Below are 54,332 nucleotides of genomic sequence, written 5' to 3' on the forward strand. Positions count from 1 at the left end.
CTCGCCTATGCTTCGCAGCATAAACCTTGCAAGTCACTATCAAGTTCATTGGTAGCTACGCCTTTTATGGACTTTCACCACAGATTAATAGCATGCCCGTCATACCAAAAAAAGAGATTAAACATTAATTATAATCTCTTCCTTATACTATTATTTATTCTTTAATTTTTATCCTTCCCTCTACAACCGAATCCAAGTGTGTATGACTAGCCAAATACTCCTCTACAACCTGGAATCCAGATGTAGCTGTACACCTAAACTCACTCTCAAAATCCTTCTTTTTAATACCAAGATTTTTTTCAAGATTTTCAAGATGATATCTCTGAATACCTATCGTATACTTCTTATCATCCTTTATCTTTTCCCCGTCTAGTTCAGCCTTTATTAATCTCTTTTCAGATTTCGACCATACAAACTCACTTCCATAAGAAACTTGATAAAATTCACTTACAATATCCACATCTAAAGCCAATTTAATCATATTAGATACAAACTTCTTAATAAGTTTTCCACTTGCCTTTGCAACAAAGATTTCGTCGTCATAAGGATAGAATTCAGTCAAATCTCCAAGTGTTACAACAGGTCCTAACCTTTGCTTTCTCAAACTTCCACTTCCTAAAAACATAATATCCACCCCTGCAATCTCTTTGTGAATATCTGCCATTAAATTTCCTGCCTCTGTTTCTCTCCTTCTCTCAGGATGTGTCAACTGTCTATTCAATCTGGTTATTATTTTCCCGTATTTTTTATCAACCTCGTATTTATATGTCATTATTAAATCTTCCAATTCCTCATCTCTAGGACAGTACTCGTCTTTTATAGGAATTGTATTCCATTTATATGAAGCTATTTTATTTTTTTTAGTATCTATTATTAAATCAAATCTACCAATCTGAGAAGTTCCTATCCCAGCTTGTACAATTGGGATTCCATTTACTACCTCAGGTTCATCTAAAAATGTGTGTGTATGTCCCCCTATAATCATATTTATTCCCCATTCAGGCTTTAGTTTAGAGGCCAAAACTCTATCCTCTTCAAAACCAATATGAGTTAAAAGTACAGTTAAATCCACATCATCGGGCTTGTATGCATTACAAACCTTACCAACTTCATCTACAGCATCATTTATATCTATAAATGGTCCTATCATACTTTCTAACTTTGTCCTTGCAAGAACCATCTCTGTAATCAAACCGATAAACATTATCTTCATTCCGTTTATCTTTATTATCTTATATGGTCTAAATAATCTATTCCCATTTGTTGCAATATACATATTTGCATTTATAATGGGGAATGTAGCACATTTTTCAATGAATAAAAGATGTGCAATTCCGTAATCGACCTCGTGGTTACCTATAGTAGCCACATCTGGTCCTAGTAAATTCATTATTTCTATTGTTGAAATTCCTTTATATTCGCTATCTATAACAGAGCCTCTAAACATATCACCTGATATTGCGTATATAACATTCTGCTCTTCATTTCTTACCTTGTTTATATATCCAGAAAGCATCGAAACCCCACCGACAAGATCTTTATTTATCTTTTCAGCTAAAAAATCTCCATGCAAATCATTTGAATGTAGTAGTGTTAAATTCTTATATCTTTCCTTTGTTTTATCCTTCTTTTTTCCCATTTTTTATCTCTCCTATTTTTATCCGTCTTTTCATATTAACAAAACTACAATAAGAGAATATTAAATCTATATTATAAATAAATTAAAAATGGCTACTGCATAAATACATGCAATAGCCATTTTTGTATTCCTATTTTTAATTTTTTAATTTCATTTCTAATCCAACTCTCTCTTCCCAGCTAGAGAATATCTTCTTGATTATAGCTGGTCCTTTTTTAGAAATAAACACAAGCTGAGAGTTTCCTTTATCACTGCAAGGTTTATAATCTATCTTCTTCCCTACAACATCTACCTGATTCCAACCTTCTCCTTTAAGATTGAAAAATCCCTTCATTCTATAAACATCATCTGTCATATCTTCAAGGAATGCTGTTAATTTTTCCTTTTCTATTTCTCCTTCAAAGTTTAAAAATAGCGTCTTTGGTTTAGTTTCTACAGAGTTTGTGGACTCTTCGGCTTCAGCCCATTTGTACTGAACTAAGTCTTCATCTAAGAAAGAATAGTCCATAACACCATTTACACTTTTTTCTACTCTACAAATAGGATTTATCTCTTTTATCTTATTAAGTACTTTTTCAAATCCTTCATCTCCTGTAACATCGCTCTTTGTTATTATAGCCATATTGCAGTGTTTTATCTGTCTTTCAACTGCCTCATCTTCTTCTAGCTGATTTTCAAAGTTTATTGCATCTGCTAGACAAATAGCTCCCTTAAACTCGTACTTATCTCCAGCTATAACTGTCACAGCCTTTAATATCTCATCCAAATTAGATGGGTCCCCTATACCAGAGCTCTCAACAAAAAGATACTCAAAATCTTTTTCTGCCATATCTGCAAGCGCCTGAACAAAGTTTAATTTAAGACAAGAGCAGAATATAGAGCCTCTATTTAGTTCCACCATCTGTATATCGTCATTTCTTAAAATTTCACCGTCTATACTTATCTTTCCAATTTCATTCTGTATAACTCCAATTTTTTTATTATCTAATCTCTTCAACATCTCAAGAAGAAGAGTTGTTTTTCCTGAACCTAAAAATCCTGTAAGTAAATATAACTTAGTTTTCATAATCTCACCTCATATATTGATAATTATCGATATTTAGATTATACCTTTTATATCGATATTCGTCAATATGTAAAATATTCCTCTTACATATACATTTAATACCTCTAAGCGTATTTCTATAGACGTTAAAAACTCTTTCGTTTATCATTAACTTAAAGATAAACAATCTTTATTGATTCAAAGATACATCTTTAATCTGATAATAGCTATTAACATCGAGGTGAATAAATTGAAAGTTACATTAAATCATATTGAAGAAGAAAAACAAGAAAATGCAGTTTTAAATTTACATAAATCTAATCGACACTCAGATGAAATTATATCTTACTTGGAAAAGGAAAATTTTAGAACAGAAAATATAGCCTGCACTGTAGACGGTAAACTTCACTATGTTCCTTTCTTTGAGATAATCTTTATCGAAAGTTCGTCAAATATACAGATTTTGCACACTCAAAATAATTCGTACAAATGTAGTAAAAGACTTTACGAGCTAGAAAAAATACTTCCAACATATTTTTTAAGAATATCTAAGTCTAGTATTTTAAATTTGAGATGTGTTTCGGTGTATAAACCCGCTGCAAGTGGACTTATGAAAGCTGAGCTAATAAACGGACAGGAAGTGTATATATCTAGAAATTATGTAAAAAAACTAAAAGAAGTTTTGACTGGAGGGAAATAATATGACAAGTAGTATAAATTTAATAAAACAAAATTACAAAGAATACTTTAAAAATGCTGTGATACAAGGTTCTTTTTTAGGATTTGCTATATTCTCAGTTTATATGGTGTCCGTTTTTTTAACACACAATGAGAGCACACTTGCCTCACAAAACCTAGCACCTATAATGTTGGCATCTTCTATATTAATAGGATTTTTTACTATATTATTTAGAGAATTAAATCAAGATTTAAGATCCACTTCCCATGTATTAAATGGTATAACTGGAGTTTACTGGATTATGATGATATGTGTAATAATATCTGCTGTATCAATTTTAATCCCATTTATATTTAAACTATTTATAAATTCTGCTGTTTTAACAATCTTAGTTATGTGGTTTTTAGAGTATTTATACCTAAAAAATATATCAAATAGCTTAAACTCATCAATTTCTGCTAAGAAAAACAAAACTTTGTATATTGAAATAGATAAAAGAATTGAAACAATGGAAGAATTTTTCGAGGAATTAAATAAATACTGCTCTCAGTTTGAAAATGTTGAGTACATATCTATGGATTTACCAGCTTTAATAAGAATTGACGGTGTCTTATACGAAGCCGATATAGTAGAATACTACAGTGTAGTTGGAACTCCTATAACAGCAATATCAATAAAAACAGTTTAGTGATTGAAAACTACTTACTATAAAAATTCAAACTAAATAAAAAAGTAAAGGGATAAGATTAATAGCCATTTTCTCGCTAATACTCTTATCCCTTATATTTTTATATGAAATTTAGCTCTATATTATAATCAAATTAATTATATTAATGATTTGTATAGTTCTTTTATTTCTTCTACTGATGTTGGTCTTGGATTTCCTGGGCAGCAAGCATCTGCAAATGCACTTTCACTTAAGAAATCTAAGTCTTCTTCTTTAACTATATCTTTTAGGTCTGCTGGTATACCAACTCTTTCACTTAAACCTTTAACTGCATCAACAGCTGCTTTACGGTATTCTTCAGGAGTCATGTTTTCTGTTCCTTCAACACCCATAGCTTTTGCTATATCTCTATATTTTTCTCCTGTGTATTCTGCATTGTATTCCATTACTGTTGGAAGTATTATCGCATTAGCTACACCATGAGGAGTATCGTATAAAGCTCCTAGAGGATGAGCCATTGAGTGAACTATTCCTAAACCAACGTTAGAGAATCCCATACCTGCTATATACTGACCTAAAGCCATACCTTCACGACCAGCGTCTTCGTTGTTGCAAGCTGCTTCTAGTGAATTTGCTATTATTTCTATAGCTTTTATGTGGAACATATCACTCATTTCCCAAGCACCTGGAGTTATATATCCTTCTATTGCATGAGTTAAAGCATCCATACCAGTTGCTGCTGTAAGTCCTTTTGGCATACTAGACATCATATCAGGATCTACAAATGCTACTACTGGTATATCTTTAGGGTCTACACAAACCATTTTACGGTCTTTGTTTTCATCAGTTATTACATAGTTTATTGTTACTTCTGCTGCTGTACCTGCAGTAGTTGGAACTGCGAATATTGGAACAGCTTTTTTAGTAGTTCCTGCAACACCTTCTAATGATACAACATCTTCAAAATCAGGGTTTGCTATTATTATACCTACAGCTTTAGCAGTATCTATACTACTTCCTCCACCTATAGCTATTATGTAGTCGGCTCCACTATTTTTGTAAGCTTCAACACCAGCTTTAACATTAGCTATTGTAGGGTTTGCTTTTATATCTGAATAAACTTCATATGCTAAGTTAGCTTCATCTAATAAATCTATAACCTTTGTAGACACATTGAATTTTAATAAATCAGGGTCAGTACATACAAAAGCTTTTTTAAATCCTCTTGCTTTTGTTTCTGTTACGATTTCTTTTATTGCTCCTTTTCCATGATAAGAAGTTTCATTTAATACTATACGATTTGCCATTTTTCATATCTCCTTTTTATTGATAATTTACTTATACTTGTAAATCTTTATTTACATATTTATCTTTGTCTATATTATAACAATATAAAACATCTAAAAGGAAGTTACAAAAATAACAATCTGTCACTAAATTAAATTTAATTCTTCAAATAACAGTGATAATTTATATGGCATAGCAGCTATTAAATTAGCTACAACTGTGCTAACTTCAGATTTACAACCGCCTAACACCCATTCCGCTGTCATATACACAGAACCTTGGCAGTACATCTTCAATAAAAAATCCATTTCATCGCTTATTTTTTCGCCATTTTTAGATTCAATCATATTCTTATAAAAAGCATAAATTAACTCAAAATCGTGTTCACGCATATTATTTTGATTATCCATCTTAAAAGCCTTGTTAAATAATACACGTTCCTCTTTTATATAATCTAACTTTCTATTTAATGCATCGTTCAAACTTACACCTTTTCCCATGTGCTTAAATGAATTTTCTAGTATTACATCTATTGACCAATTTATTAAATCTTCTTTATCCCTAAAGTGACGATAAAATGTCTGCCTAGATACCCCTGTTTCATTACATATATCACTGACACTTATGTCACTTATCTTTTTCTTTGTTAAACATCTCTTTAAACCGTCGGAAAGATCTTCTTTCACATATTTCACTAGATTCCACCCCTGCCTTTTATCTTTAAATTTTATAATAGGATAACTATATTTCTATTATAAACAATTACGGCAAGATTATAAATACTGATAATAGAATCCATGTTGTGTGCAGTACCACATTAATTTTCCATGGCCTCTTCTCTGAATTCTAGTCTGAAGATTCCACTCCGGATACTGTTTGATTAGCTCTATCTTATCTCCTTTTGCAAATGCAATAAATGATATATAGTGTTCCTTTGTCATTGGATGTTCACTAGAGATATACCAATCATTTTCAATCTGCTCTACATTTAATTTTTCTGTTTCATCAGCTTTTTTAGCCTCTAAAGCTTCTAATTTTTTACCACAACAAGAAATCTCTGCATTTCCTGTGCACACAGTTACATTCCCACAAACTGGGCAAACATAGTATTTTGAATTTTTCATATTACCTCCTATAAAGTCGTTTATTTCAATATTTCCTCTTAATATATTTTCAATATTAACACCTAATATTTTTGAAAGCTCTGTTAAAAAAGATATGTCTGGACACCCAAGTCCTCTCTCCCATTTTGAAATCGTCTTATCACTTATCATAAGCTTTTCAGCAAGTTCTTTCTGAGTCATACCTTTTTCTTTTCTACAATCTTTTATAACTTTTCCAATTTTTTCTGCATCCATATTTCTATTCCTCCTACAAATATATTAATAGGAAAATAAACATAATTCAATAAACGCTCCGTAGAGTTTGAAAAACTCTTATTACTTTCTCTTCTAGCTATACAAATTTATTTATTTTTTTAACTACTCTACTATAAATCCATCTGTGCTTATAGTTACAACCTGCCATGGAATAAATTTTCCACTGTTTTTCATCGCTGTAACAGCAGCTCTTTCTATTCCTTTACAACAAGGAACTTCCATCTTAACTATTTTTACACTTTTTATATCGTTGTTCTTTATTATCTCAGTAAGTTTTTCTGAATAATCCCCCTCATCTAACTTAGGACATCCTATTAATGTAACATGCCCTTTGATAAAATCTTCGTGGAATTTTGCATAGGCATAAGCTGTACAATCAGCTGCTATAAGCAATTTTGCTCCATTGAAATACGGTGCATTTATTGGTGCTAATTTTATCTGTACTGGCCACTGAGATAAACAACTTACTGCTTCTTTTAGCATCTCTTTTTTTCTGCCAAGCTCTATCTTATGTGCGTTATTTTCTCTTTTTATTTCCCTACTCTGGCTTCCAGGACATCCACAAGGTAATTTTTCTTTCTGTTTTTTCATCTCTTCCATTCTCTTTTTAACTGCTACCTCGTCGTATGCAGCCGCTTCTCTTTCTTCAAAACTTATCGCTCCCGTTGGGCAAACTGGCAGACAATCACCTAAACCGTCACAATAATCATCTCTTAAAAGTTTTGCCTTTCCGTCAATCATTCCAATTGCGCCCTCATGACATGCATCTGCACAAAGTCCACATCCATTACATTTTTCTTCGTTTATATTTATTATTCTTCTTATCATACTTAATCCTCCAAATTTTTATACTATAATCTTTAATTTACTTGATTTTACATGTATATTATATTAAAATTTATTCAACAGTTATGTTGTTTTTACAACATTTTATAAATATTATATACTCTGAAAGGAATTAACCTTATGAACACAATAACTACCCTTGATATAAATGCTATAAAAAATTCAATTATCTTCAAAGATATAGCCGAAAAAGATATTCTTCCCATGCTTGGATGTCTTTCTCCAACAAAAAAATCATATAAAAAAGGCTCTTATATATTAAATCAAGGAGAGTACATCGACTTTGTTTGTCTAATTATCTCTGGATCTGTAAGGATAGAAAACATAGATATTTGGGGAAATAGAAAAATAATGTCTGAACTGACTAAAAGCGATATATTTGCCGAGAGTTACGCTTGTGTTACCAACGAACCTCTTATGGTTGATGCTATAGCCTCATCAGATTGTGTAATTCTGACTATGAACATGAACAAGGTCATGACTACATGTCCCTCATCTTGCAACTTCCATAATAAATTAATAAAAAATATGCTTTCTGTTTTTGCAATGAAAAATATCGCATTCACTAGAAAAATAGAGCATATCACTCAAAAGAATACTAGAGAAAAAGTACTCTCTTATCTAAATTACATGTCCTCAAAGTTTGGATCTAATTCTTTTGAAATTCCATTTAATCGTCAGCAACTTGCAGACTACTTATCTGTAGAAAGAAGTGCACTATCATCAGAATTATCTAAAATGCAAACAGATGGATTAATATCTTATAGAAAAAATAAATTCACTTTGCACATAAAAAGAGAGCAGTAAAATTCTGCTCCCTTTTTATATCTATTTTATTAATTTTTCTATATCTTCTTCAACTGTTCCTATTCCTGCAATTCCAAAGTTTTCAACCAAGAACTTAGCAGTATTTTCTGATAAGAATGCTGGTAATGTTGGTCCTAAGTGTATATTTTTTACTCCAAGATATAGTAATGAAAGTAATACTATTACAGCCTTTTGTTCATACCAAGCTATATTATAAACTATTGGAAGTTCATTTATATCATCTAAACCAAATACTTCCTGTAGTTTCATAGCTATAACTGCTAAAGAATATGAATCGTTGCACTGACCTGCATCTAGCACTCTAGGGATTCCATCTATATCACCTAAGTTTAGCTTGTTGTATCTATACTTAGCACATCCAGCAGTTAAAATCACAGTATCTTCAGGTAGAGATTTTGCGAATTCTGTGTAATAGTTTCTTCCTTTCTGTCTTCCGTCACATCCTGCCATAACAACGAATTTTTTAATTGCTCCTGATTTAACAGCATCGACAATCTTATCTGCAAGTGCAATTACCTGATTATGTGCAAAACCACCAACTATTTCCCCAGTTTCTATTTCTTTTGGAGAATTACATCTTTTAGCATGTTCTATTATTTCACTAAAATCTTTTTCTTCTCCATATCCGCCTTCTATATGTTTACATCCTTCAAAACCTACTGCACCTGTTGTATATACTCTATCTTTATAACTTTCACTCGGTGGCACTAGACAATTTGTTGTAAGAAGTATTGGACCGTTGAATGATTCAAATTCTTCTTTCTGTTTCCACCAAGCATTTCCATAATTTCCAACAAAGTGATCATACTTTTTAAACTCTGGATAATAATTTGCTGGCAACATTTCTGAATGAGTATAAACATCTACCCCTGTTCCTTCAGTCTGTTTTAAAAGCTGCTCCATATCTTTTAAATCATGTCCAGATACTAATATCGCTGGATTATTTCTAACACCTATATTAACCTTTGTTATCTCAGGATTTCCGTAAGATGTAGTATTGGCATTGTCTAGAAGTGCCATTGAATCTACTCCAAACTTACCTGTTTCCATAGTTAAATCTATTAAATCCTGTAAAGTTAAGTTATCATCTGTTGTAGCTGTAAGTGCCTTCTGTAGAAATGCGTCTATTTCACTATTTTCAAAGCCTAAAACACCTGCATGTTTTAAATACGCAGCCATACCTTTTAATCCGTATATTATAAGCTCTCTAAGGCTTCTAATATCTCCGTTTTCCGTATCTAAAACTCCGACATTCTCTGATTTTTCTCTTAGCTCAGCCTCATCTTTTGAATAATAAACTGCATACTCTGAAAGTACACTTCTATCGTCTAATTTAGATATAAGTTCTTCTTTTATATCCATGATTGCTTTGATTTTGTTTAATATAACTTTGTCGTCAAAGTTTGCATTTGTTATCGTTGTAAATAACGCATCCCTTATAATTCTATTTACCTCTACATCAACTTCCTTATTTTCTTTTCTAAGATTTGTAGTAACCTCAGAAATTCCCTTTGTTGTATATATAAGTAAATCTTGAAGATTTGCAGTAGCTGCCTTCTTTCCACAAACTCCATTTATAGTACATCCTGAACATCCAGCAGTTTCTTGACACTGGAAGCAAAACATTTTATTCATAATCTATTCCTCCTCTGTATTGAATGTACTCTTATCTTACATCAATAAGGAAGTTAGTTATGTTGTTTTTACAACATTTTTGATTTTTATTATTTAATAATTCAATTTTGTAAGTACTGAAAATCCATAATCGTATTCTAAAACAGTAATTTTAGCGTTTTCTATTTTAAAGTTCCAATGATTTTCCAACTTCCCACAAAGCATATAAGAAAGTATATTTCTGATACTTCCACCATGTGCACAAATTATAGCTGTGCTATCCTCTTCCATATCTTCCAAAATATGTTCTACTGCTCTTTTATTTTTTTCATAAGCTTCAATAGCATTTTCTCCATTTGGATATCTATAATCAAAGCCTTCAGTACAAAGCTTATCGTACTCTTTTGGATACTCATTTTTTATCCATTCAAAAGTTTTTCCTTCAAAATCACCAAAATCTATTTCTCCAAGATTCTTAATTTTTATAATCTCTAAATTCTCTATATCGGCTATATCTTTAACTGTTTCTTCTGTTCTCTTGGAATTTGAAACATATACTTTTGAAAATTTCCAATTACCTTCTTGTTTTAATTTTTCTATTTTATCTTTTAAGCAAACAATCTTCAACCTTCCTTTTTCACTTATATCTGTTTCCATACTTCCACAAAGTAGTCCATTCTCGTTGGATATAGTGGATGCGTGTCTAATTAAAATCAATCTCTTCATAACTCACCTTTCATAATAGCTCATCATTTTTATTTATTTTATATAAATAGTATCTTTATACTAATTTTCTATATATAATAATAAAAAAAGCAAGTATAATAACTACTAGTTTGCAACACTTGGAGGCGCCAACCACTTTGTGGTTATGATTAGGCGTCGGAACTGTGGCACAAATAGTAGTTATTATCTTGCTTTTGCTTATTTTATTAATATCTCTAGAAAAGAAGTACTGCTGTAAAATACACAACTAGTATAAATACAACTTCTGCTACTTCTATTCCGCATCCTAGTACATCGCCAGTTATTCCACCTATCTTCTTATTAGAACTTCTCTTAATTAGAAGCATTGCAATAGCTGCAACAACTATACCTATACATATACATCCCATAGGTGCATACATACCAGCTACACTCATTCCATTTATTATATATAAAAATCCTGCTGATAGAATTAAAGTGTATACTAAACCAACTATAATCATTGGCATTGTAGCTTTTCCAATAAATACATTTCCCATTCCGTTTTCTCTAGGGCTTTCAGTCTTTCTAGCAAGTAGAATGACAACTAATCTTGAAACCATTGGCATTATCGCTATCATATAAGACATTCCCCGGTTTAAGAATGTAACGATAACACCTATTTTTATAAGTATTGTAAACATAATTGCAAGTAGAGAGTTTGTTCCAAGTCTAGAATCCTTCATTATTTCTAACATTCTATCCTTATCTCTATTGCTGAAAAATGCATCTGCTGTATCTCCAAGCCCATCTATATGAAGTCCTCCTGTTAGGAACACCTCTGTAAATACAGCTATTATAGCTATTACAAGGGCATCACTTGGAAACATTATTCCAACTAGAAGACTTACAAGATAAGTTATTATCCCTATTATAAATCCAACTAGTGGAAAATAATACATCCCTTTGTGGAATTCTTCATCGAATTCTCCACCAGTTTTAACAGGTATTCTGGTCAAGAACCCTAAAGTCCCTAAAAATCTTTTCATCTTTATCCCAACCTTTCAAATTTCGTTTGTGAATAAGTCTAACATCTCAACCTTTACTTTATCTTAACAGGGATGCCGCTAATTACTAAATACACATCATCACTGTTAGATGCTACATATTGATTAATTTTTCCTGCAGTATTTGCGTATATTCTGCTAAGTTTATTGGCTGGAACTACACCCATTCCAATTTCATTAGTTACGAATACAAAGTATAGGTCTGTATTTCGTATTTCTTCAATTAGCTTTTCAAACTGGTTGAATATATACTCATCCATCTTTTCTAATTCTTCATTTGAAAGATCTTGTGGATTCATATCATATTTGAACATTAAATTATTTACCATAAGTGTTATACAATCAAGCATAACTGTATCACATTCTTCTGATACCTTTTTTATTATTTCGAATACATCCTCGTAAATTTCGTAGGTTGTCCAATTAGATGGTCTTCTTTCTTTATGTAGTCTCACCTTTTCTTTCATCTCATCGTCAAATGGAATCGATGTAGCTATATATCCAGTTTTATCATTTCTTTCAATACATAAAGATTCTGCAAAAGCACTTTTGCCAGATTTTGCTCCACCTGTTACAAAAACTATATTACTCATCTAAATTTTCATCCCTACTTCCTCAAAAGTAGCCATATTGTTATATGCGTATACAGATGCATCTATAACATTGAAAGCTAATGCTGCTCCACTTCCTTCACCTAATCTCATATTCATATTTAATATAGGATTAAGTTTTAAAAGTTCAAGTGCTGCATCACTTCCTGGCTCATCTGATTTATGAGAAGCTATTAGATAATCTCTAGTGCCTGGATTTATTTTATATGCTATAAGTGCAGCTGCATAAGATATATATCCATCTATAACTACTGGAATTCTATTTGCAGCACATCCCATTATTACACCAGTCATAGCCCCTATTTCAAATCCACCTATTTTTTCAAGCACTTCTATACCATCTGTAGGGTTAGGGTTATTAAGCTCTATAGCCTTTCCTATAACCTGTGCTTTATGTTTTATTTTGTCAGCAGATAGACCAGAACCACTTCCTGTTATTTCTTCTGGAAGTTTGCCTGTCATTACAGAAATTATAGCTGTACTTGGAGTAGTATTTGCTATTCCCATTTCACCAATTCCAATTATTCTATAATCTTTAACTATACACTCTTCAGCTATTTCTATACCTATTTCTATAGACTCTACAGCTTCTTCTCTAGTCATGGCTGGTCCTTTTGCCATATTAGATGTTCCTTTTCTAATCTTTCTATCTATTACCCCTTCAAGTGGCTCATCACAGTTAATACCTACATCTACAGCAACCATATCAGCTCCTGCATATCTAGAAAGCGCACCTACTCCGCATAGTCCTTTTGCAAAGTTAGGGAACTGTATCTTTGTAATTTCCTGTGAATTAGGCGCAACACCTTCTTCATACACACCGTGGTCTGCACCAAAAGCTATTATTGCTTTTTTAGGTATATCAAATTTTTCTGTTTCATATATACCTGCCATCTGTACACAAATGTCCTCAACCCTTCCTAGACTTCCTTTTGGATGAATAAGATTATTCCATCTATCCTGGGCTGCATCCATACTCCTCTTATTAAGAGGATAAATATTCCTTGAAATACTGCTCAGTAAATTCATTTTCTCCACCTCTAAAATAATTATTCTATATATTTTTATTAATAATATATCTTTATTGATATATACTTATTATACCCAATAAATCAAAGAACTGCCACGCATTAATATGCCGACAGTTCTTTTTTTATTTAGTAGCTATATACTTTTTTAAAAGCTCTAGTAACTCTTTCCTGTCTACCTCAGAGCTATTTTTATTTTGTTTCTTTTTATAATCCTCGAAATACACAATCTTATTCTCAGACTCTTTCATAAGATCACTTCCCATTTCAACTTAGATTAATAATTTTGGATACTTTCTCATTATTTTTTCAGAATAAATCATTCTGCATCGCATTTTATCCCTCTATAGTTGATATTCTATATATTTGAGAAATAACCTTCTATTTTCTCAATCATTTTAAAATTTATTTTTTATAATGATTTTTTTATTTTCCGTTTTCTATGTAATCGATAGCTCTCTGAAGCTGTTTTTCTGTATCTTTTTCTTCTATTGTAGGTTTTATACCTTTTTTATGTATAGTTTTTCCGTCTGGAGTAAAGTACTGCTCAGTAGTTAATTTATATCCTGAACCATCTTTTAAACTTATAACAGACTGTACTATACCTTTTCCAAATGTTTTTGTTCCTACAGATATACCTACTTTATTTCCTAATATTGCACCAGTTAAAATTTCTGCTGATGATGCTGTATTTCCATTAGTCAATAATACGATTGGTAAGCCTAATTTTTTAGCATCAGATTTTTGAGTTTCTTTATTTCCATCTCTATCCTCAGTATATACTATAGTTCCTTCACCTATTAAAGTATCAGCAACTTCACAGCATTTATCAACTAATCCACCACCATTATCTCTTAAATCGATAATTAATGCTTTCATATGCTGCTTTTTAAGTTTATTTAATTCTTTATTGAAGTCTTCTGGAGTTTTTTCTACAAATGTAGATAATTCTATGTATCCTATTTTATTTTCAAGCATTTTTCCACTTACGCTAGGCTCAGAAACTTCTGCTCTTTTTATCTTAAATGTTTTTATTTCTCCATCTCTTTTTACAGATACATTTACATAAGTATCCTTTTTGCCCTTCATTATAGATACTGCTTTGTCCACAGTATCGTAAGTAACATTAAGGTCATCTACTTTATAAAGTATATCTCCTGCTCTTATTCCTGATTTATATGCAGGACCTGTTTCCCAAGCCTTAGCTATTGTTACAACTCCATTTTCTGGGTTAGATAGTATAGTTACACCTATACCAACAAAGCTTCCTGTAGATGAATCCATTACGCTCTGCATTTCTTCTTCTGTAAAATATCCTGAATAAAGGTCGCCAGTTCCCATAAATAATCCTTTCATAGCACCATCTATAAGGTCTTGCTCCTTAACATCCTTGTAGTATGTTTTCTTTATCATCTCTTCCATAGCTATAAGTTTATTAAACTTTTGATATTTGTTATAATCACTCTTTGGAATTACAGCTACTAGCCCTAATCCAACTTCCCCAACAAGTGTAGCTGCTACTGTAATAATAACAGTTAAAATTACAGTTATTATAGTCTTTTTATTAAATTTAGACTTCACCCTTAACATCCCTTTCAAATAAATTTTTAAATAATTTCTACGTGTGTATAATACTATTTTTTAACCAACTATACCCTATTATTGACAATATCGATTTTGTTATCTATATTATTTTTTGAATAGATTTTTTATTAAATAGTCAATATACAATAAATTAATTTTACCATATATTATAGAATTTTTTATGAAATATTTTTATTTTAGAAAGGATGTGAATATTATTTCTTCTTTAGATTTAATTAATTCAATCAAATCTTCAAATACAAAGAATTCTTTAAGAAAAGCTGTTCTATCTTTTAGAAATTCTCTAGATAAAAGCTCTGTTCTTTCAATGTCCGATGATATTTTTAGACAATTTTTATCTATTGAAAATATACAAGACTCTTCAAAATTTATGTTATATGTAGATTTTAGAAATGAGGTTGCAACAAGAGAGATTATTTTGAAACTTTTAAATTTAGGTAAGGAAGTATATCTTCCTGTAACTTTAAAAGAAGAAAAGAAACTTATACCTAAAAGGATTTTTTCATTAGATGATTTAGTTTCTGGAGCTTATGGTATTTTAGAGCCTCATTTAGATGCCCCGACAATTAATCCATCACTTTTGGATGTTGTCGTAGTTCCTGGTTCTGTATTTGATAGAAGTGGATATAGGACTGGATATGGTGGTGGATATTATGATAGATTTTTAGAGAATACAGATGCAATAAGAGTTGGAGTGTGTTTTGATTTTCAGCTTGTAGATGATGTTTTTCCAGAGGAACACGATAAAAGAATGGATTTTATTATAACCGAAAAAAATTTTTTAAATTTTTAATAAAAAAATAGCTGTTGCAAAATTTGCAACAGCATTTTTTCATACATTATTTATCTCCGTAAAGAGATTTTATTATATCGTATCTACAAATAATTCCCTTAATCTTTCCATCATCATCTACAACTGGAACTCTATTTATAGACTTCTTAATCATAACATTTGCTACATCGTCAAACTTATCATCTTCATGAACAGTCACTATATCTTCTGTCATAAGATCTTCTACTTTATATGCAGCAATTCTCTTTAAATCTTTTTCAAGATTTTTCATATCGTCAAGGAATATTAATCCCTGTAGGAAATTTATTACCCGAGGTGGTTCTATATATTTTTCCTTTTTAAGTATGTCTGTCTCAGAAATTATGCCTATAACTTTATTATCTTCATCGACAACTGGAAGTCCACCTATCTTATCCTGAATAAGCATTTTTGCTACATCAGATACTGTATCGTCTTTTTTTACTGTCTTAACATCAACTGTCATTATTTCTTTCGCTTTTAAATCATTCATCATACTTCTTCACTCCTTGTTATAGCCATAGCATTCGCAACAGCATATTCTCTGCAATGTGATAGTGTTACTTTTATTTCACAGATATTATTATCTGAACAGAGCTTTTTAAAATTTCCATGTGCGATTACATAAGGTCTGCCTTTTTCATCCCTCAATACTTCTATATCATTGAAGTTAAATCCTCTTATACCTGTACCAACTGCCTTACTTATCGCCTCTTTTGCTGAGAATGTAGCAGCTACACTTTCCCGCTTCATTCCTCTGCTTTTAAAGTATTCTATTTCTTTATCAGTAAAAATTCTTTTTAAGAATCTGTCACTTTCAATACTCTTCTTTATTCTACTTATTTCTATTATGTCTGTTCCTATTCCAAATATTTCCATAATGTTCCTACTTTTTGCTTTTTAAATTTTTTAATATATAATTATTTCTATAATATAATTATACTACAAAAGTTAAATATATCCTTTATTTCTATAAAATTATTTAAATATTTTTATTTTTCTTTATTTTTAATGATACAATATTTTTAAATAATAAAAAAACAGGACATCCCTCTTACTAGATGTCCTGCTTTCATAATTTTATCTTTTATAATTTTATAAGGTTGGTTAACTTTTATGATATTGGCGATATCATTTTACTACATTACTTTTAATTTAAATTATTTACACTTCTTTTTGGAATTTATCTTTTTCTAAATTACTACTAAATCAATCACTAACTATTTATTATTTTACTAGTCTACTTGTTCCTAGTCTATCTGCCCCAGCTTTTATAAATTCTTCTGCATCTTCAAAAGATTTTATTCCACCTGCAGCTTTTATTTTTAAATCAGATCCACAATATTTTTTCATTAATTTTATATCTTCTATTGTAGCTCCTCCAGTTGAGAAACCAGTAGATGTTTTTATGTATTCTGCATCTGATTTTGTAACTACTTCACACATTTTTATTTTTTCTTCTTCTGTTAGAAGGCAAGTTTCTATTATTACTTTTAATAATTTTCCATGACAAGCTGCTTTTATTTCGTTTATTTCTTTTAACACCTCGTCATATTTTCCTTCTTTAACTAGACCTATGTTTATTACCATATCTATTTCATCAGCACCGTTTTTAACAGCATCTTCAGTTTCGAATACTTTTACAGCTGTAGTCATATTTCCATTAGGGAACCCTATTACTGTACATATTGGTAATTTACCTTCTGTATATTCTTTAGCTGCTTTTACAAAGTATGGAGGTATGCATACAGAAGCTGCATTTTTATCCATTCCCTGATCACATAGCTCTTTTATCTGCTCCCATGTTGATGTCTGTTTTAATAGAGTGTGGTCTACTATGTTTATTATTTTGCTCTGTTCCATCGTTTTTCTCCTTTTTATATTATCTTTAGATTTTTCCTCTAACCTCTAAAGATTGTCTAATACTGAGTATCCTATAGTGTTTTCAGGCATATCTACATCAAAGTTGTCTGCAATAGTAGCACCTATTACAGCAAATGTACTTGCATCGTCCATTTTTCCACCTTTTTCGAACGCTGGTGAATAAGCTATAAATGGAACTCTTTCTCTTGTATGGTCAGTACCTTTAAATGTAGGGTCATTACCATGGTCTGCTGTTACTATAAGTAAGTCATTTTCATTTAGATGATTTAAAAGTTCTCCTAACTTTTCATCAAATCTTTCTATCTCTTCACTATATCCTTTTGGATTTCTTCTATGTCCCCATAATGCATCGAAATCAACTAGATTTACGAAGCAAAGTCCATTGAAATCTCTGTCTGCTATTTCTATAGTCTGTTCCATTCCCTGAACAGATGATTTTGAACGATTTGATTCAGTTATTCCTTCTCCATCAAATATGTCATTTATTTTACCAACAGATATTACATCATATCCGTTGTCTTTTAACTGATTTAAAACTGTTTTTCCAAATGGTTTTAGCGCATAGTCATGTCTGTTTGAAGTTCTTTTAAATTCTCCTTTTTTCATACCTGTGTATGGTCTAGCTATTACTCTTCCAACTTTCCATTCATCTTTTAATGTAAGTTCTCTAGCTATTTCACAGTATTTGTAAAGATTTTCAAGTCCCATTGTTTCTTCATTACCACATATCTGTAATACAGAGTCTGCTGAAGTGTAGACAATTAGATGACCTTTTTCTATTTCTTCTTCACCTAGTTCTTCTATTATCGCTGTTCCACTTGCACTTTTGTTACCAATTATTTTTCTACCACATCTTTTTTCAAGCTCTTCTATAAGTTCATCTGGGAACCCTGTATCTGTGAATGTCTTAAATGGTTTTTCAACATTTAATCCCATCATTTCCCAATGTCCTGTCATAGTGTCTTTACCTACACTAGTTTCATTTAGAGCCATGTATTTTCCAATTGGATTTTCTACTGGAGTCAGTCCTTTTAATTCTTTAAGATTGGCGATTCCCAGTTTATGAAGATTAGGCATATTTGTTCCTTCATGTTCAACTATATGACCTAAAGTATCTGCACCACTATCTCCATATTTAGCTGCATCTGCCATTTCTCCTATTCCAAGTGAATCTACTACGACGACAAATATACGTTTATATTTACTCATTTTACATTCACCCCTTTTATATTTATTGCTTTTATGATTTTGTTTACTACTATTATAGTTTATTTTTCATCCAATTAGAATAGCATTATAAATCCTACTGTCATTGCACTTAGTAAACTTACTGCAACCCCACCTATCATAGCTCTAAAAACTAATCTAGCAAGTGTGCTTTTTTTCTCTGGGCAAAGTATACCTATACCTGATACACATATACCTAAGCTTGAGAAGTTAGCAAATCCACAAAGTGATATTGTAGCCATTATTGCAGTTCTTGGATCCATACTTGATATTATTTTTCCTAACTGTTCAAATGCTACGAATTCGTTTATTACAAGTTTGCTTCCTAAAAGATTTCCTTCCATTAGTATTTCTGATGGATCTAATCCCATAAGTGCTCCAAATGGTGCAAATACATAAGAGAAAATCTGTTCAAGACTTATTCCAAATACACCTAAACCTTTATTTATTAATGCAACTAATGCAACCATTGCTATTAAAGAAGCTCCCATTGATAATGCCATCTGCATACCTGTTACTGCACCTTCAGAAACAGCTTCTATTACGTTTGCATTGTTACCTTTGTTATCCATTTTTATATCCCCAACTTCGTGAACTTCTTCTGTCTGAGGGAATATTATTTTTGAAACCATTATACTTCCTATTGGAACTAATGCACTTGCTATTAATAAGTATTCCATTGGAATTCCAAGTGCTGTATATCCACCTAATATTGAAACAGACATACTTCCCATTCCTGATACTAAAACGACCATTATTTCACTGTCTGTCATTTTGCCAAGATATTTACTTATAAGTATTGGACTGTCTGTCTGACCTAGGAACATATTGGCAACTGCTACGAAACTTTCAACTTCTGAGCTTCCCATTATCCATCCAACTGCTTTTCCTATCCATTTAACTACAAAGTTAAGTACACCTATGTAGTAAAGTAAACTTACAAGCGCTGATAAGAAAACTATGTTTCCTAGTACCTGTATAGCAAATATCATACCTGTTGGTGCTGTGCTATCTGCTAATGAACCAAATACAAAAGATAATCCATTTGAACCACAGTTTATAACACCAGTTACAGCATCAGATATTTTTGAAACTACCATTCTTCCTGCTGGAATTTTTACAAGTATTAACGCTATGATAAACTGAGCTATCATACCTTTTAAAAGCATTTTGAATGATACATCTTTTCTCTTCCAAGATATTAACCAAAGTATTCCTATTACTACTACGATTCCCAGTAAATTTAATATTGCTTTCATCCGTTTTTTCTCCTCTATTTACTGAAAATCAGCCTATTTATTTTTTTCTTTATCTTCTTTTATTAGTATACGAAGTGCTTCTACACCAACTTTTATAGCACTTTCTGTATCGTGTACTATTGGGTTTTCTAATCCAGCTGCATTTCTTTCCTGGTTTCCTACAACTAAGAAGTTAGATCCACAACGAACACCTAAATGACTTGCAACTACAAATAATGCAGCTGATTCCATTTCTGAAGCTTTACATCCTAATCTTTTCCAAGCTTCCCATTTATTTAAAAGTTCATAACTAACTGGCATTCTTTCTGGTTCATGCTGTCCGTAGAATGCATCTTTACACTGAACAACTCCTGCATGGTATGTATATCCTAATTTTTTAGCTGCTGCAACTAAAGCATTAGTTACTTCTAAGTCAGCAACTGCTGGGAATTCTATTGGAGCGTATTCTCTTGAAGTACCTTCCATTCTTATAGCACCAGTAGCTACTACTATATCTCCACCTTTTACATCTATATCTATTCCACCGCAAGTACCAACTCTTACAAATGTATCTGCACCGCAAATTCTAAGTTCTTCCATTGCTATTGATGCTGATGGACCACCTATACCTGTTGATGTAACACTTACTTTTTCTCCATCAAGGTATCCTGTATATGTAACATATTCTCTACTATCAGCAACTAATACTGCATTGTCAAAGTGTTTTGCTATTTTTTCACATCTTTTAGGATCTCCTGGAAGTATAACATAACGTCCAACATCCCCTGGTCTTATCTGTAAATGATACTGTAATCCTACTTCTCCTGAATAATTCTGCATAATTGTTCTCTCCTTTTCATTATGAATTTTATTTTATTTGTCTTTTTATAATTACTTTCTTTGAGTTATTTTTATCCTTTATCAATTATTTGTATAATTATTTGTCTTTTTATATAACTCTCTGTCTTTAGTTGTATAATATCACATACTTGTCTAGTCTGCAATACGTTTTCTGTAATTTTTTATCAAATTTTTATCAAAATATAACCTTTTCCTACTATTTTTGTGCATATTTTATACTTTTTAGCTATTTTTCAATTAGACAAGTGGTATACTTGTCTAATTTTTATAATATAATTCTATTCTTACTATTTCATGCAACTTTCTTATCTATTGACAATACACAGTTTCGAACTTATAATACAACTTGTATAATCTAATGGATAGGGGAAGGAAAATGATACCAGAGATTTCATCTGAGAAACAAAAAAAATTAAAACACGTAAAAGTTTATGATCAATTATTTAAGAAAATACAGGACGGTGTTTATCCTCCAGGATCAAAACTTCCATCAGAGCCAAATCTAGCTGAACAGATGGGCGTTAGTAGGATGACACTTAGAAGAGCTCTTGCACTCTTACAAGAGGACGGACTTATTTCTAATATTCAGGGTAAGGGAAATTATATTAAAGAGCTTCACACTATAAGCAAAAATTTTGGAATGGAAAAACTTCAACATCCTTTCTATGCTTGTTACAATGATGAGATAGATGATTTGGAAATAGAATTTAGAATAGAGCCTGCAACTGATGCAATATCAAAGAACTTAGAAAGAAAAACTGCCGCAGTTGTTATATCTGATAGATGGTATAAATTTGATGGTGTTACTAAAGGGTACTCGCTTAGTTTTATACCTATAGAGGCTATTTCTGAATACGATGTAGATTTAAATGATATAGATAGTTTAAAAGATTTTATGGAAAATAGAGTTTATTCTATTGTTTCTAAGAGTAACTGTGAATTTAGCTTTACCACTACTGGAAACTTCACAGCTATAAAATATGAACTTTCACATGATGAGATGTTCATATTAATATTAGAAACACTTTACAACAGCAACGGAAATGTAATAATTTCCACTAAACATTACATTCCACTTACAATGTTTAGAATGCATTTAAATGTAATAAATAAGTTAAACGAATAAAAAAAAGAGCTAAATTTCCTCTTTTGGTATCTACCATTTTGAGGACAATTGAGCTCTTTTTCTTTTTTATATTTAGTTTTTAATATTCTACATCAATTAAATCCATTTCTTTATCACTTATTTTTTCTAATAATAATTTTATTCCGCTACTAATTATATGTAATACAAGCACTATAACTATCCCGATAAATAGTCCTATAAATCTATTTACCATTGCAGTTTCTGCATTAAATATTATTAGAGATGCATTTATTGACGATATAAAATTTATAAACTGTTTATACTTGTATTCATCTACAAAGAATCCAACATATCCAAGTATCATAACTAGTACAGCTGCATACTCAACAGGGAATATATATCCAAATACTATCGAGAAGAAGAATATTCCACAAACTGTAGCTGTAGTTCTGTATTTTATTCTATCAACCATATCACTTGTATCTATCTGAGTTAAAGACATTACAACTATGCTAATCCATAGTGGTTTTGCAGAGTTCATAAGTGCAGCTATAAGTATAGCTAATGATACTCCTACTGCCATTCTTACAGATACGTCTACATATTTCATACCTTCTTTTATCTGCTCTTTTAAAGTTCTTCCTTCTTCACCGTAGCCTCTTTTTTTCCATTCAATATATGTAACTAAAACTGTTATAACTGTTGCTATTAATATCCCAACCATTCTTTTAGGAAATAAATCAATTGATACCGGAACAGACTGGCAGAATAAAAGTGGTAATAAAAATACCATATTCATCTTGTATGGTGCTGGTTCTGTTGTAACTATCATCGTTATAAATATATATATAATATTAAGCGGTAATGCAAGCCAAGGAGATATTACCCCAATCTGAGCAACTATCCCAGATCCTATAAATAATGTAGCTATCATAATAAGCATATCGTAAAGTTTTATACCTGTATTCATCTTAGGGAACATCATTATTCCCACATATATTGCAACTCCAGGTAGTGTATTTTCTTCACCAAAAATAGCCATATACGCCATTATAAATCCCATCATCGCTAAAAATCTAAATGTATTATGTTTAATTTTTCCTATAAATTTACTCTTTTCATTACTTTTTTTCTTCAATCAAATAACCCCCTTTTTTAACACAATGAATATAATAACATATAATTCTTAATTTTTCATTAAAAATATTTATATATTTTATATTCTAATATTCTGTAAATTTTATCATTCAAAGGAGATTTATTTTACCTTTATAATAATCCTTTTCTTATTTTATATTTACACATAAAAAAACTGTCACACAAATGTGTGACAGTTTTAATTATATAAACTTTAAATTTTTCAATCTCAATTATAATCCAAAGATTATTTCTGTCCTGCTGTAAGCATTTTTTCAAGTTTTTTATCGAATACAAGAAGTATAACAGCTGATACTATTAGTATAACTGGTATAGCTATGAATACCTGCATCATACCCATTGATTCCATTATACCCTGAACGTATCCTGAAGCTTTAGAAGCAGCGAATGTTGCTAATGTCCAAACACCCATTAATACTGTTAAGTATTTAGCTGGAGCATGTTTAGAAACCATTGAGTTTCCTAGTGGAGAGAAGCACATTTCACCTATAGTCTGGAATACTGTGAATCCTATTAACCATACAACTGAAGCTTTAGCTGTTTCTGGAGCACCAACTCCTCTTGTAAATTCTGCACCTACCATGAATACGAATGCTACACCTAGGAATATAAATCCTAAAGAAACTTTCTGTATCATAGTTAAGTCACCCTGAGGTCTATTAGATAATTTACTCCATATAGCAGCCATAACAGGTCCAAGTAATATACAAAGTAATCCATTAAGAGTAGTTTCTATCCATACTGGTGGAACTGCAAAGCTACCAACATTCATATTTACATATGTATTCATGTAAAGAAGAACTGAAGTAGAAGCCTGATAGTAAGCAGTCCAGAATATTATTGTAAATGCAGATATTATAATTATTGCTATAACTCTTTTCTTTTCATCAGATGTTAAAGCTCTATTTGCTTCTTCAGCTGAAAGAACTTTCTGACCTTCATCACCATGGCTAAGCATTTTCTGTGGTAATTTACCAGCATCACCTAATACTCTCCATCCAAGAACAGATACTACTGTAGCTACTAACATCATTACTCCTGATAAACCGAAACATTTCTGGAATCCCTGAACTAGTGTTCCGTTAACTTCTGTTGCAAATGTGTTAGCACATAAGTATGCTAATATTAATGATCCGAAGAATGAACCAACATTTACGAATGAATATAATATAGAGAATGCAGAGTCTTTCTGACTAGCATCTGTATATAATTCTCCAACCATTGCGTTTAACTGGTTTTTGAATAAACCTGTTCCTATTGAAACTACTGCGATTAATGCATGTACGTGCATAACAGATGTTGCGAAGTATCCTATGAACCATCCACCTGCCATTATAAGAGCACCTATAACAACACAGTATCTAGCTCCTAACCATCTGTCTGATATTACCCCACCTATAACTGGTGCTAGGTAAGTGAAAGCCATTAAGTTAGCCCCGATTATTGCTGCATCAGCAGGATCTAACCCAAGACCACCTTTAGCAACAGCTGTAGCTAAGAATAATAATAATAGCGATTTTGATCCGTAGTATGCGAATCTTTCACAAGTGAACACTAGTCCACAAGCGTATAACCCTTTAGGGTGTTTTGCTGAACTATTTCCCATTTTTGAAATCCTCCTATATTTTTTATAAAAGCATTTTGCTTTTCGTATTAGTAGTGACTTTTTATGTAATTTAATTTTCTAAATTTCACTACTTTTTAAGTATATAACAATATCTATATATTAATCAAGTTTTTTGTTATCTTTTTGTTACTTTTTTCTGACTTTTTTTAAAGTAATCAATATTAAAAAACTATGATATTTAGCCTCTTTTCCTTTTTGTTACTTTAATTTTTTAACTTTATAAAACCGTTTTTCTTGTCAATACAAAACAAAACCGATATCTACTATTTATTTCTTAAATAAATAATAGATACCGGTTTATTTTTGCTTAATCTATATTTTTAGCCATTTTCGTAAGAATAACCACATTTTCATATTCAGAACTTATAAATCCACCTGTAGAAAATACTAGCTCAGTAGATTTTTCTAATTTTATTTTTATGTTTCCTTCAATTATCTCAGCTGAAAATGGACGTCTATTTCTTAAAATCTGTCTTTCTCCTCCAGTTGTTTTTACTATAACAGAATCTACATCTCCATCATAGAAAGTTTTATTTGGAGTAATTATTTTTAAATGTAATGAATTTTCCATTATTCCACCTGCCTTCACCGACTAGATTTTACTATGCATTCTGCACTCTAGCAGTTACATCATCTATTGTTCCAGCAAATAAGAATGCTGATTCAGGAATATCGTCGTGTTTTCCATCTAATATTTCTCTAAATCCTCTAACTGTTTCTTTTATTGGAACATATTTACCTTCTTTTCCAGTAAACTGTTCAGCAACAGCAAACGGCTGAGAAAGGAATTTCTGTATCTTTCTAGCTCTTGCAACAGTTAGTTTATCTTCATCAGATAATTCATCCATACCTAATATTGCTATTATATCCTGAAGTTCTCTATATCTCTGCAGTATAGACTGAACTTCTCTAGCTGTTTTGTAATGTTCTTCTCCAACTATTTTAGGATCTAGTACTCTTGATGTTGATTCAAGTGGATCAACTGCAGGATATATACCCTGAGAAGATATCTGTCTTGAAAGAACTGTCTTAGCATCTAGATGTGAGAATGTTGTAGCTGGAGCCGGGTCAGTAAGGTCATCGGCTGGCACATATACTGCCTGAACTGATGTTATAGAACCATCTTTTGTAGATGTTATTCTTTCCTGTAAAGCACCCATTTCTGTAGCTAGTGTTGGCTGGTAACCAACTGCTGAAGGCATACGTCCTAGAAGTGCTGAAACTTCTGAACCCGCCTGAGTAAATCTGAATATATTATCTATGAATAAAAGTACGTCCTGATGTTCTTCATCTCTAAAGTACTCTGCCATTGTAAGACCAGTTAATGCAACTCTCATTCTGGCTCCAGGTGGCTCATTCATCTGCCCGAATACCATTGCAGTTTTTGATAAAACTCCTGATTCAGTCATTTCTTGGTATAAGTCATTACCCTCTCTTGTTCTTTCTCCAACTCCTGAGAATACTGATATACCACCATGCTGCTTAGCTATATTGTTTATAAGCTCCTGTATTAGTACTGTTTTACCAACACCAGCACCACCAAATAGACCTATTTTACCACCTTTTAGATATGGAGCTAAAAGGTCTACTACTTTTATTCCTGTTTCAAGTATTTCTGCATGTGTTTCTAATTCGTCGAAATCTGGAGACTGTCTGTGTATAGGCATTCTTTTTACACCTTCAAGTTCCCCTTTTCTATCAACTGCATTTCCTAATACATTGAATACTCTTCCTAAAGTTTCTTTACCAACTGGTACACTTATTGGAGCACCTGTATCTATGGCATCTGCTCCTCTTACCATACCATCTGTAGCATTCATAGATATACATCTAGCTGTATCGTCACCGATATGCTGTGTAACCTCTGCTACAACTTTATGGCCATCTTTCATTTCTATTTCAATTGCATTGAATAGGTTTGGAAGTTCTCTACCGCTGTTAAACTTTACGTCTATTACGGCACCTATTACCTGCACTACTTTACCTTTATTCGCCATCTGATTATGACCTCCTTATTTAAGAGCCTCTGCTCCACCGGCTATTTCTGTTATTTCCCGTGTTATAGATGACTGTCTTGCTCTATTGTATTCTGCTTCTAATTTATTTAACATTTCATCCGCACTATCTGTTGCAGACTGCATAGCATTTCTTCTAGAAGCCTGCTCGGAAGCAAAAGATTCTCTTATTCCATTGTACACCTGAGATGCTGTATATTCTGAAATTAATCTTTTGAAAATAACTTCCGCAGAAGGAAGATACTGTCTTCTTGGCTCTACCTTCTTAGGATTTTTTCTTTTTTCTCTTTCATCTAATTTTTTCTCATCCTGTTTAAGCATTTCAAGTTCTACTGGGAATAGTCTTTTTTCTCTTACTGTCTGTATAAGAGCTGATCTAAATTTTGTATATATAAAATATATCTCGTCAATTTCTTTATCTTCGTATAATTGTATAAGATTTTGAGTTATCTCATGCATCTCATCAAATGCACAGTGTTCTGCGCTTTCTATTTTAAAAGGTATTTCAAATCCCTTTTTAGCAAAGTACTCGCAAGCCTTTTTACCAACTGGAACAACCATATCCTTTTCTGGATTCCGCAGTTCCATTACAGATTTGAATATATTTACATTGTATCCACCAGCAAGACCTCTATCTCCTGCAACAGCTATAAAACATCTTTTTTTAACTTCTCTTTTTTCGACAAATTCTTTACAAGATGATTTTACATCTGCACCAGTTCTAATCATCATATCGTATAATTCATACGCATATGGTTTTGATCTTTCTGCTTTTTCTCTAGCTTTCATCAATTTAGAAGAAGAAACAAGGTTCATCGCACTAGTTATCTGTCTAGTACTTTCTATACTTGCCTTTCTTCTTTTTATCTCTTTAGTTCCGACTCCTGCCATTTATCTCACCTCTTTTTTAAAGTTTTCTACTAATTCAGTGAGTTCTTTTCCGTAGTCTTCTCCATTAAGAATTTTTTCGTATATACTTGGTTTATTTTTTCTTATATAGAAACATAATTCTTTTTCAAAATTATGTATTTCATTTATCTCTACATCGTCGAATAATCCATTAAGTACAGAGTAAACTGTCACTACCTGTTCTTCAACTGGTAATGGTTTATGTTCATCCTGTTTTAGTATTTCTACTATTCTTTCACCCTGTTCTAGTCTTGCCTTAGTATCTGCATCTAAGTCTGAACCGAACTGAGAGAACGCAGCTAACTCTCTATACTGAGAATAAGCTAGTTTTAATTCTGATGCTAATTTCTTCATAGATTTTATCTGGGCTGCCCCACCAACTCTCGAAACTGATATACCAGGGTCAACTGCTGGTCTTATTCCTGAGTGGAATAATTCAGGCTGAAGATATATCTGTCCATCTGTTATAGATATTACGTTTGTTGGTATGTATGAAGAAACGTCACCTTCCTGAGTTTCTATGACTGGTATCGCAGTCATTGAACCTCCACCAAGCTCATCTGAAAGTTTTGCAGATCTTTCAAGAAGTCTTGAATGTAGGTAGAATACATCCCCAGGATAAGCTTCACGTCCTGGTGGTCTTCTTAATAATAAAGACATTTCTCTGTAAGCAACCGCGTGTTTACTTAAGTCATCGTATATTATTAAGACATCTTTTCCCTGATACATAAATTCTTCACCCATTGCAGTACCTGCATAAGGTGCTAAGTACTGAAGTGGAGCTGATTCTGATGCTGTAGCAGATACTACTATTGTATAGTCCATTGCCCCGTAATCTCTTAGTGAGCTAACTAACTGCGCAACAGTAGATTTTTTCTGTCCTATAGCAACATAAATACAAATTATATCTTTACCTTTCTGGTTAAGTATTGTATCAGTAAGTATAGATGTTTTACCTGTCTGTTTATCACCTATTACTAGTTCTCTCTGTCCTTTACCTATTGGAACCATTGCATCTATCGCCTTTATACCAGTCTGAAGTGGCTGATATACAGATCTTCTATCCATTATTCCTGGAGCCTCTGCTTCTATAGGTCTTGTTTTATCAGTTTTTATACTTCCTCTTCCGTCTATTGGGTTACCTAGAGGATCCACAACTCTACCTATTAGAGCATCTCCTACTGGAACTTCAACTATTTTTCCAGTTCTTTTAACTATGTCATCTTCTTTTATTCCCTCTTCATCTCCAAGAAGAACTGCCCCGACAGTTTCTTTCTCTAGATTTAGAGCCATCCCATATACGCCTCCTGGGAATTCAAGAAGTTCGCCAGCCATTACATCATCAAGTCCGTAAATACTCGCTATATTATCACCTACGTTGAATATTTTTCCTGTATCAGATAGCTCGACTCTGTTATCGTAGTCTTTTATCTGCCGTCTGATTATCGAACTTATTTCTTCAGGATTTAAACCCATATTCTCACCGCCGTTTCCTTATATCATTTTAGACAGTTCTTTTTTAAGTCCGTTTATTCTACTTCTTACAGTACCGTCTATTTCCTTGTTTCCAATCTTTATAAAGACTCCTCCCATTAAGGACTTGTCTATTTTATTTTCTAACTTAACAACTCTACTAAATTTCTTAGACATCTTAGCTTCTAGCTCTTTTATCTCTTCATCAGATAATGCAACTACACTATAGACTGTACCTTTTTCTAGAGTTTTCTTGTCGTTTACTAATTTCACAAATCTGTGGTATACATCATCTATATATCTAATTTTTTTTCTATCTATTAGAACTTTTAAAAAATTTATAAGGTATATATCAGTTGTATCAGAAAAGATTTTTTCGAGAATAGCCTTTTTATCATCGGCTAATATAAAAGGTGTTTTTAATACATCCGAAAGATCCTTATTTTCTTTGATAGTTTTTACAACTTCAGAAAACTGAGCTAAAACCTCGTCTGTAGTTTCAGTTTCCTCAGCCACGTCAAACATAGCTTTTGCATATACTGGAGCTGATTCATCTATCATACTACGTCTCCTGTTCTATCTATAAATTCGTCTATCAGTTCTTTATGTTTATCCTTATCTATTTCTTTTTCTATTACTTTAGATGCTGCAAGGATAACAAGATCTGACATCTCGTCCTTCATATCGTTCATAGCCCGGATTCTTTCTTCCTCTATTTCTCGTTTTGCTCTTTCCTTCATTATTTCAGCATCTCTCTTAGCGTCATCTTTAATCATATATGATTTTTCTTTTGCCGCTTCTACTGCTGAATTTATTATATTTCTTCCTTCTTCTTCTGCTTTTCCAACTTTTTCTTCGTATTCTTTCTTGAAGGCTTCACCTTCTTCTCTTATCTTCTTACCTTCCTGTATATCCATTGCTATATCTTCTTCTCTAGCTTTTATAACAGCCATAACTGGTTTAAATAAGAGATGTTTAAGTATTAGAAAGATTACAACCGCATTAGCTAGCTGGAAAAAGTATTCGTATGTTAGTGTTACTAACGGTTTTAATTCCATACTCTATCCCTCCTTTCTGTGAATATCATCACAGTATAACACGTTATTTCCGTCCTATATCCAAGGATTAACGAATATAAGAATTATCGCTATTATAAGTCCGTATATTGCTGTTGATTCTGCTATGGCAGCCCCAACTATGAATGAAGACATTATTTCACTCTTTGCTTCTGGCTGGTTACCAACTGCTTCTGCTAGTTTACCTGCTGCGTAACCCTGTCCTAAACCTGCTCCTATACCTGTAAATACTGCTATACCTGCTCCTATTGCTGATCCTGCAACTGCTATTGCTGTAGCCATATCCATAATAATTTCCTCCTCTGGCCTTTTGCCATTTAATATTTTTTAATTTAATTTATTTTAATTTTTACTATATTTTTACTTTACACACTCTACTTTATAAACTTAGCATCTTTTCTAAGTTATAAAGTTCTAAGCATTTTTTAATTTTTTCTTTTCTAACTTTCTAGATTCTCTTTTCTTTAATAGACTAATGTCTACTGAATTACTTATAAATACCATTGTAAGCATTATAAATATAAATGCCTGTATAGAACCTGCAAATATATCAAAGTATAAATGAAGTGGTACCGGCACTAAAAACTGTGCAAACGGAATACTAACTCCTGGTATTAATTCAGATACAAAAGCCATAAGTCTGTAGAATAACATCATTATAAGCGTACCACCCATTATATTACCAAATGGACGGAAACTTAATGAAATAGGTCTAGCTATTTCTCCAACTAAGTTTATTGGTAATAGTACCGGTGTCGGTTCAATCATGTCTTTGAACACTGCGCCACCATTAAATCTAATAGATACTGAATATATAAGTATTACTGTTATTGTAGATAATGCTAATGTAGTATCTAAATCGACTGTAGGCGACCTCAGACCGATTAACGGAACTAGGTTCGAACATAAGAAGAATAAGAATAAACTCCCTATATAAGGAACTATATTTGGTATTCTTTCTACCAATTCTTTCCCCATTGTTGTCTCGACTAAGTTATAAAGTTTGAGAACAGCATATTCGAGGAATACCTGAACTTTACTCTCTGGTACCTTCTTTAAATTTCTTGTTAGAAGATATGATGCTATAGCAAGACCTGCTATTATAATCCAACTTACTATAACTGTTTCGCTGAGCCTAAATCCATTAATATTTACCAACCATCTCGCCTGTGTATTCATCTAGCTATGCCTCCTTTCTCGTAAAAATAGCTGATATCTTCTGCACCATTAAGACTACCTGTGTACTTAAAAGTCCAAGCGCTGCAGTAAACATACTAACTGAATCCAATTTTGCCCCAATAAATAAGATAACGACATATATTGCGAATCTAAAGAAATATCCTCCCGCAAATTTTAATTGGACTACAGTCTTCCCTGCTTGATTCACCAAACTCTCCGTTGATGATACAAGCATACAAAAGTTAAATATTGAGGCTGCACTTCCTATTATTAGGCCAAGAACAGCCGCACTATCCAACTTTAAAACGCTACCTATAAGAGTCTCTCTGTCTATAGACATCTTTGAACAAACCATTAAAGCTATAATAACAACTATATCAAAAATAATGATTCCTTTTATCACTGCTTTAACCTGATTTTTCAACATATTATCCATCAGATCACATCCCCTTTTTGAAATTATTTTTTCATCCATATTACTCAATTATACCCTATTAACAGGATAAGTAACATAGTATATTATTTATTTTTATGTATTTGTTTAAAATAATAAATTATTTTTTGTTTATTATTAATTTAAACTATTGATTTTTTACAATAAAGCTATATTTTTTAATTATATTGATATCTGAATAATTAGAAAGATGCATGATTTTCGCCTTTGTATTTTGTATATTTTTAAAAACTAACTCATTATAGAATATTTTTTTAAAGTTATCAACCTTATTTTTATCTTTTAACAAAATTTCAATTTAAATTCTTCTAGCTCTAAATTTCTTCACATAAAATCTCTCAATACTAGTTATTCCAACGCTTGTAAAAAAACATTTTCCTGAATTTTACGTTCAAAAAGCACTATTGATAATCTTTTCTTATAGTAAAATAATAAAAAAAATACCCCGAAAAACTATTTTTCATAATTTCTCGGGTTTGTTTTTACAATTCTTCGGGATATTTTATCATTTCTACTCCAGCTTCCTCTAATAATTGTGTTGAAAGGTCATCTGGATAATCTCCCTTGTATATTATTTTTTTGATTCCTGCGTTTATACACATCTTCGCACATAGTACACAAGGTCTAGTAGTTACGTATAGAGTAGCATCTTTTATGCTAACCCCATTGTATGCAGCCTGTATTATTGCATTTTGTTCTGCATGTAGTGCTCTACAAAGTTCGTGTCTTTCTCCAGAAGGTATATGCATCTGTTCCCTTTTACAACCTATATTTTGACAATGTTCTAAGTTTTTAGGAGCTCCATTGTATCCTGTAGTAAGTATCTGTTTGTCTTTTACAATTATAGCCCCAACCTGTCTTCTTATACAAGTCGATCTCTTTTTCACTACCTCGGCAATTTCCATAAAATATTCGTCCCATGAAGGTCTCATCTTAAATCACTCCTTTTTAAGCAATTATTATATATATATAATGAAACTTTATATTTTAATTATGCAATTTTTATTCAAAAATATTTATAAAAAAACTGCCTCTTTATACAAGATTATAAAAAGGCAGTAGTTATCTCTAAATCAAAATGGATTTATTTTGTGTATTTTTTTTCTATATCCATTAACATATCTACTCTAGTCTGATGTCTTCCACCTTCGAATTCTGTATCAAGGTATGCATCTACTATGTCAAGTGCTAGTCCTGGTCCAACTACTCTTCCACCCATTGCAAGCATATTTGCATTGTTATGAGCTTTAGTCATTCTAGCTGAGAAAGTATCACTTACAACAGCACATCTTATTCCAGGAACTTTGTTAGCTGCTAAAGATATACCTATTCCAGTTCCGCATACTAATATTCCGCAGTCAGCTTCTCCGTTAGCAACTTTAAGAGCTGCAGCTTCTCCATATTCTGGGTAGTTTACTGAATCTGTTGCATTGTTAGTTCCAAGATCCATTACTTCTATCCCTCTTTTTTCAAGGTGAGCTATTATAGCCATTTTTAAATCGTATCCACCGTGGTCACAAGCTAATGCTATTTTCATTTTAAAATCCTCCATCTCGCTTTAATTTTTACGTTTTATGTCCATTTATGAACATTTCTATTATATTATAACATTAATCTATTTTATAGTACATTACAAACTAGCTAAATAGTATATATTATAATCTTTAATTCGCGTCTATTATTCTATAAGCAGCAGATTTTAAAAGTCTATTCATTATCGCCTGACCAACTCCACAACTTTCAAAGCATACTGAGTAGACTATATCCATTTTTGCTTCGTCCATTTTTATAAGGGCATCAAAAAGATTTGATGCTACTTCATCGTAATCTTTTCCTAAGTCTACAACATAATCGCATTCAAATTTATCCACGTCTTTACTCATACACATTATCCCTGTTTTTTTATTTTCTGCATGATTTTTTCTAGATAATTCATTCATTTTTGTAATCACATTATTTTCTTCACCTTTTACTATATATACCTGTGCATTAGGTGAGTAGTGTTTATACTTCATACCGGGAGCTTTTGCTTTTATATTGTCCTCTTTTTTAGTTAAAGATGGATCTATACTAACTTCTCCAAGTACTTCCTCTAACATCTCTTTTGTGATACTTCCTGGTCTAAGTATCATAGGCTTATCCTCACTAAAATCTACAACCGTAGACTCTAGTCCAAAGTCACAATCTCCGCCCATAATTATTCCAGATACTCTTCCACTCATCTCTTTAACAACGTGTTCTGCCTTTGTTGGAGATGGTCTACCAGATATATTTGCAGATGGAGCTGCAATCTGAGTTTTTGACTCTCTTATAAGTGCATTGGCAATTTTATTTGAAGGCATTCTAATTGCTACTGTTGAAAGCCCTCCACTAGTAACATTTGGAACAATTTCCTTCTTTTTTAGTATTATAGTAAGTGGTCCTGGCCAAAAGTTTTCCATAGCTTTTTTAGCCTTTTCACCAACTTCAAGCGCTATTTTATCTACTTCTTCTATGTCAGCTATATGGACTATCAGTGGATTATCACTAGGACGACCTTTTGCTACATATATTTTCTTAGCTGCATCTTCATCCATAGCGTTTGCACCTAGTCCGTACACAGTTTCAGTTGGAAATATTACAGTTTCTCCATTTTTTATTTTTTCAGCCATTTCTCTTATTATGCCCATATCTATATTATTTTCATCTACTTTTTTTATAACTGTTTCCATAAATCCACCGACCTTCTTTTTATAAATTATTTTCTATAATCTAGTTATAACTAATATACAATATTTTCCATAACTAGACTATAGATTTTAGATTTAATTCCTCCTACTAAGCTATAGATTTTACTATAACAATCCCAAGCATAACACCAATTATTGTATATATACTCTTAGACTCCGGTATCATCTCGTCCATAACAACGTACATCATCATACCTGCTGCTATAGAAAGCAATACTCCTGTTATTGCGGAGAAAATTTCTCCAAAACTAGAACCAATAAAACATCCAATCGCTATTGGAAGTCCTGCTATCATAGACATTATTACAGCTCTCTTTCCACTTGCCTTATTGCATATAAATCCAATTGCAAGAGCCAATCCTTCTGGCAAATTATGCATACCTATTGCCATAGCCATAGCAATTCCCCGTTTAGGTTCTGCTAAAAAAGTAGTCCCTATTGCAAGTCCCTCTGGTAAATTATGCATTATTATACTCATAAGCATTAAATATCCAGAAGAATTTTCTCCATTGATTTTAACTTTTTCTTTAAGAATTTTTGTAGCTAATGCCCCTAAGAATATCAATATAACCGCATACACAATCCCTATTCCCTCGATGGCCTCCTCAATTAAATCAAACATTACCAACGAAAGCATTATTCCTCCTGATAATCCCATAAAAAAGCTCATATATTTTGAAGCCTTTTCATTGAATAATACAGCGAGAATTCCTCCTAATCCTGTGCCGATTACACCGACAATTAAACCAATTAGAGTGATTTTTAAAATCAAAATCCCTGCGCCTCCTCTTTTTTCTCTAAACACAATTAAAAAGTATTTAAAAAAGTGTCTTATCCTCGAATTCAATTCAATAATAAGACACTTTCTCATTCATTTTTATACTAAATCTGATATATGATAATCATACTTTAAATTAGTTTATAGCAGCCATTTTTTCAGTCTGGTCAACTGTTATTAAAGCATCTATCATTTCGTCTATGTCACCATCAAGGAATGAATCTAATTTGTATAAAGTAAGATTTATTCTGTGGTCACTTATTCTTCCCTGAGGGAAGTTGTAAGTTCTTATTCTTTCAGATCTATCTCCTGTACCAACCTGGCTCTTTCTTTCCGCAGATATTTCTTTCTGCTGGTCTGCAAGAGCTCTGTCGTATAATCTAGCTTTTAAAACTTTCATAGCTTTTTCTTTATTTTTAAGCTGTGATTTTTCGTCCTGACATGATACAACTTCTCCTGTTGGAATATGTGTTATTCTTACTGCAGAGTCAGTAGTATTGACACACTGTCCACCGTTTCCAGAAGCTCTGAAAACGTCTATTCTTATATCATTGTCATTTATTTCTACTTCAACATCTTCTACTTCTGGTAATACGGCAACTGTTGCTGTAGAAGTATGTATTCTTCCTCCTGATTCAGTAGAAGGTATTCTCTGAACTCTATGAACTCCTGATTCGTATTTTAATCTAGAATATGCACCTTTACCTTTTATCATGAATGAAACTTCTTTGTATCCACCAACACCAGTTTCATTTGAACTTAGCATAGATACCTTCCATCCTTTTCTTTCTGCATATCTTGAGTACATTCTTAATAAGTCTCCTGCGAATAGAGCTGCTTCATCTCCACCAGCTCCACCTCTTATTTCGACTATAACGTTCTTTTCATCGTTAGGGTCCTTTGGTACAAGAAGTATTTTTAATTCTTCTTCTAATGGTTCTACTTTTGATTCCATATCAGATAATTCCATTTTAGCTAATTCTCTTAATTCTTCATCTGATTCTTCCTGAAGTATTTCTTTTGATTCAGCTATACTATCTAATACAGCTTTATATTCTCTGTACTTCATTATGATTGGCTCTAAATCTGCATGTTCTTTCATGTATTTCTGCCAAACTTTCTGATCGTTTATTATTTCTGGATCAGATATTTTTTCTGTTAAATCTTTATATGTATCCTCTAATACACCTAGTTTTTTAAGCATTTATATATTCACCTCGTCAATTATTCTCGTATTCCGTCAATTTATCATTATATCACAGTTTTGTGCCTATAACAACTCTATCAATGCCCGGTAAATCCTTCTTTGTATATATTTTTTCATATCCACAGTTTTTCATTATATTTGAAACATCTTCTGCCTGGTCGTGTCCTACTTCATAGGCAAGTATTCCACCCTTTTTTAGGTATTTTACAGATCCTTCAGTTATACTTCTGTAAAAGTCTAGTCCATCATCTCCACCTTCTAACGCATTATAGGGCTCATAATCCTTGACCTGAGTGTGAAGTGTTGGTATTACATCTTTTCTTATATAAGGAGGATTAGACACGATTATATCCAATTTCTCCCCACTTCCTTCTAATGCTGAGAACACGTCTGATTTTATAAATTCAGTTCTACTTTCTACACCATTAGATATTGCGTTTTTAGCGCCTATTTCTAAAGCTATATCCGATATATCAAATGATTTTACAAAACTATTCTTTATATAGTATGCAAGGCTAACTGTTATAGCCCCTGAGCCAGTTCCTATATCTAATATATCTATTCTATCTTTTTGTTTATATTCTTCCTCTGAGCAAATTCTTATAATCTCATCTACCAATGTTTCCGTATCTGGTCTAGGAATTAAAACCCCTTCCTGTACATAGAAATCAAGCCCCATAAACTCTCTATTTCCAATTATATAAGCCACAGGTCTACCTGATTTTCTCTCTTCAGCCATTTTTTCGATTTCAGCTAATTTTTTTTCGTCTATCTCTTTATTAAGATTCATATGTAAATATAACTTATCTACATCTCCAAGAGCTTTCATAAGCATTACTTCTATATCCAATCTAGGACTATCACTTATTTCAAAAAACTCATCTGTATATTTTATAATAATATCTCTTATAGTCATCGAATCACCTTTCATTTTTTACAAGTTAATTCTTTTATATTACAGCTTTTAATGAAGCTATTGCTACTTCTAGCTGTTCATCATCTGGTTCTTTAGTAGTTAAGTACTGTAGCATCATACCTGGATAGGCTATTATTCTTGTAAAACCATTATCATATTTCCCAAGTAGTCTTATTATTTCATATGCTATTCCAGCTACTACTGGTATACAAATTATTCTCATTAACACCCTCATCAATGGATTTGGCCATCCAAAGAATGCAAATAGTATTATAGAAGTCGCCATTACTATAAATAAGAAGTTTGTACCACATCTAGGATGTAGTCTTTTAAATTCTCTAGCATTTTCAACTGTAAGCTCTTTACCACTTTCATAACAGTGTATACTCTTGTGCTCTGCTCCATGATACTGGTAAACCCTCTCTATATCCTTGTTTTTAGATATAGCATATATATATGCAAATAGTATTAGTATTCTTATTATCCCTTCTATAAGATTTAAAGCTACATCGTTGTTTATGAATTTAGCAAAAAATCCACCTGCAAATGTAGGGAGCATTACAAATAGACCTACAGATAATATGACCGCTATAACCATAGAAACCATTATTAAAACGTCATTTGCTTTATCTCCAAACATTTTTTTAATAAATCTATCTATAGCATCTTCTTCCTCTTCCCCAGTTTCTTCCATATATATATCTGAAGAATAGTTAAGGCTCTTCATACCATCTATCATAGTTTCAAATAGTATAAACATCCCTCTTAAAAATGGTATTTTATCTATATGTTTATTTTTAACCCAACTATTTATTCTTTCTGTTTTTACTTTTATTTCTCCGTCTGGTGTTCTTACTGCTACAGCCTTTTTCTTTTCCCCCTGCATCATAACACCTTCGATTACTGCCTGTCCTCCAACTGCTTTATAAGACATGAAATCCCCCCTTTTATACTAGTCTTAATGTATTATAACATAAGTTATTTTATTTTTTATTATTTTTGTTTTTTAATTGTTGTATAAATTAAAAAAGCAAAAAATAAAGGCAGATGTTTATATATCTTCAAATCTAATTGAAAACATATAAACACCTGCCTTCTGATAGCTAATGTGTCTATTATTCTTATTCCATGTTGAATCTTTTTTTGAATTTGTCGATTCTTCCACCTTTTTCTATGTTTTTCTGTTTTCCAGTGTAGAATGGGTGGCATTCTGAACATATTTCAACTCTTATTTCGTCCTTAGTTGATCCAGCTATGAAAGTGTTTCCACATGCACATCTAACTTCAACTGGTTTGTAGTTTGGCTGTATATCTTTTTTCATTTGTTTCACCTCTTTCTTTATTTTTAATAAGTATGTAAACTTGTCTTTTACAATATCAACTTCCTTATTATATCACAATTAGAAACGTGTTTCAAGAAGATTTTATAATGACTTTAACATACTTATGAATTCCTTATTTGTTTTTGTCTTTTTCAATAGTTCTAGCACTTTATCTGTAACTTCTAATACAGACTCATTGCTCATTTGTCTTCTCAGCGTCCATAGAGCAGATTTTTCTTCTTCTGTAAGAAGTAGGTCTTCTCTTCTAGTACCTGATTTATATATATCAACTGCAGGGAATATTCTCTTTTCTGCTAGTTTTCTATCTAGATGAAGCTCCATATTTCCAGTTCCTTTAAACTCTTCAAATATTACATCATCCATTCTAGATCCAGTTTCAACAAGTGCAGTTCCTAGTATAGTAAGAGAACCACCCTGTCTTATATTTCTAGCTGCACCAAAGAACTTCTTAGGTCCATGAAGCGCACCTGGATCTAAACCACCAGAAAGTGTTCTTCCCGTTGGAGATATCGTTAAATTATATGCTCTTGCTAATCTAGTTATACTGTCTAATAGTATTACAACATCTTTACCATGCTCAACAAGCCTTTCGGCTCTATTAAGCACCATCTCTGCTACTTTGACATGATGGCTAGCAACCTGGTCAAATGTAGAGTAAATAACGTCACCTTCTATAGACTCTCTCATATCTGTTACCTCTTCAGGTCTTTCATCTATTAAAAGTACTATAAGTTCAACGTCTGGATGATTTTTAGTTATACTATTTGCTATGCTTTTTAAAAGGACAGTTTTACCAGCCTTAGGAGGAGCAACTATTAATCCCCTCTGACCTTTTCCTATAGGAGATATAAGATCTATTAATCTAGTAGCTATATTGTTCTGCGTAGTTTCAAGAGTAAGTTTTTCTTCAGGATAAATCGGTGTAAGTAGCTCAAAGTTTGTTCTTCTCTTTGATGTTTCTGGATTTTCATCATTTACTGTTTTTACATATATAAGAGCTCTAAATCTTTCTCCACTCTTAGGCTTTCTAGTTATACCCATTACTTTATCTCCAGTTTTTAGATTAAATCTTTTTATCTGTGATGGAGATACATATACATCATTTTCTGTAGATAAATAATTAGTTCCTCTTAAAAATCCAAATCCATCTGGAAGTATTTCTAAAACGCCTTCAGCATCTTCTTTTTCATCTTCCGGAGTTTTATAATCTTCTTTTGGCTTTTGCTCACTATTTTTATTTTCTCTATTATTCTGTTTTGAATTATTTTCTTCTCTATCTTTTTCAAGTATCTTTTCAATTAATTCTATTTTCTTATATTTTGTAACTGATTTTATACCCATTTCCTTTGCAGTTTCTCTAAGTTCACTAAGAGTTTTTGATTCTAGCTGCATATTTATACTCAAACTTAAAACCTCCTATCTAATAGCTTAAATTTATAATCCAGCTATTAATGATAATAGCACAGTTATACTTGTAAGTACCATTACTCCAGCTGCACCTATTGCTATTACCTTTGTCATCATCTTTTGTTTTTTTGCCAATATTATCACCTTCTATTTCTAGAATATATAAATATATATTTTAAACTATATGGCTATTTATTAGGATTTGCTTTTACGCTTTTTTTATTAGCTTCTTCATCGTGTTTTTTGCAAACATCTTTTAGATAATCAAGGAATCCATCCTTTAATTCATCTCTTTTTAATGCGAAGTCTACAGTTGCTTCAAGGAATCCTAATTTATCACCAACATCGTATCTTCTACCTTCAAAATCATATGCGTACATAGCTTCTTTTTTAGATAATTCTTTTAACGCATCTGTAAGCTGTATTTCATCACCTTTTCCTGGTGGTAAATCAGAAAGTATATCGAATATTTCTGGAGTTATTATATATCTTCCAAGTATAGCTATATTAGATGGAGCTTTGTCAGAATCTGGTTTTTCAACAAGATCTTTTACTTTGTAAACTCTATCTTCTATAAATTTGGCATCTATTATACCGTATTTATTAGTATCTTCTTTAGCTACCTTCTGTACTCCTAGTATAGTAGTTCTATATTCGTCATATGCGTCCATAAGCTGTTTTAAGCATGGAACTTTGTTATCTACTATATCATCACCTAGCATTACAGCAAAAGGTTCATCTCCTATAAAGTGTCTAGCACAGTATATAGCGTCCCCTAATCCTCTAGGCTCTTTCTGTCTTATATAGTGTATGTTTATCATATTAGATATATTCTGAACTATCTCAAGAAGCTCCGTCTTTCCTTTGTTTTCAAGTTCTAATTCAAGTTCAACAGATTTGTCGAAGTGGTCTTCTATTGATTTTTTATTTCTTCCTGTTATTATAAGTATTTCTTCTATTCCAGAAGCTACAGCTTCTTCAATTATATACTGTAGAGTTGGTTTATCGACTATAGGTAACATTTCCTTAGGCTGAGCTTTTGTTGCAGGAAGGAATCTTGTACCAAGACCTGCAGCTGGTATAACAGCTTTTCTTACTTTTCTCTGCATTTTTTTATCCTCCATTGGTAAATAATTTCTATTTCAATATTAAATATATTACAAGGTATCATTTTATATTTTAACACCAATGTACTTATTTTACCATCTTATTCTCTACTTTTGTTAAAAATTCATACTATCAACAAAACTATTTATTACTCAAAAAATATTTTAATAAATAAATTATATAAGTAAATAATATACACTATAAGATATATATTTTTAGATTTATTTTATTATTGATATATATTATTTATAATAATGTATAATATATCTTATCCACAAAACAATCAACATATCCACATATTCTTTTTACTAATATTCCTTTATTTTTTAGGCTTTAATTATTCTATTTACCCAAAATTTCATTTTTAAAACATGTATTATCAACATTTTTTTCATCTTTATCAACAAGTTATCAAGATGTTTATACACATTTTGTTGATAACTTTCAACTTATCCACTACTTATTAACAGATATTAGCTTATTAAGTATAGCATTTATAATATATTAGAATATGCCATCCCCTCTAGATTATCATACTCACTAACAACAACCTCATCTTTTGAAAGATTTTCCATTATACAAATTAAAATTTCTGTTCCAGCAGCTATTATATCTGCTCTCTTTGGCTGTAGCCCGTTTATATGTTTTCTTTCTTCATCTGAGCATTCTACAAATCTGTCTAACATGCTGTATACTTCTTTTTTAGTTATCCTACTTCCATGAACTTTCTCCATAGAATACACTTCAAGATTTTGATTTACGGCAGAAAGAGATGTTATTGTTCCTCCAATTCCACACACGCAACCTATTTCTTTTTCTTTTAGATAAGATATAATATCCTTTATCTGGTCATTTATAAATTCTCTCATATTAGAAAATGCTGCATCTGTATATCCTTCAGATAGGAATTTTTCTGTAAGTCTAAGAGCGCCTATGTTTATACTTACATTTCTTTTTATCCCTTCTCTATTGCCAAAGATAAACTCTGTAGAGCCTCCACCGATATCTATAACCAATATATCTCCATCTGTGTCTATACCACTTATAACACCTGAAAATCCTAATCTAGCTTCTACCTCTCCGTCTACAACATTTACTTCTATTCCAGCTTCATCCTTAGCTCTTTTGATAAACTCACTTCTATTCTTACTATCTCTAAGAGCAGAAGTACCCATGCAGTAAATATTCTCACATCCATACTCTACACATATATCATGATATTCTTTTAATGCATTTATATTTCTTTCCATAGCCTCTTCAGTTATAAATCCATTCTCATCTACACCCTGACCTATCCTAGTAGTATTTACATACTTTTTTCTATCATTTAGCTTTCCATCTACTAAATCAGCTGTAAGAAGCCTCATAGAATTTGTTCCTATATCTATAGCACCTATTTTCAATCTCTTACACCTCACAAATTAGTCAATCTGTTCATAAAGTTCTTTTGCATCATTTTTTAGAACATGTTCTCTTATTTCATTTATTTTAAACTTCATAACTTTTTCGCCAAATGTTATTTCTAACTCATCTCCTATATTCACTTCACTAGATGATTTAGCTACTTTTCCATTTATTTTAACTATTCCTTTGTCACAAGCTTCCTTTGCAACAGTTCTTCTTTTTATTATTCTTGAAACTTTAAGAAATTTATCTAATCTCATACTATCAATCCTTTCAAATTATCTTTTATTTATAATTAAATCTATTATTTTTCCGTATACGCAAAAAGTGCAGCAGAAGCTGCACTTTCTATTATAATTGCGTATTATTATGCATTAACTTTGTCTTTTAATCCTTTTCCAGCTTTGAATACTGGAGCTTTAGAAGCTGGTATACTTATAACTTCTTCTGGGTTTCTTGGGTTTCTTCCCTGTCTTGCGGCTCTATCTCTAGTTTCGAAAGTTCCGAATCCTACTAACTGTACTTTTTCCCCTGAAACTAATGCTTCTTCAACAGATTCCATAAAAGCATTTAATGCTGCTTCTGCTTCCTTTTTAGTTAACTCACTTTTTTCTGCCATTTTTGATACTAATTCAGCTTTATTCACAGTATCTACCTCCTAAGTTTATTTATATATTTATCGTTCTCCTAGTTCTTAAAAGATTTATCTAGGATTCAGATTTTTTATACTACCTCAAATCAAAGGCTATTCTATAATAATAACGTAGCTACCTTGTAATTGCAATAGATAGACGCTTTATTAATGTATTTTTTTATAATTATTTATTAGTCGATTATTATGAATATCTATTATTTTAATTTTTTTGATTATATTTCTAATTCTTTAGCCTGATCCCAAAACTTATCCATCTCTTCAAGAGACATTTCATCAAAAGTTTTTCCAGATTCGATTACCTTTTCTTCTACAAATCCAAATCTATTCACAAACTTATCTATTGTTCCATTAAGTGCCTCTGTAGTGTCTACATCAAGGAATCTTGCAAGATTAACTATAGAGAATAATAAATCTCCCAATTCTTCCTTTATGTATTGTATCTTCAATGTATGGTATTCGTCAAGCAATTCAAGATTTTCTTCTTTAATTTTTTCTAAAACATCTAATTTATTTCCTAATTCATTAATTATGTCAACATTTTTTGTCATTTCAGCAAATTTTTCAGGATATTTTTCTGCAACAAATCCTGCAAAATCTAATTCATACGCTTCTCTAACTTCTTCGTATTCTTCCTCAACTTTAGAGAAGACGTCGTATATATCATCCCAATCAAATCCAACTAAAGCTGCTTTATGTTGTACTTTTTCCGCTTTCATTAAAGCTGGAAGATATACTGGAATTCTTTTTATTCCTTCTGTAATTGTACTTTCACCTTTTTCTTTTTTCTTTATTTCTTCCCAAGTTTTTTCAAACTCATCTCTATTTATATTTGCATCTCCAAATATATGTGGATGTCTTGTTATAAGCTTTGTACAAATTCCATTAGCAACTTCACCTAGGTCAAACATTCCCTCTTCCTTACCAATCTGGCAGTGGAATATAACCTGAAGAAGTACATCACCTAATTCCTCTATCATTTCATCTATATCGTCATTTTCAATAGCGTTGTAAAGCTCATAAGCTTCTTCAATGACAGAATTTTTAAGAGATTCATGAGTCTGTTTCTTATCCCAGTCACATCCATCTGGAGCTCTTAATTTATCCATTATAAGCTCTAAATCGTGAACTGTATTGTATTTCTTATTTTCCACTCTAGGGACATAAAGGCTCGTTAAGTAGTCAAATTCATTTTCAGCCCAGTCTAACTCACAAAGTCTAACCTTCTTGATGAATTCTTCTCCTTTTATACCCGCTCCTCTTACAATATAAACCTCTTGTTCATCGTCGTATCTATTCATAAGGTATAGCTTAACCTCTGAAGCTATAAACTCATCATATACCTGTGTAACAATTAGATTTATATCTGTATCTATATAAGATGTCTGCATTTCAAATGCATCTACTAATCTAAATCCATTTGAAGGGTCAAATGCTAAGGCTTCAAACATAGCGTCTACAAAACTCATTGAAGCCACGACATTTACATCTATATTGTTTTCTTTAGCTAATTTTTCTATCATGTCTACTGTTTTTTCAGCAACTCTAGGATGCCCTGGAACAGCATAAACAACATCTTCACTCTTACCTTCTTCAACTATAAACTCAGATATTTTTCTGTACACATCGTCAAAATCGTCGTTTTCATCGTAAAAATGGTCTAGTGATTCAAATTTAGTTAATTTTTCAAGATCTTTTACTACAGGATGTTTCTCTGTTCTTAAAAATACTTTTTTAGAGTTTTTAAGAGCTTCTATAGCACCATAACTTATTAGAGATAAATCTCCAGGTCCTAATCCAACTATATTTATCATAATCTATCACCCTTTATAATTTATAATCGTTTTATTTTACAAGTCTAACTTTTTTAAGTACTTTATATATTTTATCACCCTTAGGCATAGTTTTTATTTCTTCTACTGTTATAGCACCTATTCCTAAAAGAACAACAACGTATACTACAGCACCAACTATTATTGAAAGTAGTGTAGCTATTGTATTTCCTAGCATAGGAGATGTTACAAAGTATGCTAATTTAACAGCTGCAAACATTGATATAACTGTTATTAAAGGTTTTATTATAAATTCTCTCTTAGAGAATTTTACACCCATCGCTTTTTTAACGAAAGCTATGTTTATTATAGCTGCAACTGTATACGCAGTTACTGTACCCATTGCAGATCCAAGTACGTTTATTGATGGTATTGCAGTTAATGTATAACTTATAGTTATTTTAAATGTCATACCAACTATTAAAGCTATAACTGGAACTATAGCTTTACCCATTCCCTGAAGTATTCCTGTTAATGTCTGTATTAATCCAAGGAATATTACACAAGGAGTAAGTGTAAATAATATTGTACCAACTGTTGAAGGCTCTGCAGGGAATAGTAATTTCATTATTGGACCAGCAAGTGAAGCCATACCAAATGCACATGGTAATACTATTATTAAAGTGACTTTTACTGCACTTAATGTATCTTTTCTAGCTTTTTCTTTATTTCCTAATGCATAAGCCTGAGATATAGATGGAACTAAACTCATACTCATAGCAGTAGTTATAACTGCTGGAAGGTTGATTATAGACATAGCCATACCTGTAAGCTGTCCAAACATAGAGTTTGCTTCTTTTAGGCTATATCCTGCCACCATAAGTCTTCTTATAACTATACCGTTGTCTACCATATTTACAAGTGGCATAACTGATGCTCCTATAGTTATTGGTATTGCAACAGCTAATAGGTTTTTAAATATTCTACTAAAGCTTTCTTCTTCAAATCTTTTACTTTTTTCTAATCTTTCTCTTCTTTCTTTAGCACCTCTTGCAAATGCTGCAAGTAAGTAAATTATTGATGCTAAAGCCCCTATAGCTGCCCCAGATATCGCACCTGCTGCCCCCATAGTAGGTCCAGCTGATTTCATAAGCATATAAGCTAATCCTAAACCTAGAACAACTCTAAATATCTGTTCAACTATCTGAGATATGGCAATCTTAGTCATATCTTTCTGTCCCTGGAAATATCCTCTATACGCAGACATAAGAGGTACTATTATTAGCGCTGGAGCTATAGCTCTCATTGAATTTAATGCATCTGGATTTTTTATAAATTTAGTAACTATCCATTCTGCACCAAAGAAGAATATACAGAACGAAATTATACCTGTTATGAAAAGTACCTTACTAGATACCTTAAATACTTTGTTCGCTCCTCTTTCATCTCCTATCGCTAACTTTTCAGAAACTAGTTTCGCAACCGCAGTTGGAAATCCAGCTGTAGCTAGCGTTAAAAATAATGTATATACTGGATAGGCAGACTGATAATAACCCATCCCTGTCGATCCTATCATATTTCCTAGAGGTATTCTGAAGAATGCACCGATTATCTTAACGGCAACACCAGCTATCCCTAGAATAAGTGCTCCTTTCAAGAAAGAGTCTTTAGTTTTATCTTTACTCATAATTTTCCTCCATCTTTATTTTATATAACAGATTTTACTATACCATATTTCAAGTTAAATATTCAAGTTTACGCATTAATTTCTTTGAATTTCTAACGTTCTCAGAGTTTTCTAAAACATTTTTTATTTGATTTTTTACAAAAAAATAAACTGTTTTCTCAATTTTTTATCAAGAAAACAGTTTATATTATGTTTTTAAAAATTATTCTTCTTAAATTATATTATTTTTCTACAAATTCTGCAGATTCTATTACTTTATCGAATTTTTCTATTTTAGCTTTTTTCTGAAGTTCTGCTATTTTTTCACCGTATTTATTTTTTAGTATTTCTTCTTTTATACCTTCTTTAGCTTCATCAAAGCTAGTAGTTTCTTTTATTCTATCTGTTACTTTTATTATATGGTATCCAAAGTCTGTTTTTACAAGATTTGATACTTGTCCTGGTTCCATACCAAATGCGGCATCTTCAAATTCCTTAACCATCATACCTTTACCAAATGCTCCTAAAGCTCCACCATTTGCGGCACTTCCTGGGTCCTGAGAGTATTTTTTAGCAAGTTCTGCAAAATCTCCACCAGCTTTTACTTCTTTTAAAACTTTTTCAGCTTTTTCTTTAGCTTTTTTCTGTTCTGCTTCTGGAAGAGGTTTATTCTGGTCGTCTGTAGTTTTTATAAGTATATGTGATGCCTCAACTTCATCTTTTTTGTATTCGTCGATATGTTCATCATAGTATTTTTTCATTTCAGAATCAGAAACTTTTTCTTCACTGTAGAATTTTTCCTGAGATTTCTGTATTAAAAGACTTAACTTAGCCTGTTCTTTTAGAAAATCATCACTTATCCCTAAATCTTCAGCTGATTTTTTTATTTGTTCATCTGAATTTACATAAGTTTTTAAATCATTGTAAGAAGACTGTATTTCCTTATCAGTTACTTTTATTCCTTCTTTTTCTGCATTTTGAGCTAATAATTCAGTATTTATCATTTGGTCTAATACTAAAGTTTTGTATTTATCCTTATATGTCTGCCCACTCTGGTCTTTCTGTTCCCAACCTTCAGCTCCACCTATAGTAGATTCTACTGACGCCTTGTTCATTTTTAACATAAACTCATACTGTCCTAAAGTTATTTTTGTCCCATTTACATCTGCAACAGCTTCGTTTAAATCTTTCTGCTTACAAGCAACTAAAGATAAACTCATCAGTCCCGCAAGCACAATTGTCATTAATTTTTTCAAATTGACACCCCTTTTCTAATTTAATTTAAGTTAATTATCATACATCTATCTCTATATTATCATGTAGAGATTTTTATTGCTACTTATCTTTATTTTCTTCGTTTTTCTCTTTTTTCTCTTCGTCTTCTTTTTCAAATTTTTCCACATATTCTTCTAACAATATCTGTATCTCTTCAACAACCTTATATCCAACCTTAGATTTTGCTCTATATCTCATATATGGATTTAAAAATACTTCATTTTTAATTTGATATACTTTTTCGATTTTTAGCTTTTTACAAAGAGATTTTATATACGCTATAGACAATAATGTCTGAGTAGGTCTTGGTATATCAGAGAATCTATCCTCTAATTCCTCTTGAACTTCGTACATATCTTCTTTACTATCGATTGAAGCAATTTTTTTGTACATTTCAATTTTTGCCATCTCATCCTCTATATATCTATCTGGTATATATGCATCCACTGGTAAGTCTATTTCTACATCTAATTCTATTACTTCAGGTTCTCCTTTAATTTTTCTAATAGCTTCATTTAACATCTTAACGTATAAATCGTAACCTATTACAGCCATGTGTCCATGTTGCTGAGCACCTAACACATCACCAGCACCTCTTATCTCAAGGTCACGCATAGCTATCTTAAATCCAGACCCAAACTCAGTAAATTCCTTTATAGCTTTTAATCTCTTCTCTGCTATTTCACTAAGGCTCTTATTTCTCTCGTACATCAAGAACGCATATCCCTGTCTAGTACTTCTACCCACACGTCCTCTAAGCTGATAAAGTTGAGCAAGCCCCATCTTATCAGCATCGTAAATTATCATTGTATTGGCATTTGCAATATCCATACCTGTTTCTATTATAGTAGTACATACAAGAACGTCATATTCTTTTTGCATAAATGCTATTATAATATCTTCAAGCGTCTTTGAACTCATTCTACCATGAGCAACAGCAACTCTTGCATCTGGAACTAGCTTTCTAACCTTGTCTGCAATCCCTTCAATTCCCTCTACTCTATTGTAGACGAAGAATACCTGCCCACCTCTTGAAATTTCCTTTTCAATTTCATCCTGAATAATACTATCTCTAGCTTCTGTAACATAAGTTATTACTGGATGTCTTTCCTGTGGTGGCTCTTCTATTACACTCATATCCCTTATTCCAGATAATGACATGTGAAGAGTTCTAGGAATTGGTGTTGCAGATAGTGTAAGAACATCTACAGTATTTTTTACTTTCTTTAAAGTTTCCTTGTGCTTAACCCCAAATCTCTGCTCCTCGTCTATTACAACAAGTCCAAGCTTTGGGAGCTCTATATCTTTAGAAATTATTCTGTGCGTACCTATAAGTACATCTACCATTCCTTTTTTAGCATCTTCTATGATTTTTTTCTGTTGCTTAGGAGTCTTAAATCTACTAAGAACCTCTACTCTTATCGGATAATCTGCAAATCTTTCACTAAATGTATTGTAATGCTGCTGTGCAAGTATAGTCGTAGGAACAAGTATAGCAACCTGTTTTCCATCCATACAAGCCTTAAATGCAGCCCTTATAGCGACTTCTGTTTTTCCGTATCCAACATCTCCGCATATTAATCTATCCATAACCCTTGAAGATTCCATATCCTTTTTAGTATCTTTTATAGCTTTAAGCTGGTCATCTGTCTCTTGATATGGGAATTTATCCTCAAATTCTTTCTGCCATACTGTGTCTTTAGAGAATTTATATCCCTTGATTTTTTCCCTTTTGGCATACAGGTTGATAAGTTCCTGAGTCATATCCTCGATTTCTTTTCTGACCTTAGCCTTAGCCTTTGTCCACTCTTGTGTCCCAAGTCTACTAAGTTTGACCTTCTCAGCCTCAGCTCCGATATATTTCTGAACCTTGTCCATTTGGTCAATAGGCACATATAAATTATCTCCATCTCTATAGACTATCTTCATATAGTCTTTCTTAATTCCATCAACAGTTATCTGATCTATACCTGTATATCTACCTATACCGCTATTTTCGTGAACTACGTAATCTCCAGGATTTAAGTCTAAGAATGAATCTATTTTCTGTGCATTTGTATTTTTCTTTTTCTTCTTTTTCGATTTTAATCCACTTCTCTGAACACCGATCATTTCTTTATCAGTTATAATAGTGAACTTAATATCTCTATACTGGAACCCTTCGCTAATTGCAGCTTCCATTATTATAGCCTGAGATGATTTTATCTCTGTATCTCTCTTTTTAGCTATCGAAGTTTCAACATCGTATTCAAATAAAGCTTCTTTTAATTTCTTTGCCCTTTCTGAGCTGTTCACCGCAAGAATAATCTTGTGCCCAGAGTATTTTAATCTCTGAAGCTCGTCTGCAAGAATATCTATCTTTCCATTAAATGATGGCACCTCTCTACTGTCGAAGTTCAATATTTCCTTTACATTAAATCCTTTAACAGCCTTTGGTAATAGAGAGTTTATCACTATATTTCTATCGCCTATACAGTACTCTAAATCTATATAATTGTAGACTAAATTTCCCTGAGATTTTAGTGCAGTTCCTCTTTCCAAGTTCATCTTGTAGCTGTCTTTAAATTCTTCAGCAAAATTTTCGCATCTTTCTTTCATCCTAGATATATCATTGATAAATACTATCGCCTTTTTATCTAGATATTCAAAAATACTCTTCTCTACATCTGGATAGAAGTAGTCTATATAGTTTTCTATTCCATCAAAGTACTCTTTTCTCGCAATTTTATCTATAACAGCCTCTACATCGTCACTGCACACTTTTCCTCTATCTTTTTTCATCCTAGAAACTGTTTCTTCAACATTTTCAGGATAGATAAATTCCCTAGAAGGAGTAATTATAAACGATTTCAGTTTATCTATAGATTTCTGAGAAAATACGTCAAATGTTCTTATTGAGTCGATTTCATCATCAAAGAACTCAATTCTTATAGGGTTTTCATATTCAAGTGAGAATATATCTACAATCCCACCTCTTACGCTGAACTGTCCAAACCCCTCTACCTTTGATACTCTCTCATATCCTAATGAAACCAACTTTGAAGATAACTCTTCTATATCTACTATATCTCCTACCTTGTATTTAAAAGTATTATCTAATAATACATCTTTAGGTAGGTATTTTCTAAGTACCGCATCTGCAGTTGTAACTAGCATTAACTTTTCTTTTTTTGCCAATTTAAGCAGCGTCTTTATTCTTTTCGCTTCCTGCTTTCTATCTTTAGCATCTAAGTAATAAAATCTTATCTCATCTGAAGTTAAAAGCTCTACCTTATCATTAACGTAGAATTTTAAATCTTCGTAAATCTTTCTCGCTTCATATTCAGTTGAACCTACAAAAACAATAGGCCTTGAAAGATCCTTGAATAGAGATGAAGATATATGAGCTTTTTGAGCCTGATTTAGACCATTTACAAGCAGACATCTTCCCTCTACATCAAGTTTTTCTTTAAGTTTTATATATTCCTTTGAATTCTGAAGCGGATTAAAAAATATATCTCCCATTTTTTTCGCTCCTTTAATTCTCTACATTATATATTAAATTATTTTCCTTAACTCTAGCTTATTAAGTATCTATTTATTTCAAAATCACTCTTTACTTTGATAGTTATTATCCGTTGTATTTATTCATAGCCATGTCGATTCCTTCTCTTATCATAGAATCTATTGCTTTTGCAGTTTTTTCAAATCCTTCATTCATAGCTTCGTCCTGTTCTTTTGGAACTCTTGAAAGAACGAAATCAGCTAAATCTCTTCCTTTATCTGGCTTTCCAACACCTACTCTAAATCTTGGGAAATCTTTAGTTCCTAAGCACTGAGTTATAGATCTCATACCGTTGTGTGTACCTGGGCTTCCTTTTTTTCTTATTCTAAGTTTTCCTACATCTAAATCTATATCATCGTATATCACTATCAGTTTGTCTAAATCTGGTTTATAGAACTGATAAAGGCTAACTACAGACTCACCACTTAAATTCATATAAGTTGTGGGTTTTACAAGAACAACCTTCTCTGTCCCAACTCTACCTTCTCCTATTAAAGCCTTATGTTTTATCTTTGTAACACTTATTCCGTATTCATCTGCTAATCTGTCTATTACTTCAAATCCTGCATTATGTCTAGTCTTTGCGTATTTTTGACCTGGATTTCCAAGTCCTACTATTATATACATTTGTTCATCTCCTTTTTTAATCAATTTTTATATTATCCTAAATTATTTTCTCAATTATATCGAGGTAGCACTTTACTATATCAAATCCGAGAATATTCAATATAGCTGCGATAATTATATACGGAGCAAAAGCAATTTTTTTATCCCTATTTCCACAGATAAATCTTATAATCAAAAATATTGCAGAAACAAGAAAAGAGCCCGGTATCAACGATAACGAACTTTTAAATCCAATAGTCATAGCACAAAGAGCATACACACCTACATCTCCTGTACCCATCATATTGGTCGCCTTTACTATTAAATATGAAATCAAAGCACATAGCAAACCTGCCAACACACTATCTACTAAGATTTCAACATTTCCATTTACAATTTTAACTACACTCTGAATTATTATACCACTAAAAACAAGAATATCATACACATACATTGTATAATAATCTATTAAACTTATAATAATTGCTAAAATAAAAAATATAAAATAGCCAAATCTATCCAAATTATTTGGATAAATTTTAAAAATAGAGATAGTGTATGCAAATGTAGATATTATTAAGAATATCTTCAATTTTTTTATATTGATTTTTTTATAATCCTCTTCTTCGATAAAAGCTTTTACAACTTTTTGTACGATTGAAGTAATTATTATTGCAAATAAAAACGATAAAAATAAAATCTCAAACTTTTCTAAATCCATCTTTTAATTTTCTCTCCTTATATTTAATTTACTTTCCGTATTAATAAATATTTCTATCAATATTATTTACAATATATTTTCATTTAATACTTTTATTTTATATTTTATTATTTATTAAAATAATTATATCTCATTATATTTTTAATATATAATTTACTATCTTGTTTATTTTTTCATACAAATTCCATTATATCTACATTATTATTTCATTTTCATTTATATTTTGTTACAAAATAATAGTAATTTTTTAGTATATTTATTTTGTAGTTACATAACATTTACAGAAATCGTTTTTTTGTTATTTTTATTTCAATCTATGCTATAATCATAAAAAATAAATTTCAAGGAGGATTTACCCTATGAATATCAAAAAAAATAAAACACTTTATTCTTTATTATTATCTGGAGTATTAATATTTAGTTCATCTGCTCCTATACTAGCAAGTGTTAATGCAGAGGAAGTTACATCTGAAATTCCTTTATTAGAAGAAGTTAGCACTACAGATAATGCAAATTCTGATGTAACTGTCATAAACAATGTTGATGAGTTAGAAAACTACATAGCTGATTATGTATATGAACATAAAGCAGAAATAACACCCTATTATGTTGGTTGGAAAGATGACTTAGTTTCTGGACAAAATTACTGGAATAAATCAAAACAAGGTAAATGTGTGGCTAAAGTTATAAGTCCAAGCTCTATAGTAAAAAATGCTATTTTAAGTTTAACTATAAAAGATATACAAAATCTTTCTTATAAAGCTTTAGCAAAGAAAATTGCAAGTAAGGGTATAAAAGCAAATATATCTCTTGCTGTAGCTTATGATATAGCTAAGTGTGTAAAAAAATATCCATTTAGTTAAATGTATAAATTTAGACTATTTATAAAAAGGATAGATTTTTATGAAAAAAAATAATTGTATTAATTTAATTTTAAAATTTATTTTTCGATTTATACAACTTTATCTTATCTTTGCTGCTGCAAACGTAGTATTTGATAATAATTTCAACTTATTAAATTTATCCTCTATTTCTTTAGATGATTTAACTTTTGATATACTATTTTTCATTATTATAGTATTTATTGAGTTTAGAGATAGATTCTCTTTAAAAGATAAGACCAGCTATTAAAAGTCAATAGCTGTAATAAAAAAATAATAATATTTTAAATTAAAAATAAAAATTTGCATCACAAAAAAGCCTAACGGCTAGTTAAAATTTAAAACT

Annotated in this window: 55 protein-coding genes; 6 read left to right on the forward strand and 49 right to left on the reverse strand. The window is 31.5% G+C overall.

The window, feature by feature from the left end; genetic code table 11:
* Nucleotides 1-154: 154 nt before the first annotated feature.
* Together ACK2WN_RS05025 and ACK2WN_RS05030 are read right to left on the reverse strand one after the other, a co-directional pair.
* Nucleotides 155-1,639, reverse strand: coding sequence for a bifunctional metallophosphatase/5'-nucleotidase (locus ACK2WN_RS05025; RefSeq protein ID WP_416154989.1), 1,485 nt, complete (start codon nt 1,637-1,639; stop codon nt 155-157).
* 136 nt (nt 1,640-1,775) lie between these two features.
* On the reverse strand, nt 1,776-2,705 hold the full coding sequence (locus ACK2WN_RS05030; RefSeq protein ID WP_300529313.1) for a CobW family GTP-binding protein: 930 nt from the start codon (nt 2,703-2,705) through the stop codon (nt 1,776-1,778).
* A gap of 229 nt (nt 2,706-2,934) precedes the next feature.
* Here ACK2WN_RS05030 and ACK2WN_RS05035 point away from each other — a divergent pair, with 229 nt between their 5' ends.
* On the forward strand, nt 2,935-3,384 hold the full coding sequence (locus tag ACK2WN_RS05035; RefSeq protein ID WP_416154990.1) for a LytTR family DNA-binding domain-containing protein: 450 nt from the start codon (nt 2,935-2,937) through the stop codon (nt 3,382-3,384).
* Between the two features lies 1 nt (nt 3,385).
* Nucleotides 3,386-4,051, forward strand: coding sequence for a DUF4318 domain-containing protein (locus ACK2WN_RS05040; RefSeq protein ID WP_416154991.1), 666 nt, complete (start codon nt 3,386-3,388; stop codon nt 4,049-4,051).
* A gap of 137 nt (nt 4,052-4,188) precedes the next feature.
* Here the strand turns inward: ACK2WN_RS05040 and fucO are convergent, their stop codons facing one another.
* The 4 genes from fucO to ACK2WN_RS05060 all read right to left on the reverse strand — a co-directional run bounded on the left by fucO (nt 4,189) and on the right by ACK2WN_RS05060 (nt 7,524).
* Nucleotides 4,189-5,337: a lactaldehyde reductase gene (gene fucO / locus ACK2WN_RS05045; protein ID WP_416154992.1), complete on the reverse strand. Its 1,149-nt coding sequence runs from the start codon at nt 5,335-5,337 to the stop codon at nt 4,189-4,191.
* A gap of 126 nt (nt 5,338-5,463) precedes the next feature.
* Complete coding sequence (locus ACK2WN_RS05050; protein WP_300529321.1) at nt 5,464-6,012, reverse strand: TetR/AcrR family transcriptional regulator; 549 nt, start codon at nt 6,010-6,012, stop codon at nt 5,464-5,466.
* Between the two features lie 78 nt (nt 6,013-6,090).
* Nucleotides 6,091-6,675, reverse strand: coding sequence for a helix-turn-helix domain-containing protein (locus ACK2WN_RS05055; protein WP_416154993.1), 585 nt, complete (start codon nt 6,673-6,675; stop codon nt 6,091-6,093).
* A 123-nt stretch (nt 6,676-6,798) separates the two neighbouring features.
* Nucleotides 6,799-7,524 (reverse strand): 4Fe-4S binding protein, encoded by a 726-nt coding sequence (locus ACK2WN_RS05060; protein ID WP_416154994.1) that lies wholly within the window; start codon nt 7,522-7,524, stop codon nt 6,799-6,801.
* A gap of 138 nt (nt 7,525-7,662) precedes the next feature.
* Here ACK2WN_RS05060 and ACK2WN_RS05065 point away from each other — a divergent pair, with 138 nt between their 5' ends.
* On the forward strand, nt 7,663-8,349 hold the full coding sequence (locus ACK2WN_RS05065) for a Crp/Fnr family transcriptional regulator (RefSeq protein ID WP_416154995.1): 687 nt from the start codon (nt 7,663-7,665) through the stop codon (nt 8,347-8,349).
* A 21-nt stretch (nt 8,350-8,370) separates the two neighbouring features.
* Here ACK2WN_RS05065 and hcp read toward each other — a convergent pair whose 3' ends face one another.
* From hcp to ACK2WN_RS05100, 7 genes are all read right to left on the reverse strand, one after another.
* Nucleotides 8,371-10,005 carry a hydroxylamine reductase gene (gene hcp, locus ACK2WN_RS05070; RefSeq protein ID WP_416154996.1) on the reverse strand — a complete coding sequence of 545 codons (1,635 nt, stop codon included), beginning with the start codon at nt 10,003-10,005 and terminating at the stop codon, nt 8,371-8,373.
* A 93-nt stretch (nt 10,006-10,098) separates the two neighbouring features.
* Nucleotides 10,099-10,710 (reverse strand): histidine phosphatase family protein, encoded by a 612-nt coding sequence (locus tag ACK2WN_RS05075; protein WP_300529332.1) that lies wholly within the window; start codon nt 10,708-10,710, stop codon nt 10,099-10,101.
* Between the two features lie 215 nt (nt 10,711-10,925).
* Complete coding sequence (cobS, locus tag ACK2WN_RS05080; protein WP_270840046.1) at nt 10,926-11,717, reverse strand: adenosylcobinamide-GDP ribazoletransferase; 792 nt, start codon at nt 11,715-11,717, stop codon at nt 10,926-10,928.
* Between the two features lie 53 nt (nt 11,718-11,770).
* The gene (gene cobU / locus ACK2WN_RS05085; protein WP_416154997.1) at nt 11,771-12,328 is read right to left on the reverse strand and encodes a bifunctional adenosylcobinamide kinase/adenosylcobinamide-phosphate guanylyltransferase; all 558 of its coding nucleotides are present in this window, start codon (nt 12,326-12,328) and stop codon (nt 11,771-11,773) included.
* On the reverse strand, nt 12,329-13,375 hold the full coding sequence (cobT, locus tag ACK2WN_RS05090) for a nicotinate-nucleotide--dimethylbenzimidazole phosphoribosyltransferase (RefSeq protein ID WP_300529337.1): 1,047 nt from the start codon (nt 13,373-13,375) through the stop codon (nt 12,329-12,331).
* Nucleotides 13,376-13,499: 124 nt separating this feature from the next.
* Nucleotides 13,500-13,625 (reverse strand): hypothetical protein, encoded by a 126-nt coding sequence (locus ACK2WN_RS05095; protein ID WP_259371697.1) that lies wholly within the window; start codon nt 13,623-13,625, stop codon nt 13,500-13,502.
* 175 nt (nt 13,626-13,800) lie between these two features.
* Entirely contained in the window at nt 13,801-14,955 is a 1,155-nt protein-coding gene (locus tag ACK2WN_RS05100) for a S41 family peptidase (protein ID WP_416154998.1), read from the reverse strand.
* A gap of 184 nt (nt 14,956-15,139) precedes the next feature.
* On the opposite strand from ACK2WN_RS05100, the gene ACK2WN_RS05105 reads away from it, so the two are divergent.
* Nucleotides 15,140-15,772 carry a 5-formyltetrahydrofolate cyclo-ligase gene (locus tag ACK2WN_RS05105; protein WP_416154999.1) on the forward strand — a complete coding sequence of 211 codons (633 nt, stop codon included), beginning with the start codon at nt 15,140-15,142 and terminating at the stop codon, nt 15,770-15,772.
* A gap of 46 nt (nt 15,773-15,818) precedes the next feature.
* Here ACK2WN_RS05105 and ACK2WN_RS05110 read toward each other — a convergent pair whose 3' ends face one another.
* The 6 genes from ACK2WN_RS05110 to udp all read right to left on the reverse strand — a co-directional run bounded on the left by ACK2WN_RS05110 (nt 15,819) and on the right by udp (nt 20,979).
* On the reverse strand, nt 15,819-16,286 hold the full coding sequence (locus tag ACK2WN_RS05110) for a CBS domain-containing protein (RefSeq protein WP_006441058.1): 468 nt from the start codon (nt 16,284-16,286) through the stop codon (nt 15,819-15,821).
* The gene (gene acpS, locus ACK2WN_RS05115) at nt 16,283-16,669 is read right to left on the reverse strand and encodes a holo-ACP synthase (protein ID WP_300531955.1); all 387 of its coding nucleotides are present in this window, start codon (nt 16,667-16,669) and stop codon (nt 16,283-16,285) included. The genes ACK2WN_RS05110 and acpS overlap by 4 nt, the downstream gene beginning before the upstream one ends.
* A gap of 348 nt (nt 16,670-17,017) precedes the next feature.
* On the reverse strand, nt 17,018-17,653 hold the full coding sequence (deoC, locus tag ACK2WN_RS05120; protein ID WP_270839812.1) for a deoxyribose-phosphate aldolase: 636 nt from the start codon (nt 17,651-17,653) through the stop codon (nt 17,018-17,020).
* Nucleotides 17,654-17,698: 45 nt separating this feature from the next.
* Nucleotides 17,699-18,883 (reverse strand): phosphopentomutase, encoded by a 1,185-nt coding sequence (locus ACK2WN_RS05125; RefSeq protein ID WP_300531528.1) that lies wholly within the window; start codon nt 18,881-18,883, stop codon nt 17,699-17,701.
* Between the two features lie 74 nt (nt 18,884-18,957).
* Nucleotides 18,958-20,160, reverse strand: coding sequence for a NupC/NupG family nucleoside CNT transporter (locus ACK2WN_RS05130; protein ID WP_300531525.1), 1,203 nt, complete (start codon nt 20,158-20,160; stop codon nt 18,958-18,960).
* 33 nt (nt 20,161-20,193) lie between these two features.
* Nucleotides 20,194-20,979 (reverse strand): uridine phosphorylase, encoded by a 786-nt coding sequence (gene udp, locus ACK2WN_RS05135; protein WP_416155000.1) that lies wholly within the window; start codon nt 20,977-20,979, stop codon nt 20,194-20,196.
* Nucleotides 20,980-21,376: 397 nt separating this feature from the next.
* On the opposite strand from udp, the gene ACK2WN_RS05140 reads away from it, so the two are divergent.
* On the forward strand, nt 21,377-22,126 hold the full coding sequence (locus ACK2WN_RS05140; protein WP_416155001.1) for a GntR family transcriptional regulator: 750 nt from the start codon (nt 21,377-21,379) through the stop codon (nt 22,124-22,126).
* Between the two features lie 79 nt (nt 22,127-22,205).
* On the opposite strand, the gene ACK2WN_RS05145 is transcribed toward ACK2WN_RS05140, so the two are convergent.
* From ACK2WN_RS05145 to ACK2WN_RS05290, 30 genes are all read right to left on the reverse strand, one after another.
* A complete protein-coding gene (locus ACK2WN_RS05145) occupies nt 22,206-23,225 on the reverse strand; it encodes an FUSC family protein (protein WP_416155002.1) in 1,020 nt (339 codons plus the stop codon).
* Nucleotides 23,226-23,471: 246 nt separating this feature from the next.
* Nucleotides 23,472-24,851: a peptide MFS transporter gene (locus ACK2WN_RS05150; RefSeq protein ID WP_416155003.1), complete on the reverse strand. Its 1,380-nt coding sequence runs from the start codon at nt 24,849-24,851 to the stop codon at nt 23,472-23,474.
* A gap of 328 nt (nt 24,852-25,179) precedes the next feature.
* The gene (locus tag ACK2WN_RS05155; RefSeq protein WP_300530003.1) at nt 25,180-25,443 is read right to left on the reverse strand and encodes a hypothetical protein; all 264 of its coding nucleotides are present in this window, start codon (nt 25,441-25,443) and stop codon (nt 25,180-25,182) included.
* Between the two features lie 31 nt (nt 25,444-25,474).
* Complete coding sequence (gene atpD, locus ACK2WN_RS05160; protein ID WP_329999644.1) at nt 25,475-26,869, reverse strand: F0F1 ATP synthase subunit beta; 1,395 nt, start codon at nt 26,867-26,869, stop codon at nt 25,475-25,477.
* A 15-nt stretch (nt 26,870-26,884) separates the two neighbouring features.
* Nucleotides 26,885-27,778 (reverse strand): ATP synthase F1 subunit gamma, encoded by an 894-nt coding sequence (gene atpG, locus ACK2WN_RS05165; protein WP_329999643.1) that lies wholly within the window; start codon nt 27,776-27,778, stop codon nt 26,885-26,887.
* Nucleotides 27,779-29,272 (reverse strand): F0F1 ATP synthase subunit alpha, encoded by a 1,494-nt coding sequence (atpA, locus tag ACK2WN_RS05170; protein ID WP_270839819.1) that lies wholly within the window; start codon nt 29,270-29,272, stop codon nt 27,779-27,781.
* An 18-nt stretch (nt 29,273-29,290) separates the two neighbouring features.
* On the reverse strand, nt 29,291-29,830 hold the full coding sequence (locus tag ACK2WN_RS05175; RefSeq protein WP_006441182.1) for a F0F1 ATP synthase subunit delta: 540 nt from the start codon (nt 29,828-29,830) through the stop codon (nt 29,291-29,293).
* The gene (gene atpF / locus ACK2WN_RS05180) at nt 29,827-30,327 is read right to left on the reverse strand and encodes a F0F1 ATP synthase subunit B (RefSeq protein WP_006441181.1); all 501 of its coding nucleotides are present in this window, start codon (nt 30,325-30,327) and stop codon (nt 29,827-29,829) included. Before atpF ends, ACK2WN_RS05175 begins: the two co-directional genes overlap by 4 nt.
* Nucleotides 30,328-30,381: 54 nt before the next feature.
* Entirely contained in the window at nt 30,382-30,627 is a 246-nt protein-coding gene (gene atpE, locus ACK2WN_RS05185; RefSeq protein ID WP_040410755.1) for an ATP synthase F0 subunit C, read from the reverse strand.
* Nucleotides 30,628-30,759: 132 nt separating this feature from the next.
* Nucleotides 30,760-31,524, reverse strand: coding sequence for a F0F1 ATP synthase subunit A (gene atpB, locus ACK2WN_RS05190; RefSeq protein WP_416155004.1), 765 nt, complete (start codon nt 31,522-31,524; stop codon nt 30,760-30,762).
* Between the two features lie 4 nt (nt 31,525-31,528).
* A complete protein-coding gene (locus ACK2WN_RS05195; RefSeq protein WP_329999636.1) occupies nt 31,529-31,999 on the reverse strand; it encodes an ATP synthase subunit I in 471 nt (156 codons plus the stop codon).
* A gap of 461 nt (nt 32,000-32,460) precedes the next feature.
* Complete coding sequence (locus tag ACK2WN_RS05200) at nt 32,461-32,910, reverse strand: deoxycytidylate deaminase (protein ID WP_300529988.1); 450 nt, start codon at nt 32,908-32,910, stop codon at nt 32,461-32,463.
* A gap of 152 nt (nt 32,911-33,062) precedes the next feature.
* On the reverse strand, nt 33,063-33,515 hold the full coding sequence (gene rpiB / locus ACK2WN_RS05205; protein WP_040410749.1) for a ribose 5-phosphate isomerase B: 453 nt from the start codon (nt 33,513-33,515) through the stop codon (nt 33,063-33,065).
* 127 nt (nt 33,516-33,642) lie between these two features.
* Nucleotides 33,643-34,689, reverse strand: a complete 1,047-nt coding sequence (locus tag ACK2WN_RS05210; protein WP_300529986.1) for an L-threonylcarbamoyladenylate synthase — start codon at nt 34,687-34,689, stop codon at nt 33,643-33,645.
* A 106-nt stretch (nt 34,690-34,795) separates the two neighbouring features.
* Nucleotides 34,796-35,479, reverse strand: coding sequence for a ZIP family metal transporter (locus ACK2WN_RS05215; RefSeq protein WP_300529984.1), 684 nt, complete (start codon nt 35,477-35,479; stop codon nt 34,796-34,798).
* A 142-nt stretch (nt 35,480-35,621) separates the two neighbouring features.
* Nucleotides 35,622-36,689, reverse strand: a complete 1,068-nt coding sequence (prfA, locus tag ACK2WN_RS05220) for a peptide chain release factor 1 (RefSeq protein WP_300529982.1) — start codon at nt 36,687-36,689, stop codon at nt 35,622-35,624.
* A gap of 52 nt (nt 36,690-36,741) precedes the next feature.
* Entirely contained in the window at nt 36,742-37,608 is an 867-nt protein-coding gene (gene prmC, locus ACK2WN_RS05225; protein ID WP_416155005.1) for a peptide chain release factor N(5)-glutamine methyltransferase, read from the reverse strand.
* Nucleotides 37,609-37,642: 34 nt separating this feature from the next.
* On the reverse strand, nt 37,643-38,542 hold the full coding sequence (locus ACK2WN_RS05230; RefSeq protein WP_300529978.1) for a DUF1385 domain-containing protein: 900 nt from the start codon (nt 38,540-38,542) through the stop codon (nt 37,643-37,645).
* A 187-nt stretch (nt 38,543-38,729) separates the two neighbouring features.
* Nucleotides 38,730-38,930, reverse strand: a complete 201-nt coding sequence (rpmE, locus tag ACK2WN_RS05235; RefSeq protein WP_040410747.1) for a 50S ribosomal protein L31 — start codon at nt 38,928-38,930, stop codon at nt 38,730-38,732.
* Between the two features lie 102 nt (nt 38,931-39,032).
* A complete protein-coding gene (gene rho / locus ACK2WN_RS05240; RefSeq protein WP_300530007.1) occupies nt 39,033-40,343 on the reverse strand; it encodes a transcription termination factor Rho in 1,311 nt (436 codons plus the stop codon).
* A gap of 203 nt (nt 40,344-40,546) precedes the next feature.
* Nucleotides 40,547-41,467, reverse strand: a complete 921-nt coding sequence (galU, locus tag ACK2WN_RS05245) for a UTP--glucose-1-phosphate uridylyltransferase GalU (protein ID WP_300529974.1) — start codon at nt 41,465-41,467, stop codon at nt 40,547-40,549.
* A gap of 492 nt (nt 41,468-41,959) precedes the next feature.
* Complete coding sequence (locus ACK2WN_RS05250; RefSeq protein WP_416155006.1) at nt 41,960-42,868, reverse strand: Ppx/GppA family phosphatase; 909 nt, start codon at nt 42,866-42,868, stop codon at nt 41,960-41,962.
* Between the two features lie 18 nt (nt 42,869-42,886).
* Complete coding sequence (locus tag ACK2WN_RS05255) at nt 42,887-43,129, reverse strand: RNA-binding S4 domain-containing protein (protein ID WP_006441165.1); 243 nt, start codon at nt 43,127-43,129, stop codon at nt 42,887-42,889.
* A 107-nt stretch (nt 43,130-43,236) separates the two neighbouring features.
* Nucleotides 43,237-43,515: an HU family DNA-binding protein gene (locus ACK2WN_RS05260; protein WP_006441164.1), complete on the reverse strand. Its 279-nt coding sequence runs from the start codon at nt 43,513-43,515 to the stop codon at nt 43,237-43,239.
* Nucleotides 43,516-43,736: 221 nt separating this feature from the next.
* The gene (mazG, locus tag ACK2WN_RS05265; RefSeq protein ID WP_416155007.1) at nt 43,737-45,335 is read right to left on the reverse strand and encodes a nucleoside triphosphate pyrophosphohydrolase; all 1,599 of its coding nucleotides are present in this window, start codon (nt 45,333-45,335) and stop codon (nt 43,737-43,739) included.
* A gap of 31 nt (nt 45,336-45,366) precedes the next feature.
* The gene (locus ACK2WN_RS05270) at nt 45,367-46,980 is read right to left on the reverse strand and encodes a putative polysaccharide biosynthesis protein (RefSeq protein WP_300531145.1); all 1,614 of its coding nucleotides are present in this window, start codon (nt 46,978-46,980) and stop codon (nt 45,367-45,369) included.
* Between the two features lie 221 nt (nt 46,981-47,201).
* Nucleotides 47,202-48,215, reverse strand: coding sequence for a peptidylprolyl isomerase (locus ACK2WN_RS05275; RefSeq protein ID WP_416155008.1), 1,014 nt, complete (start codon nt 48,213-48,215; stop codon nt 47,202-47,204).
* A gap of 79 nt (nt 48,216-48,294) precedes the next feature.
* Nucleotides 48,295-51,738, reverse strand: coding sequence for a transcription-repair coupling factor (gene mfd / locus ACK2WN_RS05280; protein ID WP_416155009.1), 3,444 nt, complete (start codon nt 51,736-51,738; stop codon nt 48,295-48,297).
* Between the two features lie 106 nt (nt 51,739-51,844).
* On the reverse strand, nt 51,845-52,405 hold the full coding sequence (gene pth, locus ACK2WN_RS05285) for an aminoacyl-tRNA hydrolase (protein ID WP_006441159.1): 561 nt from the start codon (nt 52,403-52,405) through the stop codon (nt 51,845-51,847).
* A gap of 37 nt (nt 52,406-52,442) precedes the next feature.
* Entirely contained in the window at nt 52,443-53,105 is a 663-nt protein-coding gene (locus ACK2WN_RS05290; protein ID WP_416155010.1) for a prepilin peptidase, read from the reverse strand.
* 359 nt (nt 53,106-53,464) lie between these two features.
* On the opposite strand from ACK2WN_RS05290, the gene ACK2WN_RS05295 reads away from it, so the two are divergent.
* Entirely contained in the window at nt 53,465-53,968 is a 504-nt protein-coding gene (locus tag ACK2WN_RS05295; protein WP_329998854.1) for a hypothetical protein, read from the forward strand.
* The last annotated feature ends 364 nt before the right edge of the window (nt 53,969-54,332 follow it).

It is taken from the genome of Peptacetobacter sp. AB800 (genome assembly GCF_047807365.1).
Classification (GTDB): domain Bacteria; phylum Bacillota; class Clostridia; order Peptostreptococcales; family Peptostreptococcaceae; genus Peptacetobacter.

What these genes read in the sequence shown, in the direction of transcription:
- ACK2WN_RS05025 (WP_416154989.1), bottom strand. Translation starts at nt 1,639, where the DNA reads ATGGGAAAAAAGAAGGATAAAACAAAGGAAAGATATAAGAATTTAACA.
- ACK2WN_RS05030 (WP_300529313.1), bottom strand. Translation starts at nt 2,705, where the DNA reads ATGAAAACTAAGTTATATTTACTTACAGGATTTTTAGGTTCAGGAAAA.
- ACK2WN_RS05040 (WP_416154991.1), top strand. Translation starts at nt 3,386, where the DNA reads ATGACAAGTAGTATAAATTTAATAAAACAAAATTACAAAGAATACTTT.
- fucO (WP_416154992.1), bottom strand. Translation starts at nt 5,337, where the DNA reads ATGGCAAATCGTATAGTATTAAATGAAACTTCTTATCATGGAAAAGGA.
- ACK2WN_RS05055 (WP_416154993.1), bottom strand. Translation starts at nt 6,675, where the DNA reads ATGGATGCAGAAAAAATTGGAAAAGTTATAAAAGATTGTAGAAAAGAA.
- ACK2WN_RS05060 (WP_416154994.1), bottom strand. Translation starts at nt 7,524, where the DNA reads ATGATAAGAAGAATAATAAATATAAACGAAGAAAAATGTAATGGATGT.
- ACK2WN_RS05065 (WP_416154995.1), top strand. Translation starts at nt 7,663, where the DNA reads ATGAACACAATAACTACCCTTGATATAAATGCTATAAAAAATTCAATT.
- hcp (WP_416154996.1), bottom strand. Translation starts at nt 10,005, where the DNA reads ATGAATAAAATGTTTTGCTTCCAGTGTCAAGAAACTGCTGGATGTTCA.
- ACK2WN_RS05075 (WP_300529332.1), bottom strand. Translation starts at nt 10,710, where the DNA reads ATGAAGAGATTGATTTTAATTAGACACGCATCCACTATATCCAACGAG.
- cobS (WP_270840046.1), bottom strand. Translation starts at nt 11,717, where the DNA reads ATGAAAAGATTTTTAGGGACTTTAGGGTTCTTGACCAGAATACCTGTT.
- cobU (WP_416154997.1), bottom strand. Translation starts at nt 12,328, where the DNA reads ATGAGTAATATAGTTTTTGTAACAGGTGGAGCAAAATCTGGCAAAAGT.
- cobT (WP_300529337.1), bottom strand. Translation starts at nt 13,375, where the DNA reads ATGAATTTACTGAGCAGTATTTCAAGGAATATTTATCCTCTTAATAAG.
- ACK2WN_RS05095 (WP_259371697.1), bottom strand. Translation starts at nt 13,625, where the DNA reads ATGAAAGAGTCTGAGAATAAGATTGTGTATTTCGAGGATTATAAAAAG.
- ACK2WN_RS05105 (WP_416154999.1), top strand. Translation starts at nt 15,140, where the DNA reads ATGAAATATTTTTATTTTAGAAAGGATGTGAATATTATTTCTTCTTTA.
- ACK2WN_RS05110 (WP_006441058.1), bottom strand. Translation starts at nt 16,286, where the DNA reads ATGATGAATGATTTAAAAGCGAAAGAAATAATGACAGTTGATGTTAAG.
- acpS (WP_300531955.1), bottom strand. Translation starts at nt 16,669, where the DNA reads ATGGAAATATTTGGAATAGGAACAGACATAATAGAAATAAGTAGAATA.
- deoC (WP_270839812.1), bottom strand. Translation starts at nt 17,653, where the DNA reads ATGGAACAGAGCAAAATAATAAACATAGTAGACCACACTCTATTAAAA.
- ACK2WN_RS05125 (WP_300531528.1), bottom strand. Translation starts at nt 18,883, where the DNA reads ATGAGTAAATATAAACGTATATTTGTCGTCGTAGTAGATTCACTTGGA.
- ACK2WN_RS05130 (WP_300531525.1), bottom strand. Translation starts at nt 20,160, where the DNA reads ATGAAAGCAATATTAAATTTACTGGGAATCGTAGTAGTAATAGGAATA.
- udp (WP_416155000.1), bottom strand. Translation starts at nt 20,979, where the DNA reads ATGCAGAATTATTCAGGAGAAGTAGGATTACAGTATCATTTACAGATA.
- ACK2WN_RS05140 (WP_416155001.1), top strand. Translation starts at nt 21,377, where the DNA reads ATGATACCAGAGATTTCATCTGAGAAACAAAAAAAATTAAAACACGTA.
- ACK2WN_RS05150 (WP_416155003.1), bottom strand. Translation starts at nt 24,851, where the DNA reads ATGGGAAATAGTTCAGCAAAACACCCTAAAGGGTTATACGCTTGTGGA.
- ACK2WN_RS05155 (WP_300530003.1), bottom strand. Translation starts at nt 25,443, where the DNA reads ATGGAAAATTCATTACATTTAAAAATAATTACTCCAAATAAAACTTTC.
- atpD (WP_329999644.1), bottom strand. Translation starts at nt 26,869, where the DNA reads ATGGCGAATAAAGGTAAAGTAGTGCAGGTAATAGGTGCCGTAATAGAC.
- atpG (WP_329999643.1), bottom strand. Translation starts at nt 27,778, where the DNA reads ATGGCAGGAGTCGGAACTAAAGAGATAAAAAGAAGAAAGGCAAGTATA.
- atpA (WP_270839819.1), bottom strand. Translation starts at nt 29,272, where the DNA reads ATGGGTTTAAATCCTGAAGAAATAAGTTCGATAATCAGACGGCAGATA.
- ACK2WN_RS05175 (WP_006441182.1), bottom strand. Translation starts at nt 29,830, where the DNA reads ATGATAGATGAATCAGCTCCAGTATATGCAAAAGCTATGTTTGACGTG.
- atpF (WP_006441181.1), bottom strand. Translation starts at nt 30,327, where the DNA reads ATGGAATTAAAACCGTTAGTAACACTAACATACGAATACTTTTTCCAG.
- atpE (WP_040410755.1), bottom strand. Translation starts at nt 30,627, where the DNA reads ATGGCTACAGCAATAGCAGTTGCAGGATCAGCAATAGGAGCAGGTATA.
- atpB (WP_416155004.1), bottom strand. Translation starts at nt 31,524, where the DNA reads ATGAATACACAGGCGAGATGGTTGGTAAATATTAATGGATTTAGGCTC.
- ACK2WN_RS05195 (WP_329999636.1), bottom strand. Translation starts at nt 31,999, where the DNA reads ATGGATGAAAAAATAATTTCAAAAAGGGGATGTGATCTGATGGATAAT.
- ACK2WN_RS05200 (WP_300529988.1), bottom strand. Translation starts at nt 32,910, where the DNA reads ATGAGACCTTCATGGGACGAATATTTTATGGAAATTGCCGAGGTAGTG.
- rpiB (WP_040410749.1), bottom strand. Translation starts at nt 33,515, where the DNA reads ATGAAAATAGCATTAGCTTGTGACCACGGTGGATACGATTTAAAAATG.
- ACK2WN_RS05210 (WP_300529986.1), bottom strand. Translation starts at nt 34,689, where the DNA reads ATGGAAACAGTTATAAAAAAAGTAGATGAAAATAATATAGATATGGGC.
- prfA (WP_300529982.1), bottom strand. Translation starts at nt 36,689, where the DNA reads ATGCTTAAAAAACTAGGTGTATTAGAGGATACATATAAAGATTTAACA.
- prmC (WP_416155005.1), bottom strand. Translation starts at nt 37,608, where the DNA reads ATGACTATAAGAGATATTATTATAAAATATACAGATGAGTTTTTTGAA.
- ACK2WN_RS05230 (WP_300529978.1), bottom strand. Translation starts at nt 38,542, where the DNA reads ATGTCTTATAAAGCAGTTGGAGGACAGGCAGTAATCGAAGGTGTTATG.
- rpmE (WP_040410747.1), bottom strand. Translation starts at nt 38,930, where the DNA reads ATGAAAAAAGATATACAGCCAAACTACAAACCAGTTGAAGTTAGATGT.
- rho (WP_300530007.1), bottom strand. Translation starts at nt 40,343, where the DNA reads ATGCAGCTAGAATCAAAAACTCTTAGTGAACTTAGAGAAACTGCAAAG.
- galU (WP_300529974.1), bottom strand. Translation starts at nt 41,467, where the DNA reads ATGCAGAGAAAAGTAAGAAAAGCTGTTATACCAGCTGCAGGTCTTGGT.
- ACK2WN_RS05255 (WP_006441165.1), bottom strand. Translation starts at nt 43,129, where the DNA reads ATGAGATTAGATAAATTTCTTAAAGTTTCAAGAATAATAAAAAGAAGA.
- mazG (WP_416155007.1), bottom strand. Translation starts at nt 45,335, where the DNA reads ATGATAAATATAGTTGGATTAGGACCTGGAGATTTATCTCTAATAAGT.
- ACK2WN_RS05270 (WP_300531145.1), bottom strand. Translation starts at nt 46,980, where the DNA reads ATGAGTAAAGATAAAACTAAAGACTCTTTCTTGAAAGGAGCACTTATT.
- mfd (WP_416155009.1), bottom strand. Translation starts at nt 51,738, where the DNA reads ATGGGAGATATATTTTTTAATCCGCTTCAGAATTCAAAGGAATATATA.
- pth (WP_006441159.1), bottom strand. Translation starts at nt 52,405, where the DNA reads ATGTATATAATAGTAGGACTTGGAAATCCAGGTCAAAAATACGCAAAG.
- ACK2WN_RS05290 (WP_416155010.1), bottom strand. Translation starts at nt 53,105, where the DNA reads ATGGATTTAGAAAAGTTTGAGATTTTATTTTTATCGTTTTTATTTGCA.
- ACK2WN_RS05295 (WP_329998854.1), top strand. Translation starts at nt 53,465, where the DNA reads ATGAATATCAAAAAAAATAAAACACTTTATTCTTTATTATTATCTGGA.